Genomic DNA, 57,496 nt, shown 5'->3' on the forward strand with positions numbered 1-57,496 from the left:
TGGCAAAAACATCCATGTTTTTGACAGTCCCTACGAGGGCTGCCCGCCGTCCTTCCCTTCAAACATCGCGGTCGGCGGAACGGAGAGCAGCGACGCATGGCGTCGCTCTACGCGGTAGCGATGTAGGGTCGGTTCCCAAACGACTGCCGAGACGAATGCAACATCCGATGACGCATGAAAATGATCGAAACCGTAGAGCGACGCCACGCGTCGCTGCTCTTTACTTCCGGGACACGCAATGCATGAGGGGAGGCCGGCGGGTAACCCCCGTAGGGACTGTCAAAAACATGGATGTTTTTGCCAAGCCTACAAGGACGTACTTGCGGCGTGTCCCGTAGGGGGTTGCCCGCCGGCCTCCCGAGCACGTAGCACCTGAAACGCTGCTCTACGCGCGAAACAAAAACGGCCCGGTAATCACCGGGCCGTTTCCATATCACGTACCGAACCGTGGCCGGCAACCGCCATCACTCGATCGGCTGGTCCAGCATGAGCTGGCGTGCGAAGCGCACCGGCGGGGCGCCGTAGGACAGCATCTGGTCGTGGTAGGCCTTCAGGTTGAACTTGTCGCCCTGCTTTTCCTGCATCGCCTTGCGCGTGTCGAAGTGCTCCTGCGCGCCGACGAAGTAGGTCGGCAGCTGCGCCGAGGTCAGCTGCGCACGCACCCACTTGCCCGATGCTTCGCTTTCCTGCTGGAACGCATCGTGGATCATCAGCTGCATCGCCTGCTCGCGCGTCCAGTTGTCCACGTGCACGCCCTGGTCCAGGATCGCGTTGGAGATCGTGCGCAGGTAGAACTTCAGCTGCACCAGGTGGAACAGCGGATCGTTGTCCAGGTAACCCTGCTCCTGCATCATCCGCTCGGTGTACACCGCCCAGCCTTCGGCGAACAGGCCCGAGCGCAGCACCGCACGCAGCGTCGACGGGAACTTGCCCGAATGCCAGCCTTCCAGGTAGTGGCCCGGGGTGCCTTCGTGGATGCTCAGCAGGTGGATCATGCGGCTGTTGTATTCGCGCAGGAACGAATCAACCTGCTTGTCGGTCCAGTCGTCCGGAATCGGCGACACCGCGTAGAACGTCTTCAGGTTCTTGTCCAGCGGACCCGGTGAATCGCAGTAGGCCACGGCCACGCCGCGCTGGAATTCGGGCATCAGGATGATGTCCACCGGCGCGTCGGGCAGGGTCATCAGATCATGCTTGCGCACGAACTCGGTGGACTGCGCCAGCGCTGCCTTGGCATCGTCGACCACCTTGTCGCGCGCCGGCTTGTCGGCGTAGGCCAGCTCCAGCGCCGCTTCGATCGCCGCCTGCTGCTGTTCGTCGCTCGGATTTGCCGGCAGCGCCGGGGCGCCCGGCTTGCCGTTCAGCACCGTCTGCGCGATGCCGTACATGTCCTGGCGCACGCGCTTGAGTTCGGCGCGCGCGCGTTCGCCGATCTCGGCGCGCGACAGCGACGAGTTCAGCGCGAACTTCAGCTTCTGGTCGTACAGCTCGGCACCGATGCGGAAATCGCCCTTGGCGTTCGGCACCAGCGTCTTGTCCAGCCACGTCTGCTGTTCGTCCACCGCCTTCTTCAGGCCGTCGATGGCGGCCTGCAGGCGCTTGCCATCTTCGGCCGGCAGTTCACCGATGTGGGGCGTGATGAAGGTATCGACGATGCTCAGGATGCCCTTGTTCTGCTTGGACACCGTTTCGGCATGGATCTTCGGCACGCGGGCCGGGTCCAGGTTCTCGCGGGCCTGGGCGAAGATCTGCGGCAGCTTTTCAATCCGTGCGGTGGCCGACTTCAGGCGGTCGGGCAGCGGCGCGAACTCACGCGCCATCAGGCCGTACAGCGCGCTGCCGGCGGTGCCGTTGTAGATCTGCGGATCCCACTTGGACGCCTGCAGCACTTCGGCGTTCCAGATTTCGGACTGCAGCTGGTTGCGCAGGATGGCCGCATCCACCTGGTTTTCGCGCGAGAGCTTGCCCACCTCGACCTTGTCCAGTTCGCCGAGAAGGCCTTTGTAGGCGGTCAGCATCTTCTGCTGGCCGGCCGCGCTCAGGTCGTCGATCTCGCTGTCGTAACGGTGATCGCCGATCTGGGTGGCGCTGATCGGCGACAGCTGCATCCAGGTGTCCAGGGCACGCTTGGACAGGTCGGCGAAGGCGGCATCCACGGCCGCATCGGCGGCGGGGGCGGTTGCCGCGGTACCGGCCGGGGCGGTGGGGGCGTCGGCCTGCTGGCAGCCACCCAGGGCGGCGATCAGGGCAAGGGCAAGAAGATGCTGGCGCATCGGCGATCCTGTGCTGTGGACAATCGCCCAGCATAGGCGCTGCTGGCGGGCGACCGCCCGTGCCATTGGATTACCATGGGCCTTTCCCGCCGGGAGGTGTGCCATGCAGTACGAAGGAAGCTGCCATTGCGGGCAGATTGCGTTCGTGGTCCAGGCCGAGGCCCCCATCACCGACGTGGTGGACTGCAACTGCTCGCTGTGCCGGCGGCGCGGTGGCCTGCTGTGGTTCGGCCCGCGCGCGGCGCTGAGCCTGAACACGAACCCTGCGCAGCTGGCCACCTACCAGTTCAACAAGCACCACCTGCAGCATCATTACTGCCGTGAGTGCGGCATTGCCCCGTTCAGCGAGGGCGTGGACCCGCGCAGCGGCCAGGCGATGGTGGCGGTGAACGTGCGCTGCCTGCCCGGGCTGGAACTGGGTGGGCTGAAGATCAATTTCTACGATGGAGCCAGCGTGTGACGACAGGGACGATGTGGCGCGGCGGCGCCATGGCAGGGATGCTGCTGGTGGCGCTTGCCGGGTGCAGTGGCAAGCAGCACGCGGAAATGGCCAATGCCGGCGCGGCCGGTGCGGTGGCCTCGCCGGAAGGTGCGGCCCTGGCGTATGAGCACGAGGTGGACATCCAGCTCGATGCCGCGCAGATCGGGCCGCGGGTGAAGCAGATCAGCGAGGCCTGCCAGTCCAGCAGGTTCGGCGACTGCGCCGTGCTGCAGGTTGGGCAGCAGGGCGGCGAGTATCCGTCCGGCTCGATCCGGGTACGGATCGCGCCCAAGGGTGTGGAGCCGATGATCGGGCTGGCCGGGCAGGGCGGCGACGTCGCCTCGCGCAACACCCAGGCCGAAGACCTCGCCCAGCAGGTCGCGGACACCGCGCTGACCAAGGCCCGCCTGCAGAAGGAACACGAACGCCTGCTCGCCTACCAGGACGACAAGGGGATCAAGGTCGCCGACCTGCTGGTCATCACCCAGCGCCTGTCCGAAATCGAGGCAGGGCTGGAGCAGGCCAACAAGGACGCCGCCAACCAGCGGCGGCGGATCGACACCCAACTGCTCACGCTGCGCTTCCAGACGCCCGCAGGCCAGCGCAGCCGCAGCGAGATCGGCGAGGCCCTGGGTGACTTCGGCGCGACCGTCACCAGCAGCGTGGCCTTCGTGATCCGCGCGGTGGCCGCGCTGCTGCCGGTGACATTGGTGCTGTGGCTGCTGGGCTGGGTTGGGCTGAAACTGTGGCGTCGGCGCCGTCGGGCTTCGTCCATGCCGTAACCCGTATGCACCACCGGTGCATACCTAGCGGTGGGTTGCCACGTCAGCCTTCGTCGGTTTCGTACTCGACGAACACGTCCAGTTCCAGCGCCAGCTCCTGCACGGCATCGCGCACCTTCTGCGCGGTGCTTTCATTGCCAACCTCGACCTCCAGCTCATGCGTGCCCGGCCCGATGTCATCGGACAGGCCGGCCGAGCTGGAATCGTCATCGTCCATGTGCGGCATCAGGTCGTCGGTTTCCTCGACGTGCTCGATGCCCTCGATGCTCTGGAGCAGGTCGCTGATGGCGCGCGCATCGTCTTCGGTACCGGTGATCCTGAGTCGCAGCATGGCCATGGGAAGGTCTCGTGGGAGTAGGGATTCCACCGTAGCGATGCGCCGGGCAAAAGCGGGTGAATGCCCGGCCGGCGGTCGGGCGACATTCACCCGCCGGTATCTCACGACCGTTGGTCGTGAGGCGTTTGGTCGTGAGGGCGGTTCAACAATTCATCCGGCAACGCCGGCACCGGCGTGCGTTCATCCTGCGCTTCGCGCTTGAGCCAGTCCATGAACGCCACCGCCGTCGGGCTGAGCGGCCGGTGTTCGGCGTGCACGATGTAATACCCATAGCGCGCCTTCAGCGCCGGCCCGGGCAGGCGCACCAGTTCATAGCGCTGCAGGTACGGCTGGGCGATGTGCTTGCGCGCCAACACCGCGCCGATGCCATACACCGCCGCGCGCATCGCATCGGTGCTGTCGCTGAAGATGTGCTGCGCGGTCAGGTCCAGGCCACGCACGCCGGCGGCGCGGAACCAGTCGCGCCAGCCCTGCGGTGACATGTCGCTGACCAGCGGCAGCGTGGCGATCTGCGCGGGCTCACGCAGCGCCGACACCCCCGGCAGGGCCGGTGACGCCACCGGGCACAGCTCGTCGTCCATCAGGTGGTGGGCGGCCAGGCCGGGCCACTGGCCCAGTCCGTAACGGATGCCCAGTTCCGGACCGTTCTCGTCGAAGCGGACCAGTTCGCTGCTGGTCTGCAGCTCGATGCGCATGCGCGGATGCAGGCGGCTGAAACGCGGCAGGCGCGGCACCAGCCAGCAGTACGACAGCGAGCGCAGGGTGGTGATCCGCAGCGGCACCACATCGGCCTGCGGGTGCAGGTTGCCGGCCACGGCGTTGATGTCGCTCAGGGCGGCGGCGGCGGCGTCGGCCAACTGGCGGCCCTCGGCGGTCAGGCGCACGCCACGGGCATGGCGCTGGAACAGCACCGTGCCCAGCAGCGCTTCCAGCCGCCGCACGTGGTGGCTGACCGCGCTGGCGGTGAGGTGCAGTTCCTCGGCGGCATGGGCGAAATTCTGGTGGCGCGCGGCGACCGCGAACACCCCCAGCGCGGGCAGCAGGGCAGGGCGCAGGAGCATGGCGAGACCCAAATCATATTTGTGGCTTGCAGCGATACTACGCGCTTGTCGGGGCCGCGCGGCAGGTAGATGCTGCGTGTCTGACCCCTGGAGCCCGCGCCATGTTGCTGCCCGTCCCCGCTGCCGTCGCTGCCCGTTCCTGCCGTGCCGGGGGCCGCCCGTGAGCGGCGCGCCGGTGAGTGCGGGGGCGATGGAGCGCGATTGGCGCACCCCGCTGGAGCTGACCGTGCTCGGCGCGATCTGGGGCTGCTCGTTTCTGTTCATGCGTGTGGCGGTGCCGTCGTTCGGCCCCTATGCGCTGGTGGAAGTGCGGCTGCTGCTGGGCGCGCTGGTGCTGCTGCCGTTCCTGTGGCAGGCGCGCGCGCAGTTCCCGGCGCGGCGTTGGCTGTGGCTGGTGCCGATCGGCCTGATCAACTCCGCCATTCCGTTCGTGCTGTTCGCCTGGGCCGCGCAGCGGGCACCGGCCGCGATCGGCGCGATCTGTAACGCGATGACGGTGCTGTTTGCCGCGCTGATCGCGTTCCTGTTCTTCGGCGAGAAGATCGGCATGCGTCGCGCGATTGCGCTGCTGGTCGGCTTCGGCGGCGTGGTGGTGCTGGCCACGGCCAAGGTGTCCGGGCTGAGCATCGGCGCGGCGGTGATTGCCGGTTCGCTGGCTGCGCTGCTGTACGGCTTGGGCGTCAACCTGGTCAAGCGCCACATGACCGGCCTGCCGCCAGCGGCGTCGGCCGGCGCTACGCTGGGCAGCGCGGCGCTGCTGATGCTGCCGATGGCGCTGACCCACTGGCCGGACGCGCCGATTCCGGCCGTGTCGTGGGCGTGCGCGATCGCGCTGGGGGTGGTCTGCACCGGCTTTGCGTTCCTGATGTTCTACCGCCTCATCGCGCGGATCGGCCCGGCGCGCGCCTCCACCGTGACCTATCTGGTGCCGATGTTCGGCGCGTTGTTTGCCTGGCTGTTCCTGGGCGAGCCGGTGACCTGGGCAATGGTGGTCGCCGGCGCGTTGATCCTCGGTAGCGTCGCGGCCAGCCAGAAGCGCTGACGCGACGCGGCATCCCTTACCGCACGGGCACGGGGATGTTGCACAGGTCGATATGCCCGGCGGCGCGCTTGTAGAAGTCATCCACGCGGTTGCGCCGCGCTTCGACCGTATCGGCGAAGGTCTTTGAATCGGTGCGCAATACCTGCAGCGTCGGTCGCTGCGCTTCCGGCAGGTCGCTCACCCGCTGGATCGAGCGGATCGCGGTGCGCTGCGCCGGGTCGGCGTAGAAGCCCATCGGGGCCGGTCCGCGCGGCAGTGCGCTGAGCAGCTCCATGCCCTTGAGCACCCGGCCGACCACGGTGATGTTACGGTCCAGCTGGCGCGGCGACTGGCCGGTGACCACGTACAGCTCGGCGCCGATGCTGCTGTCTTCGTCGTTGTTGCGGCCGGCACCCAGCGCGCCGTAGCAGTGCGCCAGCCAGGTCTTGCCGTCCTGCCGGTCCTGGCCCACCGCGAAGCCGTCGACGAAGCCGGTCTGGTCGGCCCAGCCGTCGCGATCGGGCAGCACGCTGACCTTCAACCCTTTGCTGTCGCGCTGGAACTCCGCCGGCAACTTGCGCTTGGCCGAGCCCAGCGGCTTGGCCTTGGCCACGTCATCGGCATCGGCATCGCCGAACTGCACCACGAAGTTGTCCTGCGCGCGGTAGATGCTCTCGCCATCCCAGAAATGCTCATGCGCCAGGGTGTGGATGTTGGCCACGTGCTGCGGCGCGAAGGCCGGGGCCAGCTCGATCAGGACCTCACCGGCATCCAGCTTCATCACCAGCAGGTTGGCCGGATCCGGCGTGCGCCAGTCGCTCGCGGGCGAGGCCTCCAGGATCTGCTGCGCGCTGCGGTAGGGCGTGGCTGCGGTGGCCAGGCCCGGCAGCAGGCAGGAGAGGGCAAGCGCGAGCAGGGCGGGACGGCGTGGCGACATGGTGGACCCCGGGATGAACGATCCCCGATTCTGCGCGAAGCCCGGCTCCGGCCGCCAGCCCACCCTGTCCCCCGGCAGGGTGACTAACGGCACGTTCGCTATAGCTGACTTCACACTAGTGTTGACTCCACGCTAGCTGGAGATCGTCATGAGCGACCACGAGGTCCACCTGAAGAAGTTCCAGAAGGAGCTCAGTGCCGGCACCGTGTCGCTGGCCCTGCTGGCGGTGCTGGCCAAGGCCGGGGAGCCGCTGTACGGCTACCTGATCGCCAAGGAACTGGAACGGACCGGCGAGGGCGTGCTGAGCGGCAAGCAGAGCGCGCTGTACCCGGTGCTGCGCAACCTCGAAGGGGCCGGGCTGCTGGAAAGCCAGATCGAACCGTCGGTGGCCGGGCCACCGCGGCGCTACTACCGCATCAATGAACGCGGCCGCGAGGTGCTGGCGTTGTGGAGCCAGGCCTGGCGTGCCACCCGAGATTCCGTTGATTCCGTGCTGGAAGGGGTACTGCAATGAACGAAGAAAGCATGAGGGGCGGGGGCTTGCCCACCACCATCGGCCAGTACCTGGCGCAGCTGCGCGCGGCCCTGCACGACGCCGATCCGGCGATGGTGCAGGACGCGTTGTACGACGCCGAGGAATACCTGCGTTCGGAACTGGCCGCCCAGCCGGGCCGCAGCGAGGCGGAGGTGATCGCCGACGTCGCCGGCAGCTACGGTGCGCCGGAAGAAGTGGCCGAGATCTACCGCGAAACCGAAATCACCGTGAACCGCGCGCTGCGCACCCCGAGCGCCAGCGTGCGACCGATCGCCCGGGTAGTGCCGGCGCAGGTAGCACCGGGTGTTGCCGCCCCAGCGGCCGCAGCCGGCGGCGATGCACCGCCGACCGACCGTGTTCCGCCGCCGCACCGCTCGGCGCTGGCGCGCTTCTTCGGCGTGGCACTGGAACCGCGCACGTACGGCGCGCTGTTCTACATGCTGCTGTCGCTGGCCACCGGCATCTTCTTCTTCACCTGGGTAATCACCGGCCTGTCGATGTCGCTGGGCCTGATCGTGCTGATCATCGGCATTCCAATGACCGTGCTGTTCTTCGGTTCGGTGCGCGGCCTGGCGCTGCTGGAAGGGCGGCTGATCGAAGCACTGCTCGGCGAGCGGATGCCGCGTCGGCCGCGCTATGCCGACCGCAGCCGCAGCTGGCTGCAGCGTATCGGCGACATGTTCACCGATGGGCGTACCTGGCTGACGATGCTGTACTTCATGCTGATGCTGCCGCTGGGCATCATCTACTTCACCATCGCGGTCACGCTGCTGACAGTGGCGCTGGTCTTCATCTGGGCGCCGGTGGCCTCGATGTTCGCGCTGGGCGCCCCGAGCCTGTACTTCGAAAGCGAACTTGTCGTGCTGCCGCTGTGGGCCACCCCGGCGCTGGCGGTACTGGGCGTGGTGATCCTGTTCTGCACCATGCACCTGGCGCGCTTCATCGGCCACCTGCACGGCCAGATGGCGAAACACCTGCTGGTACGCCTCTAAGTCTACCGACGGCCGGCCAACGGCCGGCGCTACCAGGCATCCGGAGCCCTTGGTTGATTGACCATGATCCGGATGGGCCCGTAGCAATTCGTAGGTCCGGCCGTTGGCCGGACACCGCGCGCAGCGCGGCGCAAGCATCCGAAGTCGTCGAGATCAGGCCACGGTGATCCGACCGGCGTTTAGCCCCAATCGAAACCGCCCGTCAGACGTTCATGATCCGGATCGAAGCGCCGACAACAGTCGGCGCAACCGGTCGTCAACCCGCTTTCTTGCGGATCGGGGTGACATTGCTGGCGGCCTTGGCCGCCTTCTTCGGCTTCGCCGCAGCCTGCGCGTTGGCGGCGAAGAAATCGCGCACCTTGGGGTACACGGTTTCGCGCCAGCGGCGGCCGCTGAAGATGCCGTAGTGGCCGGCGCCCTCGACCACGAAGTGCTCACGGCGCGCGGCCGGGATACCAGTGCACAGTTCCTGCGCCGCTTCGGTCTGGCCCAGGCCGGCGATGTCGTCCAGCTCGCCTTCGATGCTCAACAGCGCGGTGCCGGTGATCGCACCGGGATCCACAAGCTCACCCTGCACATACCACTCGCCGCGCGGCAGCAGGAATTCCTGGAACACCACGCGGATGGTATCCAGGTAGTAGCGCGCCGGCATGTCCAGCACTGCGTTGTATTCGTCGTAGAAGCGGCGGTGCGCATCGGCATCTTCCATGTCGCCCTTGACCAGGTCGGCATAGAAATCCCAATGCGAACTGAAGTGCCGGCTCGGGTTCATCGACAGGAAACCGGCGTGCTGCAGGAAGCCCGGGTACACGCGGCGACCGGCGCCCGGATAACCCGGCGGCACGGTGTGGATCACGTTGTTCTCGAACCACGACAGCGGGTTCTGGGTGGCCAGGTTGTTCACCGCGGTCGGGCTGCAGCGCGCATCGATCGGGCCGCCCATCATCACCAGCGAACGCGGCGTGGTTTCGCCACGGCTGGCCATCAGCGAAACGGCGGCCAGCACCGGTACGGTCGGCTGGCACACGCTGACCACGTGCAGTTTCTCCGCACCGAGGTGGCGGATGAATTCCTGCACGTAGGCGATGTAATCGTCCAGGCTGAACTCGCCTTCGCTGCCGGGCACCATGCGCGCGTCGACCCAGTCGGTGACATACACGCGGTGGTCGCGCAGCAGGGTGCGCACGGTGTCGCGCAGCAACGTGGCGTGGTGGCCCGACAGCGGCGCCACCACCAGCACGAACGGCTGGTTGAGCATGGTGTTGAGCTGGTCGGCTTCATTGCTGTGGCGCTTGAAGCGCAGCAGCTTGCAGAACGGCTTGACGACTTCTTCGTGCACCACGATCGGCACGCGCTCGCCGTCGACCTCGATTTCGTTGATGCCCCACTCGGGCTTCTCGTAATCCTTGCCGATGCGATGGAACAGCTCGTTCACCGCGGACAGGCGGTCGGCACCGGGCATCTGCGACCACCAGTGACCCTGGTTGGCGAAGAACTTGGCGTTGGCCTGGGCCTGGTGCACCCACGGGGCGAGCAGGTTGCGGGTCAATTCATGCAGCTGATAGAGCATGACGTCCGAATATGTATGGTCTTATGTTGCCGCGCAGCATACCTCACCCGGGTCGGGAACGCCTTAATAGGCGGATCCGTCGCAACAGGCCGTGAGATCAACGGCCACTGCGTTCCAGGGCGGCGGCGTGGCCCGCCAGTGCGGGCGACAGCCAGCAGTGCGAGCCGAGCGCGGTGAAGCCTTCGGCCGTCAGCTGGCGGCGGTACCAGGCCGCCGGGCGGGCCTGGAATCCTTCATGGTCACCTTCGAACTCGTCTTCGGCGGTGAACGCCTCGAGGAACGCCACGCCACCGGTGAGCTCGGCGAAACCGGCCAGGGCCGGGCGCAGCTCGCGGGTGGGCACGTAGTGCATCACGTCCGAACAGACCAGCAGGTCCACCGGCGCGCAGGGGCGCAGCCAGGCGAAATCGCCAACCCGGGCCGGGTGCAGGTTGCGGCTGCGGCCGTAGCGCTGCACCGCATAGTCGCTGCTGTCGAATCCCATGTACTGCACGCGCGGGCGCAGCTTGAGCAGCGGCGCGCGCCAGGCGCCTTCACCGGCGCCGATGTCCAGCACGCTGCGGATCGGACGCTCCAGGTAGTACTCGGCACTGGCGACGGCCAGTGCGACCTTGCGCGCCAGGCGCGCCGCGCCGCCGGTCTGGTCGGGCTGGTACCAGCGCTGGAAGTAGGCCTGGTCGTAGGTCTTCTGCATGCGGGGACAGGGATCGAGGACGGGGTGGGTGCACATGGTAGCCGAGCCCGCTGCGTCAATCCGCCGCGCATGCGCAGCCCGCGTGAATCGGCCAGAATGAACGACATCCCAAGCCAGCCGCCGGAGCAAGCGCATGCAGTCCTACTACTGGGTCAAGACCTTCCACCTGCTGTTCGTGGTGGCGTGGATGGCGGCGGTGTTCTACCTGCCGCGGATCCTGGTGAACCTGAGTGAGACCGCCGGGCAGCTGCCCGTCGTGGAGCGCCTGCAGCTGATGGGCCTGCGCCTGTACAAGTTCGGCCACATGATGTTCGGCTTCGCGCTGATCCTGGGGCTGGTGCTGTGGTTGGGCTACCGGGTGATTCCGGACTTCCCCACCATGGTCGCGCCAGGTGCGGCGGGCTGGCTGCACGCCAAACTGGGGCTGGTGGTGCTGCTGCTGGTGTACTACTCGTGGACCGGGCGGCTGCTGAAGGGCGCGGTGAAGGGCAAGGTGCTGCCGTCGTCGCGCGCGCTGCGCTGGTTCAATGAATTGCCGCTGGTGCTGTTCATCGGCGTGGTCTGGCTGGTGTTGGCCAAGCCGTTTTAAGGGATGGCTCACGACCAACGGTCGTGAGCTACCCGCGTCGCGCCATCTGCGGTAGGTCACGACCGTTGGTCGTGACCCACCCGTGTCGCGCCATCTGCGGTAGGTCACGACCGTTGGTCGTGACCCACTGGTGCGCTGATCAGGCCGTTTCGTAGGCGCCGTAGCTGCGCAGGCGCTCGTAACGCTTCTGCAGCAGGTCGTCGGTGGACAGCTTCTCCAGCGCGTCCAGCTCGTTGAGCAGCACGGCCTTCAGGCGCTTGGCCATCTGGTTCGGATTGCGGTGCGCGCCGCCGGTCGGCTCGCGCACGACCTTGTCGACCAGGCCCAGGCTCTTCAGGCGCGGCGCGGTCAGGCCCAGCTGTTCGGCGGCATCCTTGGCCTTGCCCGCATCCTTCCACAGGATCGAGGCGCAGCCTTCCGGGCTGATGGTGGAATACACGCTGTATTCCAGCATCACGGTGCGGTCGCCCACGCCCAGCGCCAGCGCGCCGCCGGAGCCGCCTTCGCCGATCACGGTGCAGATCACCGGCACCTTCAGTTCGGCCATTTCCATCAGGTTGCGCGCGATCGCTTCGGACTGGCCACGCGATTCGGCATCGATGCCCGGCCAGGCACCGGCGGTGTCGATCAGGGTCAGCACCGGCAGGCCGAAGCGCTCGGCCATCTTCATCAGGCGCAGCGCCTTGCGGTAGCCCTCCGGCTTGGGCATGCCGAAGTTGCGCTTGATCTTTTCCTTGGTGTCGCGGCCCTTCTGGTGGCCGATCAGCATCACCGAACGGCCGCCGATGCGGGCCAGGCCGCCCATGATGGCCTTGTCGTCGGCGAAGGCGCGGTCGCCGGCCAGTTCCTGGAACTCATCGCAGAAGATGCGGATGTAGTCGGCGGTGTAGGGGCGCGAAGGATGGCGGGCCAGCTGCAGCACCTGCCACGAGGTCAGGTTGCGGAAGATCTGCGCGGTACGCAGCCGCAGCTTGTCCTGCAGGGTGCGCACTTCGGCCTCGACATTGACCGCCGGGCCGGCGCTTGCGCTGCGCAGCTCCTGGATCTTTGCCTCCAGATCAGCGATGGGTTGCTCGAAGTCGAGGTAGTTCGGATTCATCGGAAGCCGTCGTGAAGAAAAGAGGGAAAGTGTAGCCGAATGCGTCTAAATGCCCCGTACGCCGTCGTCTGGTCGGGGCTAGTTCGCCCATGGCGGGCTGTACCGGACTTTCAGGGTCCGGACCGCCGGGTCGGCCCGCAGGGCGTCCACCAGCTGGCTGTCCACGCGCACGGCGGTGTCGCCGGCCACGTCCAGCATGCCGGCTACCGGGCCCTGCTCGGTGCCCAGCAGCAGGTCCAGGCGCAGGGGGGTGCGGCCGGGCCGGTGGCGGTCGAGCAGGCCGTTCACCCGCGCCCACACCGGGTCGCCCTGGCGCAGGTCCAGGCGCAGCGACAGGCGGGTGGCGTAATTGGCGCAGATTTCCTCGAAGTCCCAGCACTGGCGGATGCGCAGGGCATAGCCGCCATTGAACTCGTCCTCGCGCAGGCCGCCCTTGACCACCAGGATGCGGTCCTTGGTCATCAGGTGGCCGAACTCGGCCAGGCCATCGGTGAACGCGCTGCATTCGACCCGGCCCTTGCCGTCTTCGAGCTGCATGAACACCTGGCTTTCGCCCTTGCGGCGCACACCGACCACCAGGCCGGCCAGGATCACCGGGGTTTCCTGGCGCCAGGCGCGCTTTTCGCCATCCTTGCTGGGCCGGGCAGGGGGAATCAGTTTTTCCAGCATGCCCAGGTCGGTGCCGACCAGTTCCTTGACGTCGTCGGCATGCGGGTCGAACGGATGGCCACTGAGGTAGAACCCCAGCGTTTCGCGTTCACCGTCCAGCAGCTGGCCCAGCCCCCATTCCTTGGCTTCAGGCAGGTCCAGCTGCAGCGCGGTGCTCACCGGGTCCGGCGCGCCGAACAGCGAGTTCTGGCCGGAGGCCTTCTCGCGCGACATCTGGTCGGTGGCCTTGAGCACTTCAGGCAGCTGCAGCATCAGCGAAGCGCGGTTCTTGCCGAGGCCATCGAGCGCGCCGCAGTTGATCATCGCTTCAAGCGTGCGCCGATTGAGCTTGCCCGATTCGATGCGCATGCAGAAATCCAGCAGCGAGGCGTAGCGGCCCTTGGCCAGGCGCTCGTCGACGACCGCTTCGCAGGCACCCTGGCCCACGCCCTTGATGGCGCCCAGGCCGTACTGGATGGTGTCGGCGCTGGAGGCTTCGAACATGTACGCCGATTCGTTCACGCGCGGCGGCAGCACGGTCAGGCCGAGGTTGCGCACTTCGGCCAGGAAGCCCACCACCTTGTCGGTGTTGTCCATGTCCGAGGACAGCGTGGCCGCCATGAACTCGGCCGGGTAATGACGCTTGAGCCAGGCGGTCTGGTAGCTGACCAGCGCGTAGGCGGCAGCGTGCGATTTGTTGAAGCCGTAGCCGGCGAACTTCTCCATCAGGTCGAAGATTTCGTCGGCCTTGGGGCCGTCCACGCCGCCCTTGGCCGCACCTTCGCGGAAGATCTCGCGGTGCTTGGCCATTTCGGCCGGCACCTTCTTGCCCATCGCGCGGCGCAGCAGGTCGGCGCCGCCGAGCGAGTAACCGCCGACGATCTGCGCCATCTGCATCACCTGCTCCTGGTACACCATGATGCCGTAGGTGTCTTTCAGGATCGCTTCGGTACGCGGATCGGGGTAGATGATTTCTTCCTGGCCGTGCTTACGCGCGTTGAAGGAGGGAATCAGGTCCATCGGGCCGGGGCGGTACAGCGACACCAGCGCGATGAGGTCTTCGAAGCGGTCGGGGCGCGCGTCCTTCAGCAGGCGGCGCATGCCCGAGGATTCGAACTGGAACACCGCGCCGGTGTTGCCGTTGGCAAAGATGTCCTTGTAGGTGGGCGCATCGTCGAGCGGCAGCGCGGTGATGTCGATCGGCGGAATGCCGGCGCGGGCATGGCGCTTGTTGATCGCCTTGACCGCCCAGTCGATGATCGTCAGCGTGCGCAGGCCGAGGAAGTCGAACTTCACCAGGCCGATTTCTTCGACGTCATTCTTGTCGAACTGGGTGACCGGGTTGCGGCCACGGCCGCCTTCATCGTGTTCGGCGAACAGCGGGCAGAATTCGGCCAGCGGTTCCGGCGCGATCACCACGCCACCGGCATGCTTGCCGGCGTTGCGGGTAAGGTCTTCGAGCTGGCGCGCCAGGTCGATGAGGTCGCGCACGTCGTCTTCGTTCTGGTAGCGCTGGATCAGCTCCGGCGATGCCATTTCCGAATCCTTGCCTTCGCCCATCGCATCCTTGAGCGAAATGCCCAGGATGTTGGGAATCAGCTTGGATACCCCGTCGACCAGGCCATACGGGAAACCGAGCACGCGCCCGGAATCGCGCACCACGGCCTTGGCGGCCATGGTGCCGTAGGTGATGATCTGGCTGACGCGTTCGCGGCCGTACTTGCGCGCGACGTAGTCGATGACTTCGTCGCGGCGGTCCATGCAGAAGTCGATGTCGAAGTCGGGCATCGACACGCGTTCGGGGTTGAGGAACCGCTCGAACAGCAGGTTGTACGGAATCGGATCCAGATCGGTGATCTGCAGTGCCCAGGCCACCAGCGAACCGGCACCGGAACCACGGCCGGGGCCGATCGGGATACCCTGGTTCTTACCCCACTGGATGAAGTCGGCCACGATCAGGAAGTAGCCGGGGAACCCCATCTTGATGATGGTGGCCAGCTCGAATTCCAGCCGCTCGAAATAGTCCTCGCGGGTTTTGCCTTCGGCCAGCGGATTCTTTTCCAGGCGGGCTTCCAGGCCCTTGCGCGATTCGCTGCAGATCCAGCTGTCCAGCGTTTCGTTTTCCGGCACCGGGTAGTTGGGCAGGAAGTAGGTACCCAGCCGCATTTCGATGTTGCAGCGTTCGGCCAGCGCCAGCGTGTTGTCGATCGCATCGGGGATGTCGGCGAACAGCGCGCACATCTCTTCGGGCGATTTCAGGTACTGCTGGTCGCTGTAGTCGCGCGGGCGTTTGGGATCGTCCAGCACGCGGCCGGAGGAAATGCACACGCGGGCTTCGTGCGCGCTGAAATCGTCCGGGCGCAGGAAGCGCACGTCGTTGCTGGCCACCACGGGCAGGCCACGCTGGCCGGCGGCCACCAGGGCAAACTGATTGAACGCTTCTTCGCCTTCGCGACCGGTACGGGTCAGCTCCAGATGCAGGCCATCGCCGAACACCCGCTGCCAGTCGGCGAGCTGCTGCTCGGCCAGGTCATGCCGGCCTTCGCCGGCCAGACGCCCGGCCAGGCTGTCGCGGCCAGCCAGGGCAAACAGGTTGTGGCAACCGCCCTTGAGCCAGTCGGGGTGCACCGCCACGCCGCCTTCAGGGCGGTGGCCTTCCATCCAGGCACGCGTGAGCAGGCGCGACAGGCTGAGATAGCCTTCGCGGTCGCGGCAGAGCAGGGTCATGCGCCAGGGGGTCATGCCCTCTTCGGCGATCATGATGTCGGCACCGGCGATCGGCTTGATGCCGACCGTTTCAGCGGCCTTGTAGAACTTGACCAGCGCGAACAGGTTGTTCAGGTCGGTCACTGCCAACGCGGGCAGGTTCAGTTCGACGGCGCGGCTGAGCAGGTTGGCCTGCTTGGCCTTTTTCGGGTCAGCCTGATCCGGTTTCGCCGGGACACGGATGGTCGAATCCGCCAGCGAAAACTCGGTGTGGACGTGCAGATGTACGAAACGGGAAGTGGACATGCCGGGCCAATGTAATGCCCGGTCAGGGTAGCCGCGCGGGGCAAGCGGAACAAGGCTTGACAGGGGATTGGGTTAAGGCGGAAGCCAAAGCCAAAGCGCTTGGGCGGTTGGGCTATCGGCTGGGGCGGCGGCGGGGGCAGGGGTACGGGACGCGCCGTAAACCCATCCCTGGGGGCTCTCTTGCAACATCCATGTTGCAAGGAAAGGTCCCGTACCCCTGCCCCCGCCGCCGCCCCCAACGGAAGGTCGGCTCGCACGGAAGAGCAGGAGCAAAGGCCGGGCTTTTGATTTCCGTTGGGTAACTGCCAACTGTCAAAGGGCGGCGGGGGTGGGTTTGCGGGACCGTAGAGCGCCATGGATGGCGCGAACGAGCTTACATGGACGTACTTGCAGCGTGTCCCGCAAACCCACACCCGCCGCCCAAGCCAGCCGAACCCGGAAGTGCCGCTTTTGCTTTGGCTTTGGCTTTGGCTGTTGCTGTTGCTGTTGCTGTTGCGTCAGACAGCGGCAGCCAACGCGCTGTCCAGGCAATCACGCACGGGCGCGAAGCTGCGGCGGTGGTGGGGGCAGGGGCCGTGGGTGCGCAGGGCGGCGAGGTGGGCCGGGGTGCCGTAGCCCTTGTGCTGGTCGAAACCGTATTCGGGGTGCTGCTCGTGCAGCTGGAGCATGTAGCGGTCGCGGCTGACCTTGGCCAGGATCGAGGCCGCCATGATCGCGCGGTCGAGCGCGTCGCCTCCGACCAGCGCCTGCGCGGGGCAGGGCAGGCCCTTGGGTACCACGTTGCCGTCGATGCGCGCGAACTGCGCTACGTGCGCGACCGCCTCGACCGCCCGGCGCATGCCCAGCATCGTGGCCTGGTAGATGTTGAGCGTGTCGATCTCCGTCACGTCCACCATCACCACGTGGAAGGCCAGCGCACGCTGCTGGATCCTGTCGAACAGCTGGTCGCGGCGGATCGCCGTGAGCTGCTTGGAATCGTCCAGCCCGTTCAGACGCGGGCGGTCCGGGCAGAACACCACCGCCGCTACCGCCACCGGGCCGGCCAGCGGCCCGCGACCGGCTTCGTCCACCCCCGCCACATAGCGCGGCGCGACCGTCGCCAGCGCCGCCCCGTCGAACAGCGCCAGCGAGGCCGCCGCAGCGTGGCGGCGGCTCATGCCGGCGCGTTCCCGCGCGGCTTGCGTGCCAGCAGTTCCGCCACCGCGTCGGCCGCGCGCGCCGACGCGTCCTGGCGCAACTGCAGGTGCAGCTTTTCGTACGTGTCCTGGATCTCGATGGCGCGTTGCGGCTGATCGAACCACTGCATGATCGCCTCGGCCAGCTTGTCCGGCACGCAGTCGTGCTGGATCAGCTCCGGTGCCAGGTCCTTGCCGGCCAGGATGTTCGGCAGCGCGAAGCGGTCCACCTTGATCAGGCCGAGCGCCTTCACGATCCGGTAGGTCAGCTCCGCCACGCGGTAACCCACCACCATCGGCCGCTTCACCAGCATCGTTTCCAGCGTGGCCGTGCCCGAGGCGAGTACCACCACGTCGGCGGCGATCATCGCCGTGCGTGCCTGGCCGTCCAGCAGGTGTGAGTAGGCCACCGGCAGCGCCGAGCGCGACAGCTGCTCCTGGATCAGTGCCCGGCAGGCCGGGTTGGCTGCCGGCACCACCACGTGCAGGCCCGGAATGCGTTCGGATACCTGCCAGGCCGCTTCGAAGAACGCGCCGCCCAGCTTGCTGATCTCGCCCAGCCGGCTGCCCGGCAGCACGGCCAGCACCTTGGCGTTGACCGGCAGGCCCAAGGCCACGCGGGCCGCTTCGCGGTCGCTGTGCAGCGGGATGTCATCGGCCATCGGGTGGCCGACGAAGCGCGCGTCGATGCCATGGCGGGCATAGATGGGCGGTTCCATCGGGAACAGGCACAGCACCAGGTCGGCGCTGGCGCCGATCTTCTCCGCACGCTTCTCGCGCCACGCCCAGACCGACGGGCTGACGTAGTGCACCGTAGTGATGCCGCGCTCTTTCAGCCAGCGCTCCACGCCCAGGTTGAAGTCCGGGGCGTCGATGCCGATGAACACGTCCGGCTGCCACTCCAGCACCCGCGCACGAAACTCACTGCGCAGCTTCAGCAGGCGCGGCAGGTGGCGCAGGATTTCGGTCAGGCCCATCACCGCCAGCTCGCTGGCATCGAACCAGGTCAGGCAGCCGGCGCTGCGCATCGCATCGCCGCCAATTCCGGCGAACTCGGCGTCCGGGAACCGCTGCTGCAGTTCGCGCACCAGGCCGGCGCCAAGCAGGTCGCCGGAGGCTTCACCGGCAACCAGCGCAATCCGCAGCGGTCGCGAAGAGCCCGGCGCCGTCATCGCAGCAGGGGCCTCTCGGCGTGTTCGATGAAGTCCAGCATGTCCTTGACGTCGGCGCTGTGCGTGGCCTGTTCGGCCAGCTGCACCTTCGCTTCGGCCAGCGGCAGGCCGGCCACGTACAACGTGCGGTAGGCGCGTTTGATGCTGGCGATGCGCTCGGCATCGAAGCCGCGGCGCTTGAGGCCTTCGCTGTTGATGCCGCGCGGGCGGCCCAGCGAATCGCTGCCGACCATGGTGAACGGTGGCACGTCGCCATTGGTCAGTGCACCCATGCCCAGGAAGGCGTGCGCACCGATCCGGCAGAACTGGTGGGCACCGGCGAAACCGCTGATGATCACGTAGTCGCCCACGGTCACGTGGCCGGCCAGGGTGGTGTTGTTGGAGAACACGCACTGGTTGCCGACGTGGCAGTCGTGCGCCACGTGCGTGTAGGCCAGCATCCAGTTGCCGTTGCCGATGGTGGTGACGCCACCGCCGCCGCCGGTACCGCGGTTGAGGGTGACGAACTCGCGGAACACGTTGTCATCGCCGATCACCAGTTCGGTGCGCTCGCCGGCGTACTTCTTGTCCTGCGGTTCGCCGCCCACGGCAACGTGGCCGATGAAGCGGTTGTTGCGGCCGATCCGGGTCGGGCCGTGGATCGAGCAGTGCGGGCCGACTTCGGTGCCTTCGCCGATCTCGACATCGGCACCGATCAGGCAGAACGCACCGATACGTACATCCGCCGCCAGTTTCGCCGACGGGTCGATGACCGCGGTGGGGTGGATGAGCGGCCCGTTCATTCGCGGGTGCCGGCGCAGAGTACTTCGGCGCAGGCGACGATCTCGCCGTCGACCTTGGCCACGCAATCGTACACCGCCATGTTGCGGATCACGCGCTTGATCTCGACATGCATTTCCAGCACGTCGCCGGGCACCACCTGCTTGCTGAAGCGGGCCTTGTCCACCTTGACCATGTAGAACAGCTTGGACTGCGCATCGCGGCCCAGGGTGAGCTGGGTCAGCACGCCGCCGGCCTGGGCCATGGCTTCGATGATCAGCACGCCGGGCATGATCGGCTGGCTGGGGAAGTGGCCCTGGAAGAACGGTTCGTTGATGCTGACGTTCTTGGTGGCAACGATGGTGCGCTTCTCGTAATCGATCGCGACGACCTTGTCGACCAGCAGGAAGGGGTAACGGTGCGGGATCAACGCCTGGATCTGGGTGATGTCCGGCAGCTTCTGTTCGTGGCTCATTCCTTCTCCTTGCTCACAGACAGGATGCGACGGGCCAGGGCATCGAGCTGCTTGAAGCGCGCGGCGTTCTTGCGCCACGTGCGATTGTCGGTCAACGGGGTCCCGGACGAGTATTCGCCCGGTTCGGTAATGGAGTTGCGCACCACGGACTTGCCGGTGATCACCACCTTGTCGCAGATCTCGAGGTGGCCGACGACGCCGACGGCGCCGCCGAGCAGGCAGTAACGGCCGATCTTGGCGCTGCCGGCAATGCCGGTGCAGCCGGCGATGGCCGAGTGGGCGCCGATCTGGACGTTGTGGGCGATCTGGACGAGGTTGTCCAGGCGCACGTCGTTGTCGAGCACGGTATCTTCGAGGGCGCCGCGGTCGACGCAGGTATTGGCGCCGATCTCGCAGTCGTCGCCGATGCGTACGCCACCCAGCTGGGGCACTTTGATCCAGCTGCCGGCGTCCATCGCCAGGCCGAAGCCATCGGCGCCGAGCACGGCGCCGGGATGGATGCGCACGCGCTTGCCGATGCGGACGCGGGTGACCAGGGTGACGCGGGCGATCAGTTCGCAGCCGCTGTCCAGGCTGCAGTCTTCGCCGATGATGCTGCCGGCGCCGATGATGCAGTTCTCGCCGATCACGCTGCGCGCGCCGATGGTGACGAACGGGCCGATGTGGGCGCTGGCGGCGACCTGGGCCTCGGGATCGATGACGGCGCTGGGGTGGATGCCCGGCGGCCGGGTCGGGGCGATGTCGAACAGCGCGCCGATCTTGGCGAAGGTGGTGTAAGGATCCTTGGCGATCAGCGCGGTACCGGGCGCGGCGTCGGCATCGTCGGCGCGCAGCACCACGATCCCGGCCTGGCTGTCGGCCAGCTGGGCGCGGTAGCGCGGGTTGGCCAGGAAGGTCAGCTGGCCAGGGCCGGCATGGGCGAGCGTGGCCACGCCACGGATGGCGGTGCTGCCATCACCATGGACCTGCAGGCCAAACTGCTCGGCGAGTTGCTGGGCGGTATAGGTAGGAGTGTTCACGCCGGGAGTTTACCGTGTGGCGTGACTTCGGTCATGTTCGGGGGTGTTCATGGGGCGGCGCCCTGATGGCGGTTGGATTCAGGCGAACAGCCTGTGGGCTGCCGGGTTCGCGCGCAGGGCCGGCGGGTGCGGGGGTACGGGGGGCGCCGTGAACCCCCGTACCCCCGCACCCGCCGGCCCTCTGACGGTGTGTCGGTGGCCAACGGTGATCAAGAGCGGCCAAGCCCCACAAACAAAAACGCCGGGCAATGCCCGGCGTTTTCGTGTGCGATCGGTGGGTTTAGAACTGGCCACCGAACGTGAACTGCAGGCGTTCGATTTCGTCGCCGTCTTCCTTCTTGAGCGGGAAGGCGTAGCTGATCGAGATCGGGCCGACCGGGGCGCGCCACAGCAGGGCGACACCGGCCGAGGCACGCAGTTCGTTGGCCTTGAAGTTGTCCACGCCGTTGTACACGTTGCCGACGTCGAAGAACGCCGAGACGCGGGCCGACGGGCTGTCGAACAGGCGCGGGAAGTAGGCTTCGACCGAGCCCACGGTTTTCAGCGAACCACCCAGCGGCTGGCCACGGTTGTACGAAGCGGTCGGCTCCGAGCGCGGGCCAAGGGTGTTGTCTTCGAAACCGCGCACCGAGTTGGTACCGCCGGCGTAGAAGTTTTCGAAGAACGGCAGGCCCGACGCGGTCACGGTGCGGGTGGTGCCATCCGGGTTGGTGATCACGCGGGTGACATCGTTGCCGTAGGAGTCGCCGTAGCCGACCTCGGCGCGGGTATTGATGACCAGCGACGGGATGATCGGCCAGTACTTGGAGACCTGGTAGTTCAGCTTGTAGTACTCGACCGTCGAACCCGGCAGGGTCGTTTCCAGGCCCACGCGCTGGTACATGCCGCGGGTGGGCATGAAGTAATCGTTGCGGGTGTCGCGCGCCCAGCCGAGCTCCGTGCGCCAGGAGTGGAACGTGCGCTGGCCGATGGCATCGATGTAATCGATGATCGCCTGCGGCGTCGCACCCTGGTAGGTGGTGATCTGGTTGCTGTCGATGCCCACCATCAGCGAGACGGTGTCGTTCTCGGTGATCGGCACGCCGAACACCACCTGCGCCGCACCGTTGGTGCTGTTGTACTGCGCGGTGTTGAAGTCGGAGTAATCCAGCTCGCGCCAGGACAGGTTGTAGCCCAGCGACACGCCGTCATCGGTGAAGTACGGGTTGGTGTAGGAGAAGCCGTAACGCTGCAGGTAGCTGCTGCGCGACGCTTCGACCGACACGCGGTTGCCGCCGCCCAGGAAGTTGTTCTGCGACAGCTGCACCGAGGTGGTCATGCCGTAGGACTGCGAATAGCCCAGGCCGAACACGAAGCTGCCCGACGTGGTTTCCTTGACGTTGTAGACCACGTCGACCTGGTCGTTGCTGCCGGTGACCGGCGGCGTTTCGACATCCACCGATTCGAAGTAGCCCAGGCGCTGCAGGCGGATCTTGGAACGGTCGATCGCGGCCTGCGAGTACCAGCTGTTCTCGAACTGGCGCATTTCACGACGCAGCACTTCATCGGAGGTGCGGGTGTTGCCCTTGAACACGATGCGGCGCACGCCCACGCGGGGGCCCGGCACGACCTGCATGTTGATCGCCACGGTGCGTTCGGCGCGGTTGCTGGTCGGGATCGGGTTCACCTTGGCGAACGCGTAACCGATGTTGGACAGCGAATTGGTGATGGCGTCCGAGCTGAATTCCAGCAGGGCGCGCGAGAACGTATCGCCGGACTTCTGGATCAGCATGCGCTCCACGTCTTCCTGCGGAAGGATGGTGTCGCCGGTGACCTTGATCTCGGAGATCTTGTACTGCTCACCTTCGGTCACGCCGGCGGTGATGAACATGTCGCGCTTGTCGGGGCTGATCGAGACCTGGGTGGAATCGATGCTGAAGTCCACGTAGCCGCGGTCCAGGTACCAGGCGTTGAGCTTTTCCAGGTCGCCGGACAGCTTTTCCTTGGAGTACTGGTCGTCGCGGCGATACCACGACGCCCAGTTGTGCTCCTTGGATTCCCAGGTTTCCAGGATGTCCTTGGACTCGAACTTCTCGGTGCCGACCAGGTTCACGTGCTGGATCTTGGCGGCCTTGCCTTCCTTGATCGCAATGGTGATGTCCACGCGGTTGCGGTCCAGCGGGCTGACGGTCGGGGTGATCTCGACGTTGTATTTGCCACGGTCGTTGTACTGGCGGCGCAGTTCCTGGGTCACCCGGTCCAGGCTCAGGCGATCGAAGGTGCCGCCTTCGCTCAGGCCGATGTCGCTCAGACCCTTGAGCAGCTGGTCGCTCTTGATGTCCTTGTTGCCGGTGACGGTCAGCTTGTTGATCGCCGGGCGTTCCTTGACCGTGACCACCAGGATGTCGCCCTGCCGCTCAAGCTGGACGTCCTCGAAGAAGCCGGTCTTGTACAGGGCACGGATCGACTCGCCGACCTTGTTGTCGGTCAGGGTCTCGCCACGTTCCACCGGCAGGTAGGTGAACACGGTACCGGAGGTGATGCGCTGCAGACCATCGACACGGATGTCGCTGACGGTGAAGGGCTCGGCTGCCTGGGCCAGGGCGGGCGCGCCGAAACCGGCGGCGAGTGCGAGGGCAAGCAGGCGGCGATTGGGGAGTCGCGTCATGTCACGTCCGGTTGGAGTCGAATACGATGTTGCGGGATGCCGGCGCATAAGACGACGACAAAAGGGTAAAAGTTCATCGCGGGAACAGACCGAGGATGTCGTTGTAGAACGCCAGTCCCATCAGTCCGGCCAGCATGGCCAGGCCGATGTACTGGCCCGCCGCCATGGCACGCTCGCTGAGCGGGCTGCCCTTGACCAACTCGATAAGGTAATACAGCAGGTGCCCGCCGTCCAAGATGGGGATGGGCAACAGGTTGATGATGCACAGGCTGAGCGAGAGTACGGCCAGGAACCAGAGGAACCAATCAAGGCCGCGCTGGGCGGTCTGGTTGGCCACCCGGGCGATGGTGACCGGGCCGGAAACGTTCTGCAGCGAGGCGTTGCCGGTCACGATGCGGCGCATCATGCCGAGCGAATCGCCCGCCGCGCGCGCGGTTTCGCGCAGCGCTGCCGGGATGGCCGCCAACGGGCCGTACTGCAGGGTGGTGTCATAGGCCGGCGCGCTGGCCTGCGGGAAGCCGATGCCGATCTGCCACGTGGGCTGGCCGCGGCCGTCCTTGCCCTGGCGCGGGGTGACTTCCAGCGCCAGCCGGTCGCCGTTGCGCAGCACCTCGATCATGCCCGGGCCGCCGCGCTTGCCCAGCGCGAGGATGGCCGGTGAGACCTGGTCGGCCGCATCGATGCGCTGGCCATCCACGGCCACCACCAGGTCGCCCGGCAACAGCACGCCCTGGGCGGCGGAATCGGGCAGCACCTGTTCGACCAGTGCCGGCTGCAGGTGGAACTGCCAGGTCAGGCCGGCCAGCGAGGCCACCCAGCGCTCATCGAAGCCGGCCGGCAGCTGCGACAGCGGCAGGGTGCGGGTGCGCACCTGCTCCTGCGCATCGACCACCTCCACCTTCGCATCGTGGCGGTCCATGGCGGCGGTGGTCAGGGCCATGGCGGCCTGGCCAGCGGTGACCACGCTGCGGTCATCCACGCTCAGCACGCGGTCACCGGCCTGCAGCCCGGCCACCTGGGCCATGCCGGTGGTGCGGCCGATGGTGGCCGAATAATCCTGCTTGCCCAGTACGAACATGGCCCACAGCAGGGCCACGCACAGCACCAGGTTGGCGATCGGGCCTGCCGCCACGATCGCGATGCGCTGCCAGACGCTCTTGTGGTTGAAGGCGAGGCCGCGTTCGGCCGGATGTACCTCGACCTCGCGCTCGTCGAGCATCTTCACATAGCCGCCCAGTGGAATGGCGGCGATGGCGAATTCGGTGCCGTTGCGGTTGCGGCGCATCCACAGCGGTTTGCCGAAGCCGACCGAGAAGCGCAGCACCTTCACGCCACAGCGCCGCGCGACCCAGTAGTGGCCGAACTCATGGAACGTCACCAGCAGGCCAAGGCTGACGATCATCCACCAGACGGAGCCGATGAATTCACCCATGGTGGACGTCGCGGGAAAGGAGCGGGAGGGGCATTCAGGCGTGGTCGATGGCGGCTTGGGTGATCTGGCGGGCGTGCTGGTCGGCGGCCAGCAGGCCCTCCAGTGTATCGGCGGACGCGGAAGGCAGTGTTGAAAGAGCGTTAGCCACCAGCCCTGGAATGGCTAGGAAAGCGATCCGCCCCTGAAGAAACGCTGAAACAGCTACTTCATTGGCCGCATTGAGTACTGCCGGGGCAGTGCCGCCGGCGGCCATCGCCTGCCAGGCCAGGCCCAGACAGGGGAAGGCGTCGGTGTCGGGGGCCTCGAAATCCAGCCGTCCCTGGCTCAGCAGGTCCAGCCCGCCCACCCCGGATTCGATCCGGTGCGGCCAGCCCAGGCCCACCGCCAGGGTGGTGCGCATGTCCGGCAGGCCCATCTGGGCGAGGGTGGAGCCGTCGACGAATTCGACCAGCGAATGCACCAGGCTCTGCGGGTGCACCAGCACGTCGATGCGCTCGCCGGGGATGTTGAACAGGTGGTGGGCCTCGATGACCTCCAGCCCTTTGTTCATCAACGTCGCCGAATCCACCGAGATCTTCGGGCCCATCGACCACTTCGGGTGGGCAACTGCCTGGGCCGGGGTGACTTCGGCCAGCTCGGCCCGGCTGCGCCCGCGGAAGGGGCCGCCGGAGGCGGTGAGCAGGATCCTGCGCACGCCGGCCTGGTCCAGGCTGGCGTCGCGCGAACGCAGGCACTGGAAGATGGCGCTGTGTTCGCTGTCGATCGGGATGATCTCGGCCCCGGCGGCGGTGGCGCGCTGCATCAGCAGCTCGCCGGCCAGGACCAGCGATTCCTTGTTGGCCAGCAGGATCCGCTTGCCAGCGCCGGCGGCGGCCAGGGTCGAGGACAGGCCGGCCGCGCCGACGATGGCGGCGACCAGGGTGTCGCATGCGTCGCTGGCGGCCAGCTGGTCCAGCGCGGCGGCGCCCGCATGCGCCTGGGTGTCCAGGCCGGCGGCGCGCAGGCCATCGCGCAGATCCGCATACAGCGCTTCGCTGGCGATCACCGCATGCGCGGGCCGGTGGAGCGCGCACAGCGCGACCAGCGCCTGCACCTGGGTGCCGGCGGCCAGCACGGTGGCGCGGTAGCGGTCCGGGTGGCGCGCGATCACGTCCAGCGCGGATGCGCCGATCGAGCCGGTGGCACCGAACACGGCGACCCGGCGGGGGGCGGTAGTGCTCTGCATGCTCAGAATCCGAAGACTTCCTTGCCCAGCGCGAACACCGGCAGCGCGGCCAGCACGCCGTCGATGCGGTCCAGCACGCCGCCGTGGCCCGGAATGATGTGGCCCGAGTCCTTGGCGCCGGCATGGCGCTTGAGCAGGCTTTCGTACAGGTCGCCGAGTACCGAGGCGAACACGGCGACCACCGTGGTGATGACCAGGCCGAGCACGTGCCCAGGCGCGACCCCGGCGATCCAGCCGAACACCAGGGCCACCAGCAGGCCGGCCAGCATGCCGCCGCCCAGCCCTTCCCAGGTCTTGTTGGGGCTGATGCGCGGGGCCAGCTTGGTGCGGCCCAGGGTGCGGCCGGCAAAGTAGGCGCCGGAATCGGCGGCCCAGACCACGGCCAGCGCGGTCAGCAGCCACAGGTGGCCCTTGTCGCCGCTGGCGTGGATCAGCACCAGCGAGGCCCAGGCGGGCACGATGGCGAGGGTGCCGGCCAGCAGTTTGAGCGACCGCGCCGGGCTGCCGGGCTCGGCGCCGAAGGTGAAGAAGCGCAGCCACAGCAGGGCCAGCAGCCACCAGCCGATGCCCACCAGTGCGGCGATCTGGTACAGCACCAGCGTGCCGGCGTCGGCCCACACGATGAGCACCATCAGCACCAGGTTCAGCACCAGCAGCACGGTGCGGGCCAGGGTGTCTTCGACGTCGGCCAGCTTCAGCCATTCCCACAGGCCGATCAGGAACACGGCGGCGGCGGCGGCGGCCAGCCACTGGGTGGGCAGCAGCAGGATCGCGGCGATGGCGACCGGCGCCATGATCAGCGCGGCGATGACTCGGGTTTTGGTCATGGGGTGGACGTCTCGGTGGCCAGGGCGGCGATCTGGGCGCTGGTCAGGCCGAAGCGGCGTTCACGTGCAGCGTAGGCGTCGAGCGCCTGCTGCAGGATGGCGGCGTCGAACTCGGGCCACAGCACCTCGGTGAACCACAGTTCGGTATAGGCCAGCTGCCACAGCAGGAAATTGCTGACGCGGGTGTCGCCACCGGTGCGGATGAACAGATCCGGGGGCGGCAGGTCGGCCAGGGCGACGCGGCTGCCCAGCAGCGCTTCGTCGATCTGTTCGGGCAGCAGGCGCCCGGCCGCGACCTCGGCGGCCAGTTCGCGTGCGGCCCTGGCGATGTCCTGCCGGCCACCGTAGCTGGCAGCGATGCTCAGGGTCATGGCGGTATTGCCGGCGGTGCGTTGCTCGGCCAGCTGCATGCGGCTGACCAGCCCGGCACCGAAGCGCTCGCGTTCGCCGATGAAGCGCACGCGCACGCCGCGGCGGTGGAGTTCATCCACCTCGCGGTCCAGTGCATTGAGGAACAGCTTCATCAGTGCGTCGACTTCGTCGCTCGGCCGGCCCCAGTTTTCGCTGGAGAAGGCGAACAGCGTGAGCGCGGCGATGCCACGCTCCAGGCAGAAATCGATGGTGCGGTTGACCGCGCGCGCGCCGGCCCGATGGCCGATCACGCGCGGACGACGGCGCTTCTGCGCCCAGCGTCCGTTGCCATCCATGATGATGGCAACGTGGCGGGGCACGGCGGCGGTGGAGCTGCTGGTCGGGGCCTGGGTCATGCTCAGACCGCCATCAGTTCCTTTTCCTTTTCGGCAACCACACTGTCGACGTCCTTGATGGACTTGTCGGTCAGCTTCTGGATGTCGTCTTCGCCGCGCTTCTTGTCGTCTTCGCTGATCGACTTGTCCTTCAGCAGGGCGGCGATGGCCTTGTTTGCATCCTGGCGGATGTTGCGGATGGCGATCTTGGCGCCTTCGCCTTCCTTCTGCACCTGCTTGCCAAGCTCGCGGCGACGCTCTTCGGTCGGCGGCGGCAGGTTCAGGCGGATGACGGTGCCGGCCACGTTGGGGGTCAGGCCGAGGTCGGAGGCGTAGATCGCCTTTTCCACGTCCTTGATCATGCCCTTGTCGAACAGGGTGATGACCAGCGAGTGGCCTTCGGAGACGCTGATCGAGGCGACCTGGTTGAGCGGCGTGTCGGTGCCGTAGGCCTTGACCGTGATCCGGTCCAGCAGGGCCGGCGAAGCACGGCCGGTGCGGATGGAGGTCAGGGTTTGCTTCAGAGCATCGATGCTCTTTGCCATGCGCGTCTGCGCGTCCTGCTTGATTTCGTTGAGCATCGCCCGAATCCTGGGTGTCACTGGGAATCGGGCGATTATAGGCGAAATGGGGTGAACCAAGGTCCGCGCTGAACGGGCGGGTGCCGGCCGTGGCCGGCGCGCCGGTCAGGTGGCGTCGCGGCCGCGCACCAGGGTGCCGATGTTCTCGCCGTGCAGGATCTTCAGCAGTTCGCCCGGCTGGCCCATGTCGAACACGCGCAGCGGCAGGTCGCTGTCGCGGGCGAGGGCGAAGGCGGCGGTGTCCATCACTTCCAGGCCACGGCGGATCACTTCGTCGTAGGTCAGGCTGTCGAAGCGGACCGCATCGCTGTGCTTGTTGGGGTCCTTGTCGTACACGCCGTCGACCTTGGTGGCCTTGAGCAGCAGGTCCGCGCCGATCTCGATGGCGCGCAGCGCGGCACCGGAATCGGTGGTGAAGAACGGGCTGCCGACGCCGGCGGCGAAGATCACCAGGCGGCCCTTTTCCAGGTGCCGGATGGCGCGGCGGCGGATGTAGTCCTCGCACACGTCGTTGATCTTGATGGCGCTCATCACCCGGGCCTTGGCGCCCAGCTTCTCCAGCGCGTCCTGCATGGCCAGCGCGTTGATCACGGTGGCCAGCATGCCCATCTGGTCGCCGGTGACGCGGTCCATGCCGCCGGCGGCCAGGCCGGCGCCGCGGAAGATGTTGCCGCCGCCGATGACCAGCGCCACTTCGGCACCGGCCTGCTGGGCTTCGATCACTTCGCGCGCCAGGCGGTTGATGACCTTGGGGTCGATGCCGTAGTCCTCATCCCCCATCAGTGCCTCCCCGGAAACTTTCAGCAGGATGCGGCGATAGGAAAGATTGGACATGGTGGCCTCTGGATGCGTGGAAAACGCGGGAATTCTACTGGATGCGGCGGCACTCGGCGTGGAAAATCTGCTGCACTGCGGCGCAGCCCTGCCACGGCGGTGGATCGCCGCTTCCTGACTCCATTCAGGCCGTGGCGGTCCCCGGTGAACGCGCAATCACGCGGTTGCGCCCCAGGTTCTTGGAACGGTACAGCACGTCGTCGGCGGCCTTCAGCAGGTCCTGAACATCGGCGAAACGCTCATAGCCGCCCTGGGTGGCCACGCCGGCGGAGAAGGTGACGAACAGCGGGCCGTCGGCCACCTCGGCCATGGGGGTGTTGACGATGCTGGCCAGCACCCGGCGCACCACGTCCAGCGCCACCAGCTCGGTGGTGTTGGGCAGCAGGGCGATGAATTCCTCGCCGCCGAAGCGGGCCACGGTATCGCTGTTGCGCAGGTGTTCCTGCAGCTGGGTGGCGAACTCGCGCAGCACCTGGTCACCGAGCAGGTGGCCGTGGGCGTCGTTGATCTTCTTGAAATCGTCCAGGTCGATGAAGGCCACCGACAGCGGCCAGCCGTGCCGGGTGGCGCGCAGGAACTCCTGTTCCAGCACGGCCTCGAGCTGGCGGCGGTTGAGCACGCCGGTCAGGGCGTCGCGGTGGGCCTGTTCGGCCAACCGGTTGGCGCGTGCCTCGAATTCGTCGGCGCGCTGGCGGGCCAGGGCGGCATCCTGCATTTCGCGCAGGTTGCGCAGCGTCGCCAGCTCCTGGGCATGGTCGATCAGCTGCTGCACGCGCGCAGGCGAAATCAGCGTGGTCTCGAACAGGGCGCTGATCTCGGGCAGGGCTTCGCCGATCCGGGCCAGCACCTGGTCGAACTGCGCGCTGTCCAGCTTGAGGGTCTCGTTGACCTGCTGCAGGGCATGTTCGCGGGCAGCATCGGCGTCGGCGCTGAGCCAGATGTCGGCAACCGCGCCGGACAGGGCCACGCAGGCCTGGAAGTTGTCCTCGGCCGCGGCCGGCGATTCGCTGCGGGCGATGGCGTCCACCAGGTAGCGCGGCAGATCCCACTGTTCGGCCATCCACGCGCCCACCTCGGCATGGGTGCAGTCCAGGTGCTCACGTTCGAGGGCGATCAGGGCCTCGTTGTCGCGGGCCTGGCGCAGCAGCGGCAGGTAGCGCTCGGGCTCGCTCTGGGCCAGCACGAGCACGCCGATGTCCTGCAGCAGGCCGGCCAGCATCAGTTCTTCGGCCTTGCGCAGGCCGCGGGCCTGGCCGAGCAGGCTGGCCGCCAGCGCGCTGAGGATGCTGCGCCGCCAGGCGCGCTCGCGCACGTCCTGGCCCTGGCCGGGGGCGGTCAGGTCCTGGGTGACGGTGAAGCCCAGGGCGAGGCTGACGGTGGCGTTGAGCCCCAGCATGGTCAGTGCCTGGCCGAGGTTCTCGATCCGGCGGCGGCTGGCATACAGCGGCGAATTGGCAATGCGCAGCATGCGCGCGCTCAGCGCCATGTCGATGGCGATGACGTCGGCGGCCGTGGTGATGTCGGTTTCCGGGTCCTGCGCCAGTTCGATGATGCGCAGGGCAATACCGGGCGGCGAGGGCAGGTTGCGGCAGAGCGCCAGGGCGGCTGTCAGCTCGGGAGGCATGGCGGAAATACTGAGGTGATGTGGCAAGAATACATGGTGTGCGTCACAGATTTGAGTGTTGGTGCTTGCGTTGTGGGAAATGTTGCCTGCGACAGGTGGGGGTCGAGGTGCCTTTCGATGCAAAACCAACGGGCAGATCGTGCGGCGGTGGGGCAATGAGCTCTTTGGTACCACATCCGCTGGCGGATGGGGGAGTGGCACGAGTGGCGTCCGCTGCTGCAATGCGGTGGGTGGCGCGGGTACCATGCGGCCTCCAATGAAAAAGGATGGACCCCATGGCCGTAAAGTCGCTTCAGGAATTCCTCGCCAGCACGCACGAAAAAGATGTCAGTGCGGATGCATTCGAGCTTGAGAGCCCGCACATGCTGGAGATACGGGTGAACGGCATGGTCTGGGCCAAGGCCGGTTCGATGGTGGCGCGCAAGGGGGCGGTGAAGTTCACCCGCCAGGGGTTGCTGGAGCAGGGGCTGGGCACGCTGCTGAAGAAAATGGTAAGCGGTGAGGGGCTGCAGCTGATGAAGATCGAGGGGCAGGGGCGGGCCTACCTGGCCGATGCGGGCAAGCAGGTCACGCTGCTGCGGCTGGCGGGCGAGTCGATTTTCGTCAACGGCAACGATGTGCTGGCCTTTGAGACGGGCATCGAGTCCAGGATCACCATGATGCGCAAGGTGGCAGGCATGCTTTCGGGCGGGCTGTTCAACATGCGACTGAGTGGGCACGGGATCGTGGCGATCACCTCGCATTACGAGCCGCTGACGCTGCCGGTGACGGCGCAGGGTGGCCCGGTGTTCACCGACCCGAACGCAACGGTGGCCTGGTCGGGCTCGTTGACGCCCGAGATCGTCACCGACATTTCGCTGGGTACGCTGGTCGGGCGCGGTTCGGGCGAAACCCTGCAGCTGCGCTTCGCCGGCGAAGGCTGGGTGGTGGTGCAGCCGTATGAGGAAGTTTCGTTCCAGGCGAAGGGCTGAGGGTCGCTGGCCACAAAAAAAGCCCGGCTTGCGCCGGGCTTTTTCGTGTCATCGCTTGAGGCGATGGATCAGGCCAGGCCGGCCTGCTTCATCACTTCGGCGGCGTAGTCTTCCACCACCTTCTCGATGCCTTCGCCAACAGCCAGGCGCTTGAAGCCGATCACGTCGGCGCCGGCGGCCTTGACCACCTGCTCGACGGACTGGTCGGTGTTCAGCACGTACGGCTGGCCGTACAGGGTGACTTCGTTGACGATCTTGGCGATCTTGCCGCTGATGATCTTCTCGAGGATGTCGGCCGGCTTGGACTTGTCCTTGTCGGACATCTTGGCCAGTTCGATTTCCTTTTCCTTGGCAACGAACTCGGCCGGCACGTCGGCAGCCTTGTTGTGCGGCGGGTTCATGGCAGCCACATGCATGGCCAGGCCACGCGCCAGCTCGGCGTCGCCGCCGGCCAGTTCAACCAGCACGCCGATGCGGCCGCCGTGCACGTAGGCCGCGACGTTGTTCGACGATTCCAGGCGGACGATGCGACGCACGTCGACCTTTTCGCCGACCTTGGCAATGACCGCAGCGCGGGATTCTTCGACGGTTTCGCCCGACGGCAGCTTGGCGGCCTTCAGCGCATCGATGTCGGCAGCGCCCGAGCTCAGCGCGACCGAGGCAACGGCCTTGGCGAAGTCCAGGAAGTTGCTGTCCTTGGCGACGAAGTCGGTTTCGGAGTTGATTTCGACCAGCACGGCCTTGTTGCCGTCCTGTGCCGACACGATGATGCCTTCGGCAGCAACGCGGTCAGCCTTCTTGTCGGCCTTGGCCAGGCCCGACTTGCGCAGCCACTCGGCCGAAGCGTCGATGTCGCCGCCGTTTTCGGTAAGTGCCTTCTTGCACTCCATCATGCCGGCGCCAGTGCGCTCGCGCAGTTCCTTGACCAGGGAAGCAGTGATTTCCACGGGAATTCCTCACGAAAGAAAGGGGTTGGGCCGGCATCGTGGCCGGCCCATGTGACAGCATCCTGTCATCGCGCCAGTGGCAGCGGACAGGAGCGGTGGACGCCAGGCGCCCACCGCGGGCCTGGATCAGGCCTGGGCTTCGCCCTTGTCGGCAGCAGCCTTCTTGGCCGGAGCGCGGCGGGCCGGCTTGGCTTCTTCGGCAGCCGGGGCGTCGGCGAACTCTTCTTCACGGACGGTGGCAGCGTGCGGAGCGGCAGCCTTGCCTTCCAGCACGGCGTCGGCAGCAGCGCGGGCGTACAGCTGCACGGCACGGATGGCGTCGTCGTTGCCCGGGATCGCGTAATCGACCAGTTCCGGGTTGTAGTTGGTGTCGACGACAGCGATCACCGGGATGCCGAGCTTCTTGGCTTCCTTGATGGCGATGTCTTCGTGGCCGATGTCGATGACGAAGATCGCGTCCGGCAGGCGGTTCATTTCCTTGATGCCGCCCAGCGAGGCTTCCAGCTTGTCACGCTCGCGACGCAGGCCCAGCACTTCGTGCTTGACCAGCTTGTCGAAGGTGCCGTCGGTTTCGCCGGCTTCCAGTTCCTTCAGGCGGGCAACCGACTGCTTCACGGTACGGAAGTTGGTCAGGGTGCCGCCCAGCCAACGCTGGTTCATGAACGGCATGCCGCAACGCTCGGCTTCTTCGCGGATCGACTCGCGGGCGCTGCGCTTGGTGCCCAGGAACAGGATGGTGCCGCGCTTCTGCGCGACGCTGGAAATGAAGTTCATCGCGTCATTGAAGAGCGGAACGGTCTTTTCCAGGTTGATGATGTGGATCTTGCCGCGGGCGCCGAAGATGTACTGGCCCATCTTGGGGTTCCAGTAACGGGTCTGGTGGCCGAAATGGACGCCGGCTTCCAGCATCTGACGCATGGTGACCTGGGGCATTGCAATACTCCTGATAGGGAACCGGCCGCCACGGGTGATAGAGGGCGGTCCGCCGCAAGGCGGGGGGTTCCGGGGTTTGGCTTCCCTGTCGCTTCCGTGTCCGAACTCCTCGCGGAGCACCCCGGCACGGATATGGGCGGCAGGTGTGGATTCACCGGTGACGTCCGGTGTTGACGGGTTTCCTGCGCACAGGGCGCGAAGAAATCCGGTCGATTATAGCCCGGGCAGGCGGTCCGGCGCAATTGGCGGGCTGGCGGCCGGGATGTCGGCCGGTTCCGCGTCGCCGATCCGGGCCCGGAAACGGCCCCCGGCATAGGCTGTGGCGGGGCCGGGCAGGGCCCACAGGCGGGTGCTGCCGGCCAGGACATAGCCGGCCAGCTCGGGAAGCAGCAGCGTGGCGCGTCCGTCGGGGCCAATGAAGGTCAGGTCCGCCAGCCGCGCGTGGCGGGTGCCGCCATTGTAAAGCGCCAGCAGCGCGTGGCCGGCAGCGTCGCGCAGGTCAGCGGACAGGGCGGGCGCCGGGCGCGGCTGCGGCCCGGCCACGAACACCGGCAGCGACACCTGCAGCGGCGGGCTGCCGGGGCCGGCCCGGAGCACCAGCCGGTAGCCCTGTTCAGCGGTGGGGGCGGCGCCGATCCGGACCACCCGTACCCGCTGCCGGGCGTTTGGTGCCAGCGCCAGCCGGGTCGGGCTCACCACCACGTCCTGCGCCGGGGTCAGGCGTTCGGCGTCGGCGCTCTGTTCCCACCGGTACAACCGCGCCTGGCCCGACCACGGCTGCGCCGTCTCGTTGTGCAGCCACAGTTCGGCGTCCTGCTGGTCCGGGCGCAGCGCAACCCGCAGCGGGGAAATGTCCAGCGCCTGCGCGGCGGCCGGAGCAAGCAGCGCCAGCAGCAGGCAGGCGCGGATCAGAAGGTCAGGGTGAGCCATGGCCGGCGGGCGTCTTCGTCGTCTTCGTCCGCCGGGGTCAGCTGCTGCACCTGGGGCGGGGCCGGGATTTCCTCGTCGCTGCGTCGGTGTGCGCTGCGGCAGCTGGCACGCGCTGCGTCTGCGTCCAGTGCGCACGCCTCCACGATCCGCAGGCGGACCTGCAGCGGCGCATTGGCCGCGTTGGCGGCAGACAGCAGGATGGTCAGCGCCACGCAGATGGCCAGGCGGGCGCGGCGGCGTCGGTTCATCCGGATCGGCAGCGGGGGGTCGTTGGGATATCGGCCCGGCGCTGGCGGTCTTGAGGGGGCGGCCGATTCAGTAGGTGATCGTCACCTTGATCTGGTCGCTGTAGCTGCCGGCGGCCACTGCGCCGACCGTGGGCGGTGCACGCCCATACACGGTCAGGGTCTGGGCGCTGCCGGTCCCCGTGCCCGAGACCAGGTCCACGTTGGCGGTGCTGCCCCAGCGCTGGGTGCGGGTGCTTTCGCGGTAAAGCGCATAGGGAATGAAAAAGGCCGGGTTGGTGGTGTGCCGCATGCGCCGCACGCTGCCGTTCGCGTACAGGCCGTTGTCCAGCGCGATGGTGTAGGCGGTGCGGTTGAGGCAGGTCAGGCCGATGGTCGACGTACGGTCGATGTTGGCGGTGATCGTGCCGGCACTGGTGCCGAAGTCCATGTCGGTAGTGACGTAGGCACTGCACTGCGGCAGCACGGTGGCGGTGACCGTGAACGGGAAGCCGCCGGTGGCGGTCTTGTGCCCGCTGACGCCGGTGGCCGTGGTGCACGCCGCCGGCGCGGTGGCCGTGCCCAGCAGGACCTCGTTGTAGGCATATTCCAGGCGGACGTCGGCACCACTGAACGCGGTGCTGTAACTGCCGGCCGCCAGCGTCTGGCTGGCCGGGATGCGACCGTAGATGGTCACGGTGACCGCGCCGCTGCCGCCGGTGAGCAGGGGCACCGAGTAGTTCAGGTCCACCACCTGCGGCCCGGGCGAGGTGCCGGGGGTCAGACCCCATATGGTGCTGTAGGCGGCGCTGGTGAACAGCTGGAAGCTGAGCGGATCGGCGGTGGTGTTGGTCATCCGCCGCAGCGGTGAAATGGCCACGCCGGTGCTGCCCACGCCGATGCCGATGCAGGCGCGTACCGACGCCGTTGCCAGCAGGCTCAGCGCGGTGGTGTTGCAGGTGATGGTGAACGTGGTGGTGGTGAAGCTGGGCGCAGCGGCGGCGTTGCCGATGTTGCCGAAGGCGGCCGTGACCGGGGTGGTGGTGGTGCAGGTGGTGTCGGCGCGGGCCACGCCGGCGCCCACTAGCCCGGCCAGCGCCAGCAACCCCCCCAGCAACAGGCGCAGGCTCATGGCCCGGCTCCGGCCACGCAGCGCAGCGGCCCCAGCCGCAGCGCGGCGCTGCCCGGCGCCGGGCTGACCGGCACGCGCACTTCGCAGCGCCCGTCATCGGTGTCCACCTGCAGCACTGCCTGGGCCGGCAGATCTTCAAGGTAGACCTCGCCGTCGTAGCCCACCGTCGCGCTGCGCTGGTCCGGCAGCCGCACCTGGCTGCCGGCGGGCACGGGCCGGTCCTGCGCGTCGTGCAGGACCAGTGTGATGGCGCGGGTGCGGCGCAGTCCGAAGCTCACCCCCAGCCCGGCGCTCTGCCGCGGCGTCACCAGCGTGTCCACGCGGTCGGCACGCATGTCGGCCGGCAGCTCCAGGGTGTCGATCGAAATCCGGTTGCGCTGCCAGGACAGCAGCGGGGTGACCAGCAGCATGCCGTCGTCGTCGGTCACCCCGATCACCCGGTTTTCCAGGCGGACCGGTACGCCGCCCACGCCGTTGGTGGAGACCACCGCGAACGCGTCGGGTACCTCACGTGCGGCGAACAGGTGCCCGCCCATCCAGACCACGCTGCCGCTGGCGTTGGCATAGGCGAAGTTGGCATCGCCCTGGCGCGCCGCGCCCAGCGAGTAGCGGCCCACCCGGTTCAACCAGCCGGCTTCGACCAGCCCGCCGGTGCCGTCGTCGCCCTGCCGGGCCTGCACGCGCCAGCCGTAACCGCCCTGGCTGCCATCGCCGGGCACCGGCTGGGACACATCCACCGTGTACAGATTGCGGTCGCCATTGCGCTGGGCGGTCAGGTTGCTCTGGCGGTTGTTGCCCAGGCTGGCCGACAGCGACAGGTACACGCTGCGATCGGCGTTGTCGTCCAGGTTCTGGTTGAACGAGGCGTAGGCCGACCAGCGTTCGGAGAACGTGCGGTTCCAGAACACGCTCGCGTAGCGGCGGTCGTCGCCATCAGGGTAGGACAGGCGCAGGTAGCTGGCGCTCAGCGAGCCCAGCCGGCCCAGGCTGGCACCGGCGGTGACCTGGTCGGTCACGTCCGGTGGCAGCGCACCCTGCAGGCTGCCCAGGTCCTGGAAGTCGCCATGCGTGCGGCGGGTGGCGGCGTTGAGGTTGAACACCCGGTTGTTCCAGCTGTACCCCAGCGCCCATTGGCCTCCCTGCAGACCGTCGCGGCGGCTGTGCGCATAGGACGCGTTGACGACGCCGGCCTGGCCCAGCTGCCACCAGCCGCCGGCGCCGGCGCTGGCCACGCCACCCCCGCCTTCGGCATGCAGTTCGGCGGTGAAGCGGTTGCTGACCCCGCGCCGCCAGGTGGCGCTGCCCACGATGGCACTGTCGTAGGCGAACGAGCGGATGCCGTAGTCGCGACGCATCCGGCCGACGCCCGCCGACCAGTCCGAGAGTCCTTCAGCCAGCAGCTGCTGCGTGCCATAGAAGGCAAAATCCAGGGTCTGCATGCGGCCGTAGGCATCGGTGATCACCACCTGCGCATTGCCGGTGCCGCTGATGCCCGGCTGCGCGGCCAGCTGGAACGGCCCCACCGGCACCTCGCCGTTGTATTGGCGCAGGCCGTCGACATAGAGCTCGACGTTGGAGGGCACCACGGCCTCGCCCAGGAAGCTCGGGGTGGGGGTGAGCACACGGTAGGGCTGCAGGCCGTAGTTGCGCCCGATCTGGATGCCGCCCATCCGCACCGGGCGGCTCCAGTCAACGAAGCCGCTGAAGAAGTCACCGACAGTCAGGGTCAGTGCGTTGTCGGGAAAATCCAGCTGCCACGCACTGTCCAGGCGCACGCTTTCACCGCGCCAGTCGCTACGTCCATCCTGGTAGGTGCGCAGCAGCTGGCTGCTGCGCAGCACGCCGCGGCCCATGCCGAACACCCGCCATTCGGTGGTGACCGCCAGGTTGCCGGCGTCCTGGTTGTGGCTGGCATAGACGTCGTAGTTGAGCAGGGCGCCAGGCGAGGCGCTGGCCGTCGGGGTGCTCTGCGTGGCGGCCCCCACTTCGGTGACCGGCAGGTTGAGCTGTTCCAGCGGGATTTCCAGCGCCAGGGTCTGCAGGGAGGCGTCGTAGCGCATCACCAGGCCGCTGAGCTGGTCCAGTGCGACCGGCGCGCCGTCGGGCGCGGCGAAGCCGAGCTGGCGCAGCACGGGCGGGTCGGCGCGCAGCTGGCCCGCCAGTTCGGTGAACGGCAGCAGGCCGCGGGGGCTGCCGTTGAGGGTGACGTCCAGGTACAGGGTCTGCGGTGCGGTCAAGGGCGTGGGCGCCGGCAGCATCACATCATCGGCGGCCCCCGGTTCGGCGCTGGCGGCAGGCAGTTCGGCCGCCCATGCCGGTGCGCCCGGCATTCCAGACGAGACCGCGCCGGCAGCCAGGGCGACGCGCACGCAGGCCTCAGCGAGCCGGTGGCGTCGGGGACAGGGGCGTGGCTTGCGCGCCGCCATTGATCTTCGCCGATAGCGTGGCCCCGGCCAACCGCGTCGCAGGAATATCCAGCGGCCAACGCATGGTCTGGCCGCTGAGCACGTAGCCGATCAGGCCGGGCTGGAAGACCTGCGGGCGATCCGGCGGACCTACGGCCAGATCGGCCAGTTGCGCATAGCCATCGCCACGGTTGTGCACTTCCAGCACCACCTTGCCATCGGGCTGGACACGCACGCTGCTCTGCAGCTCGGGCTTGCCTGCGGCGCTGCCATCGGGCTGGATGAACACCGGCAGCGAGTAGCGCAGCACGAACTGCATGCCCTGGCGGTTGGGGTCCAGCGTGGGCACCTCGTCGACGATGACCCGGTACGACAGCTGTGCGTCGGGCGCTTCCGGCTGGGCGCGCACGACGCGGATCAGCTGCTGCTGTCCGGCCGCGAGCGACTGCATGGGCGGGCTGACCACCAGGTCTGACGTGGGGTCGAGCTGGTCGCGGCCGTCGCGCTGGGTCCAGCGGAACACCCGGGCCTGCACGCTTACCGGGGCCGACCCGCTGTTGCTGACCCACAGCGCTTCGGCGTTCTGGCGGGCGCCGAGCTGCAGCGAGGTGGGCGCAACCTGCAGGCTGGCGGCCCACAGGCCAGGCATGCCAAGCACGACCAGCAATGCACAGGCGCAGACGGCCGCCGTGGAGCGCGATGCGCGCCCCCGTTCGAGTGCTGACATGGCGGCCTCAGTACGAGATGGTGGCGGTGACCGTGTCCTGGTAGGTACCGGTGGCGGCGTTGTTCACGCTGGGATTGGCCACCTGGCCATAGATCGGGTACGCCTGCGCCAGGCCGGTCCCGGTGCCGGCCACCGTGTTGGTGCCGGTGGTCGCGCCCCATACGTTTGCACGGCCCGCATCGGAATACAGCTGGTACCCGACGAAGTTGTTGGTGGTCACCGCCGCATCGGTGTTGCGCATGCGCCGGGTGGTGACGTCATTGGCGGTCGCGGCGTTGGAGCCGGCATTCAGCGCGATGGTGTACGGCGTCAGCGCCGAGCACTGCGCAGTGACCGAGCCCTGGGCGTTGGACGGGGTGGTGGCGGTGGACAGCGCCGTGCCGAAATCGACATCGGTCGCGGCGGCCGCGGTGATCGTGCAGGCCTTGGTGATGATGATGCGCACGTTGAAGGTGGTGGTGTCGGCCGCCATAGCGGGCGATGCCAGGGCCACCAGGCCAAGGCTGAACAGCAGGGGACGCGGGGCGCGAAGGAATCGCATGGTCTTCTCCTTGGACGGGGGTCCTGGATGAACGAATCGATGCCGGCGTACTGCAGGGGGAGGGCGCCAGGGGCGGCGCTGACCCCCTTATAAAAGCGATGTTGTAGGGGGGGTGTGAGGAAAACTGGCCGGTTTTCACAGTTTTTCCGTTCCCAGCCCGCCCAAGCCCTGCCGCTGTGGGGCTTCGACCCGAACGCGGGCTGTCAGCGTTCCAGTCCTTCCCGTTCAGAATGGTCCCGGATCGGCGATAATGGGTGCCATGAGCGTGAATCTGAAAACCCCCGAGGAAATCGAACTGATGCGCGTCGCCGGCCGCCTGGCCAGCGAAGTGCTCGACATCATCACCCCGTACGTCAAGCCGGGCGTGACGACCGAAGAGCTGGACCGCATCTGCCACGACCACATCATCAACGTGCAGAAGGCCACGCCGGCCAACGTCGGCTACCGTGGCTTCCCGAAGACGGTCTGCACATCGGTCAACAACGTCATCTGCCACGGCATCCCCAGTGAAGCCAAGGTCCTGAAGGACGGCGACATCGTCAACATCGATGTCACCGTGATCAAGGACGGCTGGCACGGCGATACCAGCCGCATGTACTACGCCGGCACGCCGTCGACGATGGCCAAGCGCCTGGTCGACACGACCTACGCGGCGATGTGGGCCGGTATCCGTGCGGTGAAGCCGGGCGCGACGCTGGGCGACATCGGCCACGCGATCCAGTCGCTGGCCGAAGCCGAGCGCTTCAGCGTGGTCCGCGAGTACTGCGGGCATGGCATCGGCAAGGTCTACCACGACGAACCGCAGGTGGTGCACTACGGGCGTCCGGGCCAGGGCCTGGTGCTGCAGCCGGGCATGACCTTCACCATCGAGCCGATGATCAATGAAGGCACCCGCTACAACAAGGTGCTTCCCGATGGCTGGACCGTGGTCACCAAGGACCGCAAGCTGTCGGCGCAGTGGGAGCACATGATCGCGGTCACCGAGACCGGCGTGGATGTGCTGACCCTCTCGCCCGGCGAATCGCAGGTCTGAGCATGTTGCCGGCGAGCCCGACCCTGGACGCGCCGGCCGACGCCGTCGCCGACCCCGAGTGGGCGGCGGAGGCTCGCCAGACCCTGCAGCAGGCCGACGCGCGCCTGTATCGTCGCTTCGACCAGAACGACAACATCGAGCGTCTGCTGGCGCTGCGGGCCCGCGCTGCCGACCATCTGATCCGGCTGGCCTGGCAGCGCTGCGTGCCGGCCGATGCCGGGCTGGCGCTGTTTGCGGTGGGCGGCTACGGGCGCGGTGAGCTGTTCCCGCGCTCGGACATCGACCTGCTGGTGCTCGGCGCGCCCGAGGCGCAGCGTCGGCATGAAGCGGCCTTGGCCCGCCTGTTCGCGCTGCTGTGGGATTGCGGCCTGCCGGTCAGTCATGCAGTGCGGTCGGCGCAGGAATGCGTGCAGGCCAGCGCCGACCAGACCGTGCTCACCGCCTTGATCGAATCGCGCCCGCTGGTGGCCGACGAGGCGGCACGCCAGGCGCTGAAGCAGGCCGTCAACCGCGAGGGCCTGTGGCCGCCGCGCGAATTCTTCCTGGCCAAGCGCGACGAACTGCTGGCCCGCCACCAGCGATTCGGCGACACCGCCGACAACCTGGAACCGGACATCAAGGATGGTCCGGGCGGGTTGCGCGATCTCAATACGCTGGGCTGGATGGCACTGCGCGCGTTCGGCGTGCGCGAGCTGGAAGCGCTGGTCGGGCTGGGACACCTGGGCCCCGATGAAGCCGCTGCATTGCGCCGTGAGCGCTGCGCGCTGGCGCAGCTGCGGTTCGGCCTGCACCTGGTGGCCAACCGCCCGGAAGAGCGCCTGCGCTTCGATTACCAGAAGACCCTGGCCGCGCGGCTCGGCTTTGCCGACGACGTGGAGAGCCTGGCGGTCGAGAAGATGATGCAGGGGTTCTACCGCAGCGCCACCGTGGTGCGGCGGATCAGCGACCGCCTGCTGCAGCGCTTTGAAGAACAGTTCGACGGGGAGGCCGTGCCCGAACCGGTCAGCGTGGGCTTTTCCTTGCGCCGCGGCTACCTGGCCGCCAACGACCCGCAGTGGCCGCAGGGCGATATCGAGCAGGTGTTCGCGCTGTTCTCCAGCTGGGCCTACAACCCCGACGTGCGTGGTCTGCACTCGCTCACCGCGCGGGCCTTGGCCGAAGCGCTGGCAGAGCTGCCGGCGTACACCGAGGCCAGCACTGCCGCGCGCGAACAGTTCATGACCCTGCTGCGCAGCCCGCGCGCGGTGGATACGCTGGCACGCATGGCCCGCCTGGGCGTACTGGGACAGTGGATTCCCGCCTTCGCCCAGGTGTCCGGGCGCATGCAGTTCGACCTGTTCCATGTCTACACCGTCGACCAGCACACCTTGATGGTGCTGCGGAACATCGGCCTGTTCGCCACCAGCCGCGCCGACGAGCGCTTCTCCATCGCCCACGAGGTCTGGCCGCGGCTGCGCAAGCCGGAACTGCTGCTGCTGGCCGGGCTGTTCCATGACATCGCCAAGGGCCGCGGCGGCGACCATTCCGAACTCGGCGCGGTGGATGCCCGCGACTTCTGCCAGGCGCATGCGCTGAGCGGTTCCGATACCGACCTGGTGGCCTGGCTGGTCGAGCAGCACCTGCGCATGTCGGTCACCGCGCAGAAGCAGGACATCTCCGACCCGGACGTGATCCACCGCTTCGCCACGCTCGTGGCCAGCCGCGACCGCCTCGACTACCTGTACCTGCTGACCTGCGCCGACATCGCCGGCACCAGTCCGAAGCTGTGGAATGCGTGGAAGGATCGGCTGCTGGCCGACCTGTACTTCGCCGCGCGCCGGGCGCTGCGCGATGGCCTGGAAAACCAGATGCCGGCCGCCGAGCGCGTGCTGGAGGCGCGCGAGAGCGTGCGCGCGCTGGTGCGCGAGCGCGGTTACGACGACGCGACCATCGACCGCCAGTTCACCGTGATGCCGGATGAGAGCTTCATCCGCCTGCGCCCCGAGCAGCTGGCCTGGCAGGCCGCCGCGCTGGTGCCGGTCAAGCAGGGCCAGACCCTGGTCAAGGTGCGCCGGATCACCCCCGACGACGATGCGCTGGAAGTGTTCGTGCACTCGCCCGACCGCGACGGCCTGTTCGCTGCGATCGTGATGACCCTGGACCGCAAGGGCTATGGCATCCACCGGGCACGCGTGCTGGATGGCCCGGTGGACACCATTTTCGATACCTTTGAAGTGACCCCGGCCGACAGCTTCGCCGATGGCGATGCACCGCGGCTGGAAGCGGCGCTGCGCGAGGCGCTGGCCGGCGACCTGTCGCGGCTGCGCCCGTCGCGGCGGGTAGTGCCACGCCAGCTGCGCCATTTCCGCTTCGCCCCGCGCATCGAATTCCGCGATGCCAACGACAACGACACCGGCGGCACCCGCTTCAGCCTGGTCGCACCCGACCGCCCCGGGCTGCTGGCCGATGTCGCCTTCGTACTGCGCAACCAGGGCCTGCGTGTGCATGACGCGCGCATTGCCACCTTTGGCGAACGCGCCGAAGACATGTTCGTGATCAGCGATGAGCACGACCACCCCCTGACCGAAACCGCCCGGCAGCAGCTGCATGACGCCATGCTGCGCTGCCTGGACCCTGATCGAAACGCCGGAGACCCCCACTGATGGCCACCAAGCCTGCCAAGAAGACTGCCGCCAAGACCGCGGCGGCCAAGAAGACCGTTGCCGCTGCCCCGGCCGTGAAGAAGACCGCTGCGAAGAAAGCCGCGCCGGCCGTGAAGAAGGCGCCGGTAAAGAAGACCGCGGCCAGCAGTGCTGCGGAAACGGCGGCCAAGCGCGCCGAGAACATCGCGCGCAAGTCGCTGCGCAAGCCGGCCACCCCGGGCGTGGAAGAACTCAAGTTCGGCATCGAAAGCGCCTTCGAGCGCCGCGCCACGCTGACCCTGCATGAAATCGAAGGTTCGACCAAGCCGCTGGTCGGCCGCGTGATCGATGGCCTGGAAACCGGCGAGTTCCGCGTGGCCGAGCCGGATGGCCACGGTGGCTGGAAGGTCAACGAGTGGCTGAAGAAGGCGGTGCTGCTGTACTTCCGCGTGAATGACATGGCGGTGGTCGACGCGCGGCCGGCGCCGTTCTGGGACAAGGTGGAATCGCGCTTCGCCGGCTTCGATGAGGCCAAGTTCCGCCGGGCCGGCGTGCGCGTGGTGCCCGGTGCCATCGCGCGCCGCGGCAGCTACTTCGGCAAGGACGTGGTGCTGATGCCCAGCTTCACCAACATCGGCGCCTACGTCGGCGAAGGCACCATGGTCGATACCTGGGCCACGGTGGGCTCGTGCGCGCAGATCGGCAAGCACTGCCACCTGTCCGGCGGCGCCGGCATCGGCGGCGTGCTCGAACCGCTGCAGGCCAGCCCGACCATCATCGAAGACCATTGCTTCATCGGTGCACGTTCGGAAGTGGTGGAAGGCTTCGTGGTCGGCCACCACAGCGTGATCGGCATGGGCGTGTTCCTGGGCCAGAGCACCCGCGTGTACAACCGCGCCACCGGCGAGATCAGCTACGGCTCGGTGCCGCCGTACAGCGTGGTGGTGTCCGGCCAGCTGCCGTCCAAGGACGGTTCGCACTCGCTGTACTGCGCGGTTATCGTCAAGCAGGTCGACGCCAAGACCCGCAGCAAGACCAGCGTCAACGAGCTGCTGCGCGGCCTGGCCGACTGATGCGGTGACGCAATCGGGGCATCGCCACGATGCCCCGATGACGCTTTCACCGCGCGCTGTGGTGCGGCTTCGCAAACGCGGTCACAGCTTGACGCACGCATCGCCCAACGTCCGTGCTCGCGTGCCTATGCTGCGCTTCCCCAAGCAGAAGGCGCTTCCGTGGAAAACGTCAGCAATGCGGTGTCGGTGATCCACTATCCGATTCAACCGCTGCCGCAGGTCGCTGCGGGTCGTGCAACGGTCGACAGCGCGATTCTACCGACTGGCATTTACAACCTTCCGGGCTTCGCCGGCATGCCCAACGTGCCTGCCGGCGAATATGGCGTGCGCCTGACCCAGGCCGACTACGTCATTTCTGCGCTGTATCAGAAGATCGTGAAGCACGGTGATCTGTCCTCGATCGACGCGGACCTGGATACGATCGCGCGCGTGATGTCCGGCAGCGTCGGCTTTGGCGACACCGAAGACGAACAACGCGCCTCCAACATCTACATCGGCAAGGCGCTCAACATCCTGTGCCAGCAGGTGCGCCGTACGTCCGGGCCGCCCTGCGATGGAAATCGTCTGCTGCGCGCGACCCAGCGCTGCGTTGAAACGATCCGGGCCCGCCAGGAGTTCACCCTGGAAAACGCCAGTGTGATGATGTTCCACCTGGGGGAGCTCATCAACCATCCGCCTCTGCAACGCTGCTGCAGCGCGACGATCACCGACCACCTGGCCCCGATCTTCGAAACCCTGCTGCGGCAGCATCCGATCCACGCCATCGAGGGTGCGACGCTGGCCTTCGGTCTGGTCAGCGCGCTGCGCGCGTCCGAGCATCTGATGACGCGACCGCAGGGCGCGACCCTGCCACGCCCCGCCGCCGACAGCCTGTTGTTGACCGTGCCGTCGCTGTTGGAGGCGCAGCCGGATCTTCTGCTGGGGTGGGAAAGCCGGACCCTGGCCCTGGTGGCCAAATACGGTGTGCAGTACCTGCGGCGGCTGGCGCAGTTGAGCCGGGGCCGCGGGCGCCTGGTCCAGGGCAATGCGCTGCAGATCAACGCAGCGCGCGTGCTCAAGCCGATCATCGAGGAAGCCCGCCAGCCGTCGCGGCGGATATGGGACCAGCGCGATGGCGATTACCGCGGCCTGGGCCAGGACAAGCAGCTCCGGGACTACCTGGCCTATGCCACGCATTACTACTGCCGGTGGCTGACGCAGCAGCCGGAATGGGTGCAGTCGCGGTTGACGCTGCAGGAGGCGCCGCGCCAGGTCGCCGACAACCCGGCCAATGGCCGCAGCTTTGCCAACGTGGTGCAGCGGGGCAGCGGCGTGGCGACATTCACAGAGCAGGCGTATCCCGTCCCCGCACCGTTCGTCGCAACACCAGTGCGCCGGCCGCGGTCCACCGAGATTACCCACCTGGAACCCCCCAGTGCGCTGGCCCGGTTCAGCCAGGCCGCCGGCGATCTGGTCCGGCTCGCCGAGGACGCAGACCGCTTCGACCGCGAAGACGCGGTATCGGCCACCAACGCATTGATCGTTTCGATCGAGGCGGGGCGGACCGCCTTGAACGACGCCTCCCGCGTGCAGATGCTGCTGGACATGGACGCGGTGTGCATGCGCCTGTATGCGGCCGATCCGTTCGATGCTCCGCAGTACCGGTGGCAACTGTCCAGCATGCGTGGCTTCCTGTCCTCGCAGCTGGCGCTGCTGGTGGATCGGGAAGGACGCCCGCTGATGGGGACCGACGTGCCGTTCGACTCCGGCCTGTCGTCGTGGCAGCGCTCCCTGCTCACCGAACTCAACAAGTACGATGCATCGTCTGACCTGGATGCCGGAGCCTCGGCAGGGCAGGGCTATACTGGAAGCCAGTACCCATGACCCACTGTCGGCAATGACCACCACCGTTTACGGATTGAAGAACTGCGATACCTGCAGGAAGGCCAGCAAGTGGCTGGACCGCTTCCAGGTGCCGTACACCTTCGTCGACTACCGCGACGTCAAACCCAGCCCGGAAACGCTGCTGGACTGGGCCGCCCAGGCCGGTGGGTTCCCGGCGCTGGTCAACCGTTCCTCCACGACCTGGCGGCAGCTGCCTGAGAACCGCAAGGCGGCGGCCTCCGACGCGGAGTGGAAGCTGCTGCTGCGGGAGTATCCGCAGCTGATCAAGCGTCCGGTCGTCGTGAGCGCGGACGGCGTGATGAACCAGGGCTTTTCCGACAACGGGTTCAAGCAGCGGTTCGGAGTGGGCGCGTGAACGACGTTGTTGCACTGACCTGCGACCTGATCGCCCGGCCGTCGGTGACGCCCGAGGATGCCGGCTGCCAGGCACTGCTGGCCGGGCGCCTGCAGCAGGCCGGCTTCACCTGCGAACACCTGCGCCTGGGCGAGGTCGACAACCTGTGGGCCACGCACGGGCAGGGCGCCCCGGTGCTGGTGCTGCTGGGCCATACCGACGTGGTGCCGAGTGGACCGGCCGAGGCGTGGACCAGCGATCCGTTCGATCCGCAGATCCGCGACGGCGTGCTGTATGGGCGCGGCGCGGCGGACATGAAAGGCAGCGTGGCCGCATTCGTGGTCGCGGCCGAACAGTTCGTCGCCGCCCATCCGGACCACCCCGGCACGCTGGCAGTGCTGCTGACCAGCGATGAAGAAGGCGATGCCATCGACGGCGTGCGCCGGGTCGCAGACCTGTTCCGCGAGCGCGGCCAGAAGATCGACTGGTGCATCACCGGCGAGCCGTCCTCCACCGCCGTGCTCGGCGACCTGCTGCGGGTTGGCCGGCGCGGCAGCCTGTCGGGCACGCTGATCGTCCAGGGCGTGCAGGGTCACGTGGCGTACCCGCACAAGGCGCGCAATCCGATCCACCTGGCCGCTGCGGCGCTGTCCGAGTTGACCGCGCGGCATTGGGATGATGGCTTCGAAAGCTTCCCGCCGACCAGCCTGCAGGTGTCCAACATCCACGCCGGCACCGGCGCCAACAACGTGATTCCCGGCGAGCTTCAGGTGCTGTTCAACCTGCGCTACAACCCGCTCTGGAACGCGCCGAAACTGGAGCAGGAGATCACCGCGCTGCTGGACCGGCATGGCCTGGAGTACCGGCTGAAGTGGCACCGCAGTGGCGAACCGTTCTACACCCCCGAAGGTACCCTGCGCGGGGTAGCCCGCGAGGTGCTGGGCGAATTCGCCGGCGCTGCGCCGGAAGAGAGCACCGGCGGCGGCACCTCGGACGCGCGCTTCATCGCACCGCTGGGCGCACAGTGCATCGAAGTGGGGCCGGTCAACGCCAGCATCCACCAGGTGGACGAGAACGTGTCGGTGGCCGACCTGGAGAAGCTGCCGGAACTGTACCGGTGCCTGATCGAGCGCCTTCTCACCGAAGGTAGAGCCGACTGTTAGTCGGCTGCTCTACGCGCGCCGATGGTGGAGCCGACTGTCAGTCGGCTGCTCTACGCGCAGACCCAAGGTCCCCGCGGCGGCCGGCAGCCGACTAACAGTCGGCTCTACCCTCGGCGCTACCTTCGGCTCCGCCGGATCAGGCCACGATCAATCCAAACGTGGCCAGCGCTGCGCCTGCCTGGCGCTGTGAAATCACCGCCTTCCTGAAGTGTTTGCTGTCCATCACGTTGAGCCCGGTGATATCAGCACCGCGCAGGTCGGCGCCGTCGAAGCGGGTCAGGCGAATCTGCGCGTTGCGCAGGCTGCCGCCCTCGAACACGGCATCGCGGAAATCGCAGCCGGACAGCTCCGCATCGGAAAAATCCATTCCCTGCAGCGTGGCCTTGCGGAACGACAGCCCACGCAGGTCCGCACTGACCAGCAGGCAATCGCGGAACTCCAACGCCCAGCCGGTCACTTCCTGCAGGTGCGCGCCGGTCAGCTTGCAATCCTCGAACCGGACCGATGACAGTGTGGCGCGGCGCCAGTGGCTGTTGTTCAGATCGCAGTGCGAAAACACCGCATCGCTGAGCAGCGCCGAGCTGAAATCGCACTCGCCGCCCCGGCATTTTTCCCAGCGGCTTTCCTCCAGCGAGGCGGCCAGCCAGGACGTGCCCGCTACCGAGCAGCGGGTGAACTGGAAACCGTCCATGTCCAGCCGCGAGAAATCGGCATTGTCGAAGCGGCAGTCCTCGAACACGGCCGCACGCGGATGCGCGGCGACGATGGCCTGCATGCGGGCGCGGGAGAGGGTTTCATCACGGAACGTGGCGGTACTCATGCCGCCCATTCTGGGCGAAGCGCGCGCCCGCCGGCAGACTTGAAGGTCGCCGGCGAGTGTGTACAGCCCGGTTCAATCAAACGTCCAGAACGCCGGTTGGATGCCCTTGCGCCAATACGATTCACCGGCAAGGAAGAACTTCTGTGCCTCGGCCTTGGCAAACCATCCGGCGGCCGCCGCCTCATCCCGCGGCACCCCCGGCGGCGCACGGCCCAGGAGCAGGCCCGTGAAGTACTGGCCGAACACGTTGCCCTGCAGGGCGGCCTTGCGGTACCACTGCAGCGCCATCGCAGGGTCGCGTTCGATGCCCAGGCCCATGCCCCTTTCGTAAAGCGCGCCCAGGTCCACCTGGGCCTGCGCATCGCCGCGCGCAGCGCGCCGCTGGATGTCGACCACCAGCGGGTGCAGTGCACCGGCTTGCGGGGCAATCGCGGCGGGCAGACCCGAACTGCTGGTCGAATAGCGCTGGTAAACCGTGGCGCGCAGGTCCCAGCGCAGTGCTGCGGCGGCGTGGCCACGTTCGCGTTCGAATTTTGCAAGCGACAGCATCGCGCCCGGACTGCCGTGGTTGGCCGCAGCGAGGTACCAGCGCCCGGCCCTGCGCGGCGACGCGCGCAGGACCGGGGGCGGCGTGTCTTCAGGGCGTCGTCCGGTATACATCGCACCGCTGGCCCAGATCCGCCCCAGCGCTTCTTCCGCAATGGTATTGCGGAAACTCCAGGGCGTCGCGGCCGCAGCGCGCTCATGCCAGTCCAGCGCCCGGCGGTCGTTCCAGCGTTCGTAACGTTCGGCCAGCTCCAGCATCCCCTCGATGTCGCCGCGCTCGGCGGCGATGAGCCACTTCACTTCGGCATCGCTGGTCGGGCGGTTGGGGGCGGTGGTGCAGGCGGCCAGCGCCAGCACCGCCAGCGCGGAAAGCGACAGGCGGAAACGAAGGGGATTCATCCGTGAGTTCCAGGAGGCAGGCGTGGATTATCCGGGACGGGGCACGTCAGGGGCTGAATCGGTTGCGCCCGCAACAGTTGCGCCACGGCCAGAACAACGGTACGGTCGATCCATGTCCACGCTCCTGGCCACCGCCGTCACCACCAACAACCGCAATAACCTGCGCGCGAATAATCGTGCGCGGCCAATGCGGGACTGCGACCAGGGCTAGAACAAGCAACATACGCCCGGACCCCAGAAAACCCGCATCGGCCGATGCGGGTTTTTTTGTTTCTGGCCGGTCGAATGCAGGCATTACGTGTATTCCCCCATCATCAGGAGCTGTTCCCATGTGTTCGATCTTCGGAATGTTCGGCCTGCAGGCCGGCGATGACCTCACCGCGCTGCGCCGCCACGCGCTGGACCTGTCGCAACGCCAGCGCCATCGCGGCCCGGACTGGAGCGGGGTATACGTCGATGACGGTGCCATCCTGGTCCATGAGCGGCTGGCCATCGTCGACCCGGCCGGCGGCTCGCAGCCGCTGCTGTCCGAGGACGGCAGCCTGGCCCTGGCGGTCAACGGCGAGATCTACAACCACCGCGAACTCAAGGCCGAACTGGCCCAGCCGTATGCGTTCCAGACCGGCTCGGACTGCGAGGTGATCAACGCGCTGTACCAGCAGGATACCCCGGCGTCGTACCTGAACCGCCTCAACGGCATCTTTGCGTTCGCGCTGTGGGATCGGACCCAGAAGCGCGTGCTCATCGCGCGCGATCCGATCGGCGTGGTGCCGCTGTACTGGGGCCACGACAAGGACGGCCGCCTGCTGGTGGCCTCCGAACTGAAATCGCTGGTGGATACCTGCGCCGACGCCGCGCAGTTCCCGCCCGGCCACTGGTATGACAGCGCCACCGACACGCTCACCCGCTACTACGAGCGCCCGTGGCGCGACTATGACGCGGTGGAAGGCGTGGACGCTGATCGCGTTGCACTGCGTGAAGCGTTCGAGCGCGCCGTGCACCGGCAGCTGATGACCGACGTGCCCTACGGCGTGCTGCTGTCCGGCGGTCTTGATTCCTCGCTGGTAGCCGCCGTGGCTGCACGCTATGCCCGCCACCGCATCGAAGATGGCGACCAGAGCGAGGCCTGGTGGCCGCGCCTGCATTCGTTCGCCATCGGTCTGAAGGGCTCGCCCGACCTGGCCGCCGCTGCCATCGCCGCCGAAGCGCTCGGCACGGTCCACCACGGTTTCGAGTACACCTTCGAAGAAGGGCTGGATGCACTGCCCGACGTGATCCGCCACGTGGAAACCTACGACGTCACCACCATCCGCGCCTCCACCCCGATGTTCCTGCTGGCGCGACGGATCAAGGCGATGGGCGTAAAGATGGTGCTCTCCGGTGAGGGCAGCGACGAAATCTTCGGCGGCTACCTGTACTTCCACAAAGCGCCCAACGCCCGCGAATTCCACGAAGAACTGGTGCGCAAGCTGGATGCGCTGAACAACTACGACTGCCTGCGCGCCAACAAATCGATGATGGCCTGGGGCGTGGAGCCGCGCGTGCCGTTCCTGGACCGCGAGTTCCTCGACGTGGCGATGCGCATCGATGCGAAGCACAAGATGGTCGGGCAGGGTGCCGGTGGCGCGCGCCGGATCGAGAAAGCGGTGCTGCGCGAGGCGTTCGAAGGCTACCTGCCGGATTCGATCCTGTGGCGGCAGAAAGAGCAGTTCAGCGATGGCGTGGGCTATGGCTGGATCGATGGGCTCAAGGCGCACGCCGACGCCCAGATCAGCGACCGGGTGATGGCCGCAGCGGACAAGCGCTTCGTGCACAACCCGCCGCAGACCAAGGAGGCGTATTACTACCGCCACGTGTTCGAGCAGTACTTCCCGACCCAGGCCGCGGCCGAAACCGTGCCCGGCGGCAAGTCGATCGCCTGTTCGTCGCCGGCCGCGATCGCCTGGGACGCCAGTTTCGCGAGCATGGCCGACCCGTCCGGCCGCGCCGTTGCCGGTGTGCATGAGCAAGCCTTGGCCGGCGCTACCGGGTAACATTCCCCCTTCATGCATTGGGGAATGTTCATGGACGTACAGACCGGAGGCAGCGTGCCGCGGATGAAGTGGGGTTGGCATTACCTGGCCTGGGCCGGGATTCCGCTGGTCATCGGCCTGGCGCTGGCACGCTACGCCGGCCCCGAGCTGCCGGCCGTGGCCGCCAAGGCCGAACCGGTGGTGGGCAGCGACTGGGCCCACCACCTGGCCTCGCCGTTGGGCCTGTTCCTGCTGCAGCTGCTGGTGCTGCTCGTGGTCGCCAAGGGCGCGGGCGCGCTGCTGAAGCGGCTGGGCCAGCCGGCGGTGATCGGCGAAATGGCCGCCGGCCTGATGATGGGTCCGCTGGTGCTGGGGAGCCTGCTGCCGGGCCTGCACGGGGCGCTGTTCCCGGCCAGCTCGCTCGGCCCGCTGGGCATGCTCAGCCAGCTGGGCGTGCTGATGTTCCTGCTGGTGGCCGGTGCCGAGCTCGACCTGGGCGGGCTGCGCGGCCGCCGCCGTTTCGCCTTCACCGTCAGCCATGCCGGCATTGCCGTGCCGTTCGTGCTGGGCGTGCTGCTGGCGATCTGGCTGTATCCCGAACACGGGCCGCAGGGCGTGGGCTTCACCGCCTTCGCGCTGTTCGTGGGTATTTCGCTGAGCATCACCGCGTTCCCGGTGCTGCTGCGGATCCTCGCGGACCGCGGCATCACCCACACCCCGCTGGGACAGACCGCGATTGCCTGCGCGGCGCTCGGCGATGCCACCGCATGGTGCCTGCTGGCCTTGATCGTGGCCGCCGCCCAGGCCACCGGCTGGGTGCCGGCCAGCCTGAGCCTGCTGTGCGTGGTGGTGTTCATCGCGCTGATGCTGGGCGTGGTCAAACCGTGGTTCTCGCGCCAGGTCATCCAACCGGGCAGCGAAGGCCGCTGGCTGCTGGGCATGCTGCTGCTGTCGCTGGGCAGTGCACTGGTTACCGAAGTGCTGGGCATCCATGCGCTGTTCGGCGCGTTTGCGGCCGGCGTCGCCGTCTCGTCGAATGCGCAGCTGCGCGGGTTGTTGATCGCCCGGGTCGAGCCGTTCGCGGTGACCCTGCTGCTGCCGTTGTTCTTCGCCATGACCGGCCTGCGCATGCGCGCCGATGCGCTGCAGGGCAGCGACCTGCTGCTGTGCGCGGTGGTGATCGCGGTGGCCACGCTGGGCAAGCTGTTCGGCACCTGGAGCGCCGCGCGCAGCGCAGGCATGGGCAACCACGAGGCCTGGAAGCTGGGCGCGCTGATGAACACGCGCGGCCTGATGGAGCTGATCGTGCTCAACCTGGGCTACGAGCTGGGCTTCCTCGGCGACCGCCTGTTCGCGGTGCTGGTGATCATGGCGCTGGTGACCACCGCCATGACCGGCCCGTTGCTGAGCTGGATGGAGCGCCGGAAGGTGCGCGCGTAACCACCGGATGGCGGTACACGCGACGGCGTGCGCGACGGGGTAGAGCGGACTGTCAGTCCGCTTCCTTGCCGGGTTCCAGCACCAGCGTGTAACGCGCCTTGCCCGGCAGGAATGGCGTCGGCCTGCCGTGCACCCAATCTTCGTGGCCTGCGCCCCAGAACGGCGACAGCGGATGGCCGCTCTGGCCGCCGGGCATGTGGATGATCCCGTCGGCTTCATGGCCGGGCGATACCACCATGCGCTGCGAGGCACCGAAGGACGGGCCCTGCACGCGTGGCAGGTTGCTGTCGCCGGGCAGCGCATCGGCCGGCATGCACAGCCACGGCCGGGCGAAGGCGGGCAGGGCGCGGCTGATCGGGTGGCAGATGGCCGCCGTGTTGCGCTCGCCCCAGGTGCGCCTGGAGAGGTCCGCTCCCTTTTCCGCCAGCTCGGTCTCCGCCTGCCGCGCCGCATCGGCCAGCAGCGCGTTCCAGTCCGCGTACGGTGCCGGCAGGAGATGCGCGGGCTGTTCGCTCACCAGCGGCCACAGCACGCCCTCGACCTGCGCCAGCTTCGGCTCCAGGTAGTCTTCGCCCAGCGATTGCTTCGCCGGCGCGAGCAGCGCAGTGGTGATGATGTCCTGCACCTTGCTGCGGAAGCCGCGTGCGATCCGGTAGCTCACCGCCTCGGCCGACGCGTGGCCTTCCCACTGCCGGCTGGCTGCCTCCAGGCGCTTCAATGCCGGGTCATCGCTGTATTCGACCACCTGCCGCAGCAGGGTCCACCAGCGTTCAAGGAATACCGCGCGGTCGTCCAGCTGGATCGCCAGCAGGTCGCGTTCGCTGAAATGCTGCTTCGCGTTGAGGTCGTCGCGGATCTGCCGGCCACGCGCGCCCAGGTCGTAGCCGGCGTTGCCGGCCACTGCCAGGTCGGCGCCATCCAGCACGCGGCCGTTGGCGGTCCACAGCCGCTGGCCGGGCGGATCTACCAGGGCGGGCGACTGGTCGCTGCGGATCGCCCACGGCGCGCAATGGGCCGGTGCGACGGTGGTGAAGCCGCTGGGCGGGCAGTCCGCCGCGCGATCCGGGCGCGCGCCGATCAACCGCCAGGCGATGCGGCCCTTCGCGTCGGCCAGCAACAGGTTCTGGGTGGGAATGCCGGCGCGGTCGGCGATCTTCAGCGCGTCGTCGAGGTCACCGGCCCGCGCCATGTCGGCGAACGCCATGCTGACCGCGCCCGGCAGCTGTGCGGTCCAGCGCAGCGCTTCGCCGCTGCCATCGGCGCGCTCGTGCAGGATCGGGCCCCACGCGGTTTCGCGCACGCGCAGGCTGACGTCGGCCCCGCCGGCCACCCGGATGCGCTCTTCGTGCACCTGGACGCCTTCCGCGCCTGCGGGAACGGGCATGAAGTCGGCGTTGTCGATGTAGCTGTTGGTGAAGCCCCAGGCCACATGGCCGTTGCTGCCAACCACGATCGCCGGCAACCCGGGCAGCGAGAAGCCGCTGACATCCACCTGGCCGTCCGGCGCGCCCGGGTCGGGGTAGCGCAGGCGGACCCGGAACCACAGGTTCGGCGCACGCAGGCCCAGGTGCATGTCGTCGGCGAGGATCGCGCGGCCATCGGCAGTCAATGCGCCGGCCACCGCGAAGTTGTTGCTGCCATGCACGTCCTGCCCGGCGCGGTCGGTGGTGCCCTCAGGTGCGGTGGGTAACGACCGGTGGTCGTTATGCAATTGGAGCGCATCGGCGGGCGGCAACAGCGCATTCCCACGCGCCTCGCCAAACAAGGGCGCATCCCATTCGCTGCCGTCGTGGCTGAGCAGCGCGTACAGCGCCGCTGGCGCCACCTCGCGGATCCGGCGCATGGCCAGCTCGTTCTCGTTGGTGGGGTCCTGCAGGTCCGCGTACATGGCCAGCCCGGCCAGCACCGAATCGGTGGCGGTCCAGGCGGTCGGTTGCTGGCGCAGCAGCAGGTACGGCCAGGGGCGCACGCGCAGGCTGCCCAGGCCGCGGTTGACGCCTTCCACGTAGGCCTGCACCACCTGCGTGCGCTCGCCCAGTGCCTGTGCAAGGTGCGCATCGGTGCGGGCACGCAGGCGGTGCACCCGCATGCGCTGGTCGGTGGCTACGGCGGCGGACCCGAACAGCCCGGACAGCTCGCCGGCTGCCGCGCGGCGCATCAGGTCCATCTCGAAATAGCGCTCCTGCGCATGCACCAACCCCAGTGCCCGCATCGCATCGGCCTCGCTGCCGGCATCGATGGTGACCACGCCCAGCGCATCGCGGCTGACGCTGACCCTGGCCTGCAACCCGGTCACGGACTGTTCGCCTTCCAGCGCCGGCAGGCTGCCGCGCAGCAGGAACCAGGCCACGCCGATCACGACGACCACGATCCCGACCAGCACCCCGAACGCCCACGCACCCCGTTTCAGCCAACGACGCATCCCACTCTCCCCGAAGAAGGTCATGCAGGCCACCCCCACCTGCGCCTGCGCATGCAACTGATTCCGATTAGATCACGGCGATCCGGGATAGGGCACCATGGCTCCCATCGATTCACAGGAGCTCCCCAATGAAAGGCCATCCCGACGTCATTGAATGCCTGAAGGAACTGCTGCGCGGCGAACTTGCCGCGCGCGACCAGTACTTCATCCACTCGCGCCGCTACGAGGACCAGGGTCTGTTCGCGCTGTACGAGCGCCTCAACCACGAGATGGAGGAGGAGACCCAGCACGCCGACGCGCTGCTGCGCCGCATCCTGTTCCTGGGCGGCAACCCCGACATGCGTCCGCACGGCTTCGAGCCGGGCGTGACCGTGGAGGAAATGCTGCAGAAGGACCTGGACACTGAATACAGCGTGCGCAACAACCTGGCGGCCGGCATGAAGCTGTGCGAACAGCACCAGGATTACGTGAGCCGCGACATGCTGCTGGTCCAGCTCAAGGACACCGAAGAAGACCACGCCTGGTGGCTGGAACAGCAGCTGGGCCTGATCAAGCGCATCGGCCTGGCCCTGTACCAGACCAGCAAGATGGACGCGAAGGGCACCGCCGCGCATTGAGGTGCCGGTAGCGCCCGACCGTGGGTCGGGCGGAACCCACTGCCAGCCAGCCACAAGCCAGCCAGCGATGGATACAAAAAAAACCGGGGAAATCCCCGGTTTTTTCTTGGGCGATCATTCCACCGACAACCCTTCCACCTTCTGCCACCCACGCGGCAGCAGGTGCCCGCGGCTGGCGCGGCTGCCGAGGTAGGCCTCCAGGTCCTTGTACGACAGGTTCATCGTGCGCTGCCCGCTGCGCACCAGCAGCGTGTTGCCCGGGCCCACTGCCACCACCGCGACCACGCGCTCGGTGGCCAGCTTGGCCTTGGGGATCTCGATGATCTTGTTGCCCTTGCCCTTGTCCAGTTCCGGCAGGTCGCTGGCGGGGATGGCCAGCAGGTTGCCCGAGCTGGTCACCGCCACGATGCGGTCGGTGTCCGGATTGGCGACCACGGCCGGGGTCAGCACCTTCGAACCGGAGGTGAGGTTGAGCATCGCCTTGCCGGCCTTGTTGCGCCCGGTCAGGTTCTCGAAGCGGGTCACGAAGCCATAGCCATGCGTGGAGGCCAGCACGAAGCGGGTGGCGTTTTCGCCGCTGGCCAGGGTCATGAAGGCACTGCCCGGCGCCGGCGAGAAGCGGCCGGTGAGCGGCTCGCCGTTGCCACGTGCCGAGGGCAGGGTATGCACCAGCGTGGAGTAGGCGCGGCCTTCGCTGTCCAGGAACGCCACCTGCTGCGTGCTGCGCGCACGCACCGAACCCAGCAGGGCATCGCCGTCGCGGTAGGACAGGGTGGACGGGTCCATGTCGTGGCCCTTGGCCGCGCGGATCCAGCCCTTTTCGGACAGCACCACGGTCATCGGCTCGCTCGGCACCAGCTCGGTTTCGTCGATCGCCTGCGCCGCGCCACGCTGCACCAGCGGCGAACGGCGCGCGTCGCCGAACTTCTTCGCATCGGCCACCAGCTCGTCGCGGATCAGCTTGCGCAGCTTGGCCTTGCTGTCCAGGATCGACTGGATCTTGTCGCGTTCCTTGGCCAGCTCGTCCTGCTCGCCGCGGATCTTCATTTCTTCCAGGCGCGCCAGCTGCTTGAGCTTGGTTTCCAGGATGTATTCGGCCTGGTCGTCGCTCAGGCCAAAGCGCGCGATCAGCGCCCGCTTGGGTTCGTCCTCGGTGCGGATGATGTGGATCACTTCATCCAGGTTGAGGAACGCCACCAGCAGGCCTTCCAACAGGTGCAGGCGACGCTCGACCTTTTCCAGGCGGTGGGTGAGGCGGCGGGTCACGGTGGTACCGCGGAACTGCAGCCATTCGCTGAGCAGCATCTTCAGGTTCTTCACCTGCGGACGCCCGTCCAACCCGATCACGTTGAGGTTGACCCGGTAGCTGCGCTCCAGGTCGGTGGTGGCGAACAGGTGGCCCATCAGCTGTTCGGCATCGACGCGGTTGGAACGCGGCACCAGCACCACCCGCACCGGGTTGGCATGGTCGGATTCATCGCGGATGTCTTCCAGCCACGGCAGCTTCTTGGCGCGCATCTGCGCCGCGATCTGCTCGATCACCTTCGACGGCGAGACCTGGAACGGCAGCGCGTTGATGACGATGTTGGTGCCGTCCTTGAAGAACGTCGAGCGTGCACGCACGCTGCCGTAGCCGGTTTCGTACATGGTGCGCAGGTCGGCGGCCGGGGTGATGATCTCGGCCGCGCTCGGGTAATCCGGGCCCTTCACGTGTTCGAGCAGGTCGCCGATGCTGGCCTCTGGATCATCCAGCAGGTGCAGCAGCGCGCTGACGA

Annotated in this window: 48 protein-coding genes and 1 pseudogene (1 of these 49 cut by a window edge); 16 read left to right on the forward strand and 33 right to left on the reverse strand. The window is 67.5% G+C overall.

The window, feature by feature from the left end; genetic code table 11:
* Positions 1-464 precede the first annotated feature (464 nt).
* On the reverse strand, positions 465-2,273 hold the full coding sequence (locus AC06E7_RS17670) for a DUF885 domain-containing protein (RefSeq protein ID WP_478065485.1): 1,809 nt from the start codon (positions 2,271-2,273) through the stop codon (positions 465-467).
* A gap of 103 nt (positions 2,274-2,376) precedes the next feature.
* Here AC06E7_RS17670 and AC06E7_RS17675 point away from each other — a divergent pair, with 103 nt between their 5' ends.
* The gene (locus tag AC06E7_RS17675; RefSeq protein ID WP_478065486.1) at positions 2,377-2,733 is read left to right on the forward strand and encodes a GFA family protein; all 357 of its coding nucleotides are present in this window, start codon (positions 2,377-2,379) and stop codon (positions 2,731-2,733) included.
* 38 nt (positions 2,734-2,771) lie between these two features.
* Positions 2,772-3,536 carry a DUF4349 domain-containing protein gene (locus AC06E7_RS17680; protein WP_093533195.1) on the forward strand — a complete coding sequence of 255 codons (765 nt, stop codon included), beginning with the start codon at positions 2,772-2,774 and terminating at the stop codon, positions 3,534-3,536.
* 43 nt (positions 3,537-3,579) lie between these two features.
* Here AC06E7_RS17680 and AC06E7_RS17685 read toward each other — a convergent pair whose 3' ends face one another.
* Together AC06E7_RS17685 and AC06E7_RS17690 are read right to left on the reverse strand one after the other, a co-directional pair.
* Entirely contained in the window at positions 3,580-3,873 is a 294-nt protein-coding gene (locus AC06E7_RS17685; protein ID WP_093533157.1) for a hypothetical protein, read from the reverse strand.
* A 101-nt stretch (positions 3,874-3,974) separates the two neighbouring features.
* Positions 3,975-4,934 (reverse strand): LysR substrate-binding domain-containing protein, encoded by a 960-nt coding sequence (locus tag AC06E7_RS17690; RefSeq protein WP_478065487.1) that lies wholly within the window; start codon positions 4,932-4,934, stop codon positions 3,975-3,977.
* Positions 4,935-5,124: 190 nt separating this feature from the next.
* Between AC06E7_RS17690 and AC06E7_RS17695 the strand changes: the two genes are divergently transcribed.
* Complete coding sequence (locus AC06E7_RS17695) at positions 5,125-5,976, forward strand: DMT family transporter (RefSeq protein ID WP_320458915.1); 852 nt, start codon at positions 5,125-5,127, stop codon at positions 5,974-5,976.
* Positions 5,977-5,992: 16 nt separating this feature from the next.
* Here the strand turns inward: AC06E7_RS17695 and AC06E7_RS17700 are convergent, their stop codons facing one another.
* Complete coding sequence (locus tag AC06E7_RS17700; protein ID WP_478065488.1) at positions 5,993-6,892, reverse strand: peptidylprolyl isomerase; 900 nt, start codon at positions 6,890-6,892, stop codon at positions 5,993-5,995.
* A gap of 148 nt (positions 6,893-7,040) precedes the next feature.
* Between AC06E7_RS17700 and AC06E7_RS17705 the strand changes: the two genes are divergently transcribed.
* Positions 7,041-7,406 (forward strand): PadR family transcriptional regulator, encoded by a 366-nt coding sequence (locus AC06E7_RS17705; protein ID WP_068850434.1) that lies wholly within the window; start codon positions 7,041-7,043, stop codon positions 7,404-7,406.
* Positions 7,407-7,810: 404 nt separating this feature from the next.
* A pseudogene (locus AC06E7_RS17710) lies at positions 7,811-8,419 on the forward strand (sensor domain-containing protein); the annotation flags it as partial.
* Between the two features lie 256 nt (positions 8,420-8,675).
* On the opposite strand, the gene AC06E7_RS17715 reads toward AC06E7_RS17710, so the two are convergent.
* Both AC06E7_RS17715 and AC06E7_RS17720 read right to left on the reverse strand, forming a co-directional pair.
* On the reverse strand, positions 8,676-9,989 hold the full coding sequence (locus tag AC06E7_RS17715; RefSeq protein WP_068850440.1) for a polyhydroxyalkanoate depolymerase: 1,314 nt from the start codon (positions 9,987-9,989) through the stop codon (positions 8,676-8,678).
* 97 nt (positions 9,990-10,086) lie between these two features.
* Complete coding sequence (locus AC06E7_RS17720) at positions 10,087-10,683, reverse strand: class I SAM-dependent DNA methyltransferase (protein ID WP_068850442.1); 597 nt, start codon at positions 10,681-10,683, stop codon at positions 10,087-10,089.
* 133 nt (positions 10,684-10,816) lie between these two features.
* Between AC06E7_RS17720 and AC06E7_RS17725 the strand changes: the two genes are divergently transcribed.
* Positions 10,817-11,272: a CopD family protein gene (locus tag AC06E7_RS17725; protein ID WP_093533162.1), complete on the forward strand. Its 456-nt coding sequence runs from the start codon at positions 10,817-10,819 to the stop codon at positions 11,270-11,272.
* A gap of 139 nt (positions 11,273-11,411) precedes the next feature.
* Here the strand turns inward: AC06E7_RS17725 and AC06E7_RS17730 are convergent, their stop codons facing one another.
* The 15 genes from AC06E7_RS17730 to AC06E7_RS17800 all read right to left on the reverse strand — a co-directional run bounded on the left by AC06E7_RS17730 (position 11,412) and on the right by AC06E7_RS17800 (position 30,547).
* Positions 11,412-12,371, reverse strand: coding sequence for an acetyl-CoA carboxylase carboxyltransferase subunit alpha (locus AC06E7_RS17730; RefSeq protein ID WP_339445753.1), 960 nt, complete (start codon positions 12,369-12,371; stop codon positions 11,412-11,414).
* A gap of 78 nt (positions 12,372-12,449) precedes the next feature.
* A complete protein-coding gene (gene dnaE, locus AC06E7_RS17735) occupies positions 12,450-16,031 on the reverse strand; it encodes a DNA polymerase III subunit alpha (protein WP_068850448.1) in 3,582 nt (1,193 codons plus the stop codon).
* 497 nt (positions 16,032-16,528) lie between these two features.
* Positions 16,529-17,188 carry a ribonuclease HII gene (locus tag AC06E7_RS17740; RefSeq protein ID WP_210131479.1) on the reverse strand — a complete coding sequence of 220 codons (660 nt, stop codon included), beginning with the start codon at positions 17,186-17,188 and terminating at the stop codon, positions 16,529-16,531.
* A complete protein-coding gene (lpxB, locus tag AC06E7_RS17745; protein ID WP_068850454.1) occupies positions 17,185-18,378 on the reverse strand; it encodes a lipid-A-disaccharide synthase in 1,194 nt (397 codons plus the stop codon). The genes AC06E7_RS17740 and lpxB overlap by 4 nt, the downstream gene beginning before the upstream one ends.
* Positions 18,375-19,160, reverse strand: coding sequence for an acyl-ACP--UDP-N-acetylglucosamine O-acyltransferase (lpxA, locus tag AC06E7_RS17750; protein WP_093533164.1), 786 nt, complete (start codon positions 19,158-19,160; stop codon positions 18,375-18,377). The genes lpxB and lpxA overlap by 4 nt, the downstream gene beginning before the upstream one ends.
* A complete protein-coding gene (gene fabZ / locus AC06E7_RS17755; RefSeq protein ID WP_068850460.1) occupies positions 19,157-19,612 on the reverse strand; it encodes a 3-hydroxyacyl-ACP dehydratase FabZ in 456 nt (151 codons plus the stop codon). Before fabZ ends, lpxA begins: the two co-directional genes overlap by 4 nt.
* Positions 19,609-20,631, reverse strand: coding sequence for a UDP-3-O-(3-hydroxymyristoyl)glucosamine N-acyltransferase (gene lpxD / locus AC06E7_RS17760; protein WP_093533166.1), 1,023 nt, complete (start codon positions 20,629-20,631; stop codon positions 19,609-19,611). Before lpxD ends, fabZ begins: the two co-directional genes overlap by 4 nt.
* 280 nt (positions 20,632-20,911) lie before the next feature.
* On the reverse strand, positions 20,912-23,278 hold the full coding sequence (gene bamA / locus AC06E7_RS17765; protein WP_068850466.1) for an outer membrane protein assembly factor BamA: 2,367 nt from the start codon (positions 23,276-23,278) through the stop codon (positions 20,912-20,914).
* A 73-nt stretch (positions 23,279-23,351) separates the two neighbouring features.
* On the reverse strand, positions 23,352-24,710 hold the full coding sequence (gene rseP, locus AC06E7_RS17770) for an RIP metalloprotease RseP (protein ID WP_068850469.1): 1,359 nt from the start codon (positions 24,708-24,710) through the stop codon (positions 23,352-23,354).
* 34 nt (positions 24,711-24,744) lie between these two features.
* Positions 24,745-25,935 carry a 1-deoxy-D-xylulose-5-phosphate reductoisomerase gene (locus AC06E7_RS17775; RefSeq protein WP_217537305.1) on the reverse strand — a complete coding sequence of 397 codons (1,191 nt, stop codon included), beginning with the start codon at positions 25,933-25,935 and terminating at the stop codon, positions 24,745-24,747.
* Between the two features lie 2 nt (positions 25,936-25,937).
* Positions 25,938-26,762 (reverse strand): phosphatidate cytidylyltransferase, encoded by an 825-nt coding sequence (locus tag AC06E7_RS17780; protein ID WP_478065489.1) that lies wholly within the window; start codon positions 26,760-26,762, stop codon positions 25,938-25,940.
* Positions 26,759-27,529, reverse strand: coding sequence for a polyprenyl diphosphate synthase (gene uppS, locus AC06E7_RS17785; RefSeq protein WP_068850479.1), 771 nt, complete (start codon positions 27,527-27,529; stop codon positions 26,759-26,761). Before uppS ends, AC06E7_RS17780 begins: the two co-directional genes overlap by 4 nt.
* Positions 27,530-27,531: 2 nt before the next feature.
* Positions 27,532-28,089, reverse strand: a complete 558-nt coding sequence (frr, locus tag AC06E7_RS17790) for a ribosome recycling factor (protein ID WP_068850481.1) — start codon at positions 28,087-28,089, stop codon at positions 27,532-27,534.
* A gap of 105 nt (positions 28,090-28,194) precedes the next feature.
* Positions 28,195-28,923: a UMP kinase gene (gene pyrH, locus AC06E7_RS17795; protein ID WP_068850483.1), complete on the reverse strand. Its 729-nt coding sequence runs from the start codon at positions 28,921-28,923 to the stop codon at positions 28,195-28,197.
* A 124-nt stretch (positions 28,924-29,047) separates the two neighbouring features.
* Positions 29,048-30,547, reverse strand: coding sequence for a GGDEF domain-containing protein (locus AC06E7_RS17800; RefSeq protein ID WP_068850486.1), 1,500 nt, complete (start codon positions 30,545-30,547; stop codon positions 29,048-29,050).
* Positions 30,548-30,822: 275 nt separating this feature from the next.
* Between AC06E7_RS17800 and AC06E7_RS17805 the strand changes: the two genes are divergently transcribed.
* A complete protein-coding gene (locus tag AC06E7_RS17805; protein ID WP_093533170.1) occupies positions 30,823-31,518 on the forward strand; it encodes an AIM24 family protein in 696 nt (231 codons plus the stop codon).
* 68 nt (positions 31,519-31,586) lie between these two features.
* On the opposite strand, the gene tsf is transcribed toward AC06E7_RS17805, so the two are convergent.
* The 8 genes from tsf to AC06E7_RS17845 all read right to left on the reverse strand — a co-directional run bounded on the left by tsf (position 31,587) and on the right by AC06E7_RS17845 (position 39,357).
* Positions 31,587-32,465, reverse strand: coding sequence for a translation elongation factor Ts (gene tsf / locus AC06E7_RS17810; RefSeq protein WP_068850491.1), 879 nt, complete (start codon positions 32,463-32,465; stop codon positions 31,587-31,589).
* Positions 32,466-32,591: 126 nt separating this feature from the next.
* Positions 32,592-33,398 (reverse strand): 30S ribosomal protein S2, encoded by an 807-nt coding sequence (gene rpsB / locus AC06E7_RS17815; RefSeq protein WP_068850494.1) that lies wholly within the window; start codon positions 33,396-33,398, stop codon positions 32,592-32,594.
* A gap of 213 nt (positions 33,399-33,611) precedes the next feature.
* Complete coding sequence (locus AC06E7_RS17820) at positions 33,612-34,328, reverse strand: fimbrial biogenesis chaperone (RefSeq protein WP_478065490.1); 717 nt, start codon at positions 34,326-34,328, stop codon at positions 33,612-33,614.
* Positions 34,307-34,576 carry a hypothetical protein gene (locus AC06E7_RS17825; RefSeq protein ID WP_478065491.1) on the reverse strand — a complete coding sequence of 90 codons (270 nt, stop codon included), beginning with the start codon at positions 34,574-34,576 and terminating at the stop codon, positions 34,307-34,309. Before AC06E7_RS17825 ends, AC06E7_RS17820 begins: the two co-directional genes overlap by 22 nt.
* Before the next feature lie 67 nt (positions 34,577-34,643).
* The gene (locus AC06E7_RS17830; RefSeq protein ID WP_478065524.1) at positions 34,644-35,678 is read right to left on the reverse strand and encodes a Csu type fimbrial protein; all 1,035 of its coding nucleotides are present in this window, start codon (positions 35,676-35,678) and stop codon (positions 34,644-34,646) included.
* 2 nt (positions 35,679-35,680) lie between these two features.
* A complete protein-coding gene (locus tag AC06E7_RS17835; protein ID WP_478065525.1) occupies positions 35,681-38,014 on the reverse strand; it encodes a fimbria/pilus outer membrane usher protein in 2,334 nt (777 codons plus the stop codon).
* Positions 38,015-38,060: 46 nt separating this feature from the next.
* Positions 38,061-38,816, reverse strand: coding sequence for a fimbrial biogenesis chaperone (locus tag AC06E7_RS17840; protein WP_478065493.1), 756 nt, complete (start codon positions 38,814-38,816; stop codon positions 38,061-38,063).
* Between the two features lie 7 nt (positions 38,817-38,823).
* Complete coding sequence (locus tag AC06E7_RS17845; RefSeq protein ID WP_068850508.1) at positions 38,824-39,357, reverse strand: Csu type fimbrial protein; 534 nt, start codon at positions 39,355-39,357, stop codon at positions 38,824-38,826.
* Between the two features lie 259 nt (positions 39,358-39,616).
* Here AC06E7_RS17845 and map point away from each other — a divergent pair, with 259 nt between their 5' ends.
* The 6 genes from map to dapE all read left to right on the forward strand — a co-directional run bounded on the left by map (position 39,617) and on the right by dapE (position 47,465).
* Entirely contained in the window at positions 39,617-40,390 is a 774-nt protein-coding gene (gene map, locus AC06E7_RS17850) for a type I methionyl aminopeptidase (RefSeq protein WP_478065494.1), read from the forward strand.
* A 2-nt stretch (positions 40,391-40,392) separates the two neighbouring features.
* Positions 40,393-43,032, forward strand: coding sequence for a [protein-PII] uridylyltransferase (locus AC06E7_RS17855; RefSeq protein ID WP_426804329.1), 2,640 nt, complete (start codon positions 40,393-40,395; stop codon positions 43,030-43,032).
* The gene (gene dapD, locus AC06E7_RS17860) at positions 43,032-44,084 is read left to right on the forward strand and encodes a 2,3,4,5-tetrahydropyridine-2,6-dicarboxylate N-succinyltransferase (RefSeq protein ID WP_068850514.1); all 1,053 of its coding nucleotides are present in this window, start codon (positions 43,032-43,034) and stop codon (positions 44,082-44,084) included. Before AC06E7_RS17855 ends, dapD begins: the two co-directional genes overlap by 1 nt.
* 294 nt (positions 44,085-44,378) lie before the next feature.
* Positions 44,379-45,947, forward strand: a complete 1,569-nt coding sequence (locus AC06E7_RS17865) for a hypothetical protein (RefSeq protein ID WP_478065496.1) — start codon at positions 44,379-44,381, stop codon at positions 45,945-45,947.
* 13 nt (positions 45,948-45,960) lie between these two features.
* Entirely contained in the window at positions 45,961-46,323 is a 363-nt protein-coding gene (locus AC06E7_RS17870; protein WP_478065497.1) for an arsenate reductase, read from the forward strand.
* Entirely contained in the window at positions 46,320-47,465 is a 1,146-nt protein-coding gene (dapE, locus tag AC06E7_RS17875) for a succinyl-diaminopimelate desuccinylase (protein WP_478065498.1), read from the forward strand. The genes AC06E7_RS17870 and dapE overlap by 4 nt, the downstream gene beginning before the upstream one ends.
* A gap of 136 nt (positions 47,466-47,601) precedes the next feature.
* Here the strand turns inward: dapE and AC06E7_RS17880 are convergent, their stop codons facing one another.
* Both AC06E7_RS17880 and AC06E7_RS17885 read right to left on the reverse strand, forming a co-directional pair.
* Positions 47,602-48,285 (reverse strand): pentapeptide repeat-containing protein, encoded by a 684-nt coding sequence (locus AC06E7_RS17880; RefSeq protein ID WP_478065499.1) that lies wholly within the window; start codon positions 48,283-48,285, stop codon positions 47,602-47,604.
* 72 nt (positions 48,286-48,357) lie between these two features.
* Complete coding sequence (locus tag AC06E7_RS17885) at positions 48,358-49,230, reverse strand: tetratricopeptide repeat protein (RefSeq protein WP_478065500.1); 873 nt, start codon at positions 49,228-49,230, stop codon at positions 48,358-48,360.
* A 329-nt stretch (positions 49,231-49,559) separates the two neighbouring features.
* Between AC06E7_RS17885 and asnB the strand changes: the two genes are divergently transcribed.
* Entirely contained in the window at positions 49,560-51,263 is a 1,704-nt protein-coding gene (gene asnB / locus AC06E7_RS17890) for an asparagine synthase B (RefSeq protein ID WP_478065501.1), read from the forward strand.
* 24 nt (positions 51,264-51,287) lie between these two features.
* Positions 51,288-52,682, forward strand: a complete 1,395-nt coding sequence (locus tag AC06E7_RS17895) for a cation:proton antiporter domain-containing protein (protein ID WP_478065502.1) — start codon at positions 51,288-51,290, stop codon at positions 52,680-52,682.
* 52 nt (positions 52,683-52,734) lie between these two features.
* Here AC06E7_RS17895 and AC06E7_RS17900 read toward each other — a convergent pair whose 3' ends face one another.
* A complete protein-coding gene (locus tag AC06E7_RS17900) occupies positions 52,735-55,104 on the reverse strand; it encodes a penicillin acylase family protein (protein ID WP_478065503.1) in 2,370 nt (789 codons plus the stop codon).
* A 128-nt stretch (positions 55,105-55,232) separates the two neighbouring features.
* Between AC06E7_RS17900 and bfr the strand changes: the two genes are divergently transcribed.
* Positions 55,233-55,721, forward strand: coding sequence for a bacterioferritin (gene bfr / locus AC06E7_RS17905; protein ID WP_093533183.1), 489 nt, complete (start codon positions 55,233-55,235; stop codon positions 55,719-55,721).
* A 114-nt stretch (positions 55,722-55,835) separates the two neighbouring features.
* Here the strand turns inward: bfr and parC are convergent, their stop codons facing one another.
* A protein-coding gene (gene parC / locus AC06E7_RS17910; protein ID WP_184127244.1) for a DNA topoisomerase IV subunit A crosses the window boundary here: on the reverse strand, positions 55,836-57,496 show its 3' portion. It continues 583 nt past the right edge of the window; only the last 1,661 of its 2,244 coding nucleotides appear in the window; its start codon lies off the right edge, out of view — the gene reads right to left on this strand; the stop codon is at positions 55,836-55,838.

The sequence above is a fragment of the Stenotrophomonas sp. Steno-Z4 genome (assembly GCF_056393145.1).

Coding starts and splice junctions, on each gene's coding strand:
- AC06E7_RS17670 (WP_478065485.1), bottom strand. CDS start 2,273: ATGCGCCAGCATCTTCTTGCCCTTGCCCTGATCGCCGCCCTGGGTGGC.
- AC06E7_RS17675 (WP_478065486.1), top strand. CDS start 2,377: ATGCAGTACGAAGGAAGCTGCCATTGCGGGCAGATTGCGTTCGTGGTC.
- AC06E7_RS17680 (WP_093533195.1), top strand. CDS start 2,772: ATGCTGCTGGTGGCGCTTGCCGGGTGCAGTGGCAAGCAGCACGCGGAA.
- AC06E7_RS17685 (WP_093533157.1), bottom strand. CDS start 3,873: ATGGCCATGCTGCGACTCAGGATCACCGGTACCGAAGACGATGCGCGC.
- AC06E7_RS17690 (WP_478065487.1), bottom strand. CDS start 4,934: ATGCTCCTGCGCCCTGCCCTGCTGCCCGCGCTGGGGGTGTTCGCGGTC.
- AC06E7_RS17695 (WP_320458915.1), top strand. CDS start 5,125: ATGGAGCGCGATTGGCGCACCCCGCTGGAGCTGACCGTGCTCGGCGCG.
- AC06E7_RS17700 (WP_478065488.1), bottom strand. CDS start 6,892: ATGTCGCCACGCCGTCCCGCCCTGCTCGCGCTTGCCCTCTCCTGCCTG.
- AC06E7_RS17705 (WP_068850434.1), top strand. CDS start 7,041: ATGAGCGACCACGAGGTCCACCTGAAGAAGTTCCAGAAGGAGCTCAGT.
- AC06E7_RS17715 (WP_068850440.1), bottom strand. CDS start 9,989: ATGCTCTATCAGCTGCATGAATTGACCCGCAACCTGCTCGCCCCGTGG.
- AC06E7_RS17720 (WP_068850442.1), bottom strand. CDS start 10,683: ATGCAGAAGACCTACGACCAGGCCTACTTCCAGCGCTGGTACCAGCCC.
- AC06E7_RS17725 (WP_093533162.1), top strand. CDS start 10,817: ATGCAGTCCTACTACTGGGTCAAGACCTTCCACCTGCTGTTCGTGGTG.
- AC06E7_RS17730 (WP_339445753.1), bottom strand. CDS start 12,371: ATGAATCCGAACTACCTCGACTTCGAGCAACCCATCGCTGATCTGGAG.
- dnaE (WP_068850448.1), bottom strand. CDS start 16,031: ATGTCCACTTCCCGTTTCGTACATCTGCACGTCCACACCGAGTTTTCG.
- AC06E7_RS17740 (WP_210131479.1), bottom strand. CDS start 17,188: ATGAGCCGCCGCCACGCTGCGGCGGCCTCGCTGGCGCTGTTCGACGGG.
- lpxB (WP_068850454.1), bottom strand. CDS start 18,378: ATGACGGCGCCGGGCTCTTCGCGACCGCTGCGGATTGCGCTGGTTGCC.
- lpxA (WP_093533164.1), bottom strand. CDS start 19,160: ATGAACGGGCCGCTCATCCACCCCACCGCGGTCATCGACCCGTCGGCG.
- fabZ (WP_068850460.1), bottom strand. CDS start 19,612: ATGAGCCACGAACAGAAGCTGCCGGACATCACCCAGATCCAGGCGTTG.
- bamA (WP_068850466.1), bottom strand. CDS start 23,278: ATGACGCGACTCCCCAATCGCCGCCTGCTTGCCCTCGCACTCGCCGCC.
- rseP (WP_068850469.1), bottom strand. CDS start 24,710: ATGGGTGAATTCATCGGCTCCGTCTGGTGGATGATCGTCAGCCTTGGC.
- AC06E7_RS17775 (WP_217537305.1), bottom strand. CDS start 25,935: ATGCAGAGCACTACCGCCCCCCGCCGGGTCGCCGTGTTCGGTGCCACC.
- AC06E7_RS17780 (WP_478065489.1), bottom strand. CDS start 26,762: ATGACCAAAACCCGAGTCATCGCCGCGCTGATCATGGCGCCGGTCGCC.
- uppS (WP_068850479.1), bottom strand. CDS start 27,529: ATGACCCAGGCCCCGACCAGCAGCTCCACCGCCGCCGTGCCCCGCCAC.
- frr (WP_068850481.1), bottom strand. CDS start 28,089: ATGCTCAACGAAATCAAGCAGGACGCGCAGACGCGCATGGCAAAGAGC.
- pyrH (WP_068850483.1), bottom strand. CDS start 28,923: ATGTCCAATCTTTCCTATCGCCGCATCCTGCTGAAAGTTTCCGGGGAG.
- AC06E7_RS17800 (WP_068850486.1), bottom strand. CDS start 30,547: ATGCCTCCCGAGCTGACAGCCGCCCTGGCGCTCTGCCGCAACCTGCCC.
- AC06E7_RS17805 (WP_093533170.1), top strand. CDS start 30,823: ATGGCCGTAAAGTCGCTTCAGGAATTCCTCGCCAGCACGCACGAAAAA.
- rpsB (WP_068850494.1), bottom strand. CDS start 33,398: ATGCCCCAGGTCACCATGCGTCAGATGCTGGAAGCCGGCGTCCATTTC.
- AC06E7_RS17820 (WP_478065490.1), bottom strand. CDS start 34,328: ATGGCTCACCCTGACCTTCTGATCCGCGCCTGCCTGCTGCTGGCGCTG.
- AC06E7_RS17825 (WP_478065491.1), bottom strand. CDS start 34,576: ATGAACCGACGCCGCCGCGCCCGCCTGGCCATCTGCGTGGCGCTGACC.
- AC06E7_RS17835 (WP_478065525.1), bottom strand. CDS start 38,014: ATGCCGGGCGCACCGGCATGGGCGGCCGAACTGCCTGCCGCCAGCGCC.
- AC06E7_RS17840 (WP_478065493.1), bottom strand. CDS start 38,816: ATGTCAGCACTCGAACGGGGGCGCGCATCGCGCTCCACGGCGGCCGTC.
- AC06E7_RS17845 (WP_068850508.1), bottom strand. CDS start 39,357: ATGCGATTCCTTCGCGCCCCGCGTCCCCTGCTGTTCAGCCTTGGCCTG.
- map (WP_478065494.1), top strand. CDS start 39,617: ATGAGCGTGAATCTGAAAACCCCCGAGGAAATCGAACTGATGCGCGTC.
- AC06E7_RS17855 (WP_426804329.1), top strand. CDS start 40,393: ATGTTGCCGGCGAGCCCGACCCTGGACGCGCCGGCCGACGCCGTCGCC.
- dapD (WP_068850514.1), top strand. CDS start 43,032: ATGGCCACCAAGCCTGCCAAGAAGACTGCCGCCAAGACCGCGGCGGCC.
- AC06E7_RS17865 (WP_478065496.1), top strand. CDS start 44,379: ATGCCCAACGTGCCTGCCGGCGAATATGGCGTGCGCCTGACCCAGGCC.
- AC06E7_RS17870 (WP_478065497.1), top strand. CDS start 45,961: ATGACCACCACCGTTTACGGATTGAAGAACTGCGATACCTGCAGGAAG.
- AC06E7_RS17880 (WP_478065499.1), bottom strand. CDS start 48,285: ATGAGTACCGCCACGTTCCGTGATGAAACCCTCTCCCGCGCCCGCATG.
- AC06E7_RS17885 (WP_478065500.1), bottom strand. CDS start 49,230: ATGAATCCCCTTCGTTTCCGCCTGTCGCTTTCCGCGCTGGCGGTGCTG.
- asnB (WP_478065501.1), top strand. CDS start 49,560: ATGTGTTCGATCTTCGGAATGTTCGGCCTGCAGGCCGGCGATGACCTC.
- AC06E7_RS17895 (WP_478065502.1), top strand. CDS start 51,288: ATGTTCATGGACGTACAGACCGGAGGCAGCGTGCCGCGGATGAAGTGG.
- AC06E7_RS17900 (WP_478065503.1), bottom strand. CDS start 55,104: ATGCGTCGTTGGCTGAAACGGGGTGCGTGGGCGTTCGGGGTGCTGGTC.
- bfr (WP_093533183.1), top strand. CDS start 55,233: ATGAAAGGCCATCCCGACGTCATTGAATGCCTGAAGGAACTGCTGCGC.